Annotated in this window: 49 protein-coding genes and 1 pseudogene (2 of these 50 running past the window's edge); 3 read left to right on the top strand and 47 right to left on the bottom strand. The window is 69.3% G+C overall.

Annotated features, from left to right (window positions below; translation table 11 throughout):
• The 7 genes from AB0F29_RS01380 to AB0F29_RS01350 all read right to left on the bottom strand — a co-directional run.
• Nucleotides 1-4,317, bottom strand: partial view of a hypothetical protein gene (locus AB0F29_RS01380; protein ID WP_361866577.1) — the 5' portion only. Its footprint begins 954 nt before the window's first position; only the first 4,317 of its 5,271 coding nucleotides appear in the window; the start codon lies at nucleotides 4,315-4,317; its stop codon lies beyond the left edge, outside the window.
• Entirely contained in the window at nucleotides 4,314-7,469 is a 3,156-nt protein-coding gene (locus AB0F29_RS01375; RefSeq protein ID WP_361866576.1) for a DEAD/DEAH box helicase, read from the bottom strand. Before AB0F29_RS01375 ends, AB0F29_RS01380 begins: the two co-directional genes overlap by 4 nt.
• A gap of 126 nt (nucleotides 7,470-7,595) precedes the next feature.
• Nucleotides 7,596-8,759 carry a protein kinase gene (locus AB0F29_RS01370; protein WP_361867016.1) on the bottom strand — a complete coding sequence of 388 codons (1,164 nt, stop codon included), beginning with the start codon at nucleotides 8,757-8,759 and terminating at the stop codon, nucleotides 7,596-7,598.
• Between the two features lie 214 nt (nucleotides 8,760-8,973).
• Nucleotides 8,974-10,254, bottom strand: coding sequence for a TIGR02679 family protein (locus AB0F29_RS01365; protein ID WP_361866575.1), 1,281 nt, complete (start codon nucleotides 10,252-10,254; stop codon nucleotides 8,974-8,976).
• A complete protein-coding gene (locus AB0F29_RS01360; RefSeq protein WP_361866573.1) occupies nucleotides 10,251-14,570 on the bottom strand; it encodes a TIGR02680 family protein in 4,320 nt (1,439 codons plus the stop codon). The genes AB0F29_RS01365 and AB0F29_RS01360 overlap by 4 nt, the downstream gene beginning before the upstream one ends.
• Nucleotides 14,567-15,988, bottom strand: a complete 1,422-nt coding sequence (locus AB0F29_RS01355) for a DUF2398 family protein (protein WP_361866572.1) — start codon at nucleotides 15,986-15,988, stop codon at nucleotides 14,567-14,569. The genes AB0F29_RS01360 and AB0F29_RS01355 overlap by 4 nt, the downstream gene beginning before the upstream one ends.
• Nucleotides 15,988-17,556 carry a TIGR02677 family protein gene (locus AB0F29_RS01350; RefSeq protein WP_361866571.1) on the bottom strand — a complete coding sequence of 523 codons (1,569 nt, stop codon included), beginning with the start codon at nucleotides 17,554-17,556 and terminating at the stop codon, nucleotides 15,988-15,990. Before AB0F29_RS01350 ends, AB0F29_RS01355 begins: the two co-directional genes overlap by 1 nt.
• Nucleotides 17,557-18,130: 574 nt before the next feature.
• Between AB0F29_RS01350 and AB0F29_RS01345 the strand changes: the two genes are divergently transcribed.
• Nucleotides 18,131-19,027 (top strand): DUF5655 domain-containing protein, encoded by an 897-nt coding sequence (locus AB0F29_RS01345; protein WP_361866570.1) that lies wholly within the window; start codon nucleotides 18,131-18,133, stop codon nucleotides 19,025-19,027.
• 166 nt (nucleotides 19,028-19,193) lie between these two features.
• Here the strand turns inward: AB0F29_RS01345 and AB0F29_RS01340 are convergent, their stop codons facing one another.
• From AB0F29_RS01340 to AB0F29_RS01295, 10 genes are all read right to left on the bottom strand, one after another.
• Nucleotides 19,194-20,558 (bottom strand): DUF317 domain-containing protein, encoded by a 1,365-nt coding sequence (locus AB0F29_RS01340; protein ID WP_361866569.1) that lies wholly within the window; start codon nucleotides 20,556-20,558, stop codon nucleotides 19,194-19,196.
• 63 nt (nucleotides 20,559-20,621) lie between these two features.
• On the bottom strand, nucleotides 20,622-21,746 hold the full coding sequence (locus AB0F29_RS01335) for a DnaB-like helicase N-terminal domain-containing protein (RefSeq protein ID WP_361866567.1): 1,125 nt from the start codon (nucleotides 21,744-21,746) through the stop codon (nucleotides 20,622-20,624).
• Nucleotides 21,746-23,017, bottom strand: a complete 1,272-nt coding sequence (locus AB0F29_RS01330) for a DNA cytosine methyltransferase (protein ID WP_361866566.1) — start codon at nucleotides 23,015-23,017, stop codon at nucleotides 21,746-21,748. Before AB0F29_RS01330 ends, AB0F29_RS01335 begins: the two co-directional genes overlap by 1 nt.
• Nucleotides 23,014-23,775 (bottom strand): hypothetical protein, encoded by a 762-nt coding sequence (locus tag AB0F29_RS01325; protein WP_361866565.1) that lies wholly within the window; start codon nucleotides 23,773-23,775, stop codon nucleotides 23,014-23,016. The genes AB0F29_RS01330 and AB0F29_RS01325 overlap by 4 nt, the downstream gene beginning before the upstream one ends.
• Nucleotides 23,776-23,974: 199 nt before the next feature.
• Nucleotides 23,975-24,100: a hypothetical protein gene (locus tag AB0F29_RS01320; RefSeq protein ID WP_361866563.1), complete on the bottom strand. Its 126-nt coding sequence runs from the start codon at nucleotides 24,098-24,100 to the stop codon at nucleotides 23,975-23,977.
• 9 nt (nucleotides 24,101-24,109) lie between these two features.
• Nucleotides 24,110-24,433 (bottom strand): hypothetical protein, encoded by a 324-nt coding sequence (locus tag AB0F29_RS01315; RefSeq protein WP_361866562.1) that lies wholly within the window; start codon nucleotides 24,431-24,433, stop codon nucleotides 24,110-24,112.
• A complete protein-coding gene (locus AB0F29_RS01310) occupies nucleotides 24,426-25,223 on the bottom strand; it encodes a tryptophan synthase subunit alpha (RefSeq protein WP_361867015.1) in 798 nt (265 codons plus the stop codon). The genes AB0F29_RS01315 and AB0F29_RS01310 overlap by 8 nt, the downstream gene beginning before the upstream one ends.
• 92 nt (nucleotides 25,224-25,315) lie before the next feature.
• Complete coding sequence (locus AB0F29_RS01305) at nucleotides 25,316-25,930, bottom strand: hypothetical protein (RefSeq protein ID WP_361866561.1); 615 nt, start codon at nucleotides 25,928-25,930, stop codon at nucleotides 25,316-25,318.
• 31 nt (nucleotides 25,931-25,961) lie between these two features.
• Entirely contained in the window at nucleotides 25,962-26,687 is a 726-nt protein-coding gene (locus AB0F29_RS01300; protein WP_361866560.1) for a DUF317 domain-containing protein, read from the bottom strand.
• Entirely contained in the window at nucleotides 26,684-27,523 is an 840-nt protein-coding gene (locus AB0F29_RS01295) for a hypothetical protein (RefSeq protein WP_361866558.1), read from the bottom strand. The genes AB0F29_RS01300 and AB0F29_RS01295 overlap by 4 nt, the downstream gene beginning before the upstream one ends.
• Nucleotides 27,524-27,563: 40 nt before the next feature.
• Here AB0F29_RS01295 and AB0F29_RS01290 point away from each other — a divergent pair, with 40 nt between their 5' ends.
• Nucleotides 27,564-27,707 (top strand): hypothetical protein, encoded by a 144-nt coding sequence (locus AB0F29_RS01290; protein WP_361866556.1) that lies wholly within the window; start codon nucleotides 27,564-27,566, stop codon nucleotides 27,705-27,707.
• 596 nt (nucleotides 27,708-28,303) lie between these two features.
• On the opposite strand, the gene AB0F29_RS01285 is transcribed toward AB0F29_RS01290, so the two are convergent.
• From AB0F29_RS01285 to AB0F29_RS01175, 23 genes and pseudogenes are all read right to left on the bottom strand, one after another.
• A complete protein-coding gene (locus tag AB0F29_RS01285; RefSeq protein ID WP_361866554.1) occupies nucleotides 28,304-28,765 on the bottom strand; it encodes a hypothetical protein in 462 nt (153 codons plus the stop codon).
• Complete coding sequence (locus AB0F29_RS01280; RefSeq protein ID WP_361866552.1) at nucleotides 28,762-29,691, bottom strand: alpha/beta hydrolase; 930 nt, start codon at nucleotides 29,689-29,691, stop codon at nucleotides 28,762-28,764. Before AB0F29_RS01280 ends, AB0F29_RS01285 begins: the two co-directional genes overlap by 4 nt.
• 274 nt (nucleotides 29,692-29,965) lie before the next feature.
• On the bottom strand, nucleotides 29,966-31,738 hold the full coding sequence (locus AB0F29_RS01275; RefSeq protein ID WP_361866550.1) for a TraM recognition domain-containing protein: 1,773 nt from the start codon (nucleotides 31,736-31,738) through the stop codon (nucleotides 29,966-29,968).
• A gap of 32 nt (nucleotides 31,739-31,770) precedes the next feature.
• The gene (locus AB0F29_RS01270; RefSeq protein WP_361866548.1) at nucleotides 31,771-32,541 is read right to left on the bottom strand and encodes a DUF317 domain-containing protein; all 771 of its coding nucleotides are present in this window, start codon (nucleotides 32,539-32,541) and stop codon (nucleotides 31,771-31,773) included.
• A 2-nt stretch (nucleotides 32,542-32,543) separates the two neighbouring features.
• Nucleotides 32,544-33,056 (bottom strand): hypothetical protein, encoded by a 513-nt coding sequence (locus AB0F29_RS01265; RefSeq protein ID WP_361866546.1) that lies wholly within the window; start codon nucleotides 33,054-33,056, stop codon nucleotides 32,544-32,546.
• A 73-nt stretch (nucleotides 33,057-33,129) separates the two neighbouring features.
• Nucleotides 33,130-33,951, bottom strand: a complete 822-nt coding sequence (locus AB0F29_RS01260; RefSeq protein WP_361866544.1) for a DUF317 domain-containing protein — start codon at nucleotides 33,949-33,951, stop codon at nucleotides 33,130-33,132.
• Nucleotides 33,942-34,298, bottom strand: coding sequence for a hypothetical protein (locus AB0F29_RS01255; RefSeq protein ID WP_361866543.1), 357 nt, complete (start codon nucleotides 34,296-34,298; stop codon nucleotides 33,942-33,944). Before AB0F29_RS01255 ends, AB0F29_RS01260 begins: the two co-directional genes overlap by 10 nt.
• A 26-nt stretch (nucleotides 34,299-34,324) precedes the next feature.
• Entirely contained in the window at nucleotides 34,325-35,128 is an 804-nt protein-coding gene (locus AB0F29_RS01250; RefSeq protein WP_361866542.1) for a DUF317 domain-containing protein, read from the bottom strand.
• A pseudogene (locus AB0F29_RS01245) lies at nucleotides 35,128-35,508 on the bottom strand (hypothetical protein); the annotation flags it as partial. The gene AB0F29_RS01250 and the pseudogene AB0F29_RS01245, both read right to left, overlap by 1 nt.
• 22 nt (nucleotides 35,509-35,530) lie before the next feature.
• Nucleotides 35,531-36,376 (bottom strand): hypothetical protein, encoded by an 846-nt coding sequence (locus AB0F29_RS01240; RefSeq protein WP_361866541.1) that lies wholly within the window; start codon nucleotides 36,374-36,376, stop codon nucleotides 35,531-35,533.
• Complete coding sequence (locus tag AB0F29_RS01235) at nucleotides 36,373-37,134, bottom strand: hypothetical protein (protein WP_361866539.1); 762 nt, start codon at nucleotides 37,132-37,134, stop codon at nucleotides 36,373-36,375. Before AB0F29_RS01235 ends, AB0F29_RS01240 begins: the two co-directional genes overlap by 4 nt.
• A 23-nt stretch (nucleotides 37,135-37,157) precedes the next feature.
• Complete coding sequence (locus tag AB0F29_RS01230) at nucleotides 37,158-37,466, bottom strand: hypothetical protein (protein WP_361866537.1); 309 nt, start codon at nucleotides 37,464-37,466, stop codon at nucleotides 37,158-37,160.
• A 13-nt stretch (nucleotides 37,467-37,479) separates the two neighbouring features.
• A complete protein-coding gene (locus AB0F29_RS01225) occupies nucleotides 37,480-38,328 on the bottom strand; it encodes a relaxase/mobilization nuclease (protein WP_361866535.1) in 849 nt (282 codons plus the stop codon).
• Nucleotides 38,325-38,750 (bottom strand): hypothetical protein, encoded by a 426-nt coding sequence (locus AB0F29_RS01220; RefSeq protein ID WP_361866533.1) that lies wholly within the window; start codon nucleotides 38,748-38,750, stop codon nucleotides 38,325-38,327. The genes AB0F29_RS01225 and AB0F29_RS01220 overlap by 4 nt, the downstream gene beginning before the upstream one ends.
• A gap of 99 nt (nucleotides 38,751-38,849) precedes the next feature.
• A complete protein-coding gene (locus AB0F29_RS01215; protein ID WP_361866531.1) occupies nucleotides 38,850-39,299 on the bottom strand; it encodes a hypothetical protein in 450 nt (149 codons plus the stop codon).
• Between the two features lie 250 nt (nucleotides 39,300-39,549).
• Entirely contained in the window at nucleotides 39,550-41,349 is a 1,800-nt protein-coding gene (locus AB0F29_RS01210) for a hypothetical protein (RefSeq protein WP_361866529.1), read from the bottom strand.
• Entirely contained in the window at nucleotides 41,346-42,488 is a 1,143-nt protein-coding gene (locus tag AB0F29_RS01205; protein ID WP_361867014.1) for an AAA family ATPase, read from the bottom strand. Before AB0F29_RS01205 ends, AB0F29_RS01210 begins: the two co-directional genes overlap by 4 nt.
• A gap of 241 nt (nucleotides 42,489-42,729) precedes the next feature.
• Nucleotides 42,730-43,944 (bottom strand): IS110 family transposase, encoded by a 1,215-nt coding sequence (locus tag AB0F29_RS01200; RefSeq protein WP_361866528.1) that lies wholly within the window; start codon nucleotides 43,942-43,944, stop codon nucleotides 42,730-42,732.
• A gap of 292 nt (nucleotides 43,945-44,236) precedes the next feature.
• Nucleotides 44,237-45,700 carry a group II intron reverse transcriptase/maturase gene (gene ltrA, locus AB0F29_RS01195; RefSeq protein WP_361866526.1) on the bottom strand — a complete coding sequence of 488 codons (1,464 nt, stop codon included), beginning with the start codon at nucleotides 45,698-45,700 and terminating at the stop codon, nucleotides 44,237-44,239.
• Between the two features lie 704 nt (nucleotides 45,701-46,404).
• Nucleotides 46,405-46,626 carry a hypothetical protein gene (locus AB0F29_RS01190; protein WP_361867013.1) on the bottom strand — a complete coding sequence of 74 codons (222 nt, stop codon included), beginning with the start codon at nucleotides 46,624-46,626 and terminating at the stop codon, nucleotides 46,405-46,407.
• Between the two features lie 286 nt (nucleotides 46,627-46,912).
• On the bottom strand, nucleotides 46,913-48,181 hold the full coding sequence (locus tag AB0F29_RS01185; protein WP_361866524.1) for an MFS transporter: 1,269 nt from the start codon (nucleotides 48,179-48,181) through the stop codon (nucleotides 46,913-46,915).
• The gene (locus AB0F29_RS01180) at nucleotides 48,172-49,386 is read right to left on the bottom strand and encodes a hypothetical protein (protein WP_361866523.1); all 1,215 of its coding nucleotides are present in this window, start codon (nucleotides 49,384-49,386) and stop codon (nucleotides 48,172-48,174) included. The genes AB0F29_RS01185 and AB0F29_RS01180 overlap by 10 nt, the downstream gene beginning before the upstream one ends.
• On the bottom strand, nucleotides 49,383-49,841 hold the full coding sequence (locus AB0F29_RS01175) for a hypothetical protein (RefSeq protein ID WP_361866521.1): 459 nt from the start codon (nucleotides 49,839-49,841) through the stop codon (nucleotides 49,383-49,385). The genes AB0F29_RS01180 and AB0F29_RS01175 overlap by 4 nt, the downstream gene beginning before the upstream one ends.
• A gap of 1,077 nt (nucleotides 49,842-50,918) precedes the next feature.
• On the opposite strand from AB0F29_RS01175, the gene AB0F29_RS01170 reads away from it, so the two are divergent.
• Nucleotides 50,919-51,779: a hypothetical protein gene (locus tag AB0F29_RS01170; protein ID WP_361866519.1), complete on the top strand. Its 861-nt coding sequence runs from the start codon at nucleotides 50,919-50,921 to the stop codon at nucleotides 51,777-51,779.
• A gap of 27 nt (nucleotides 51,780-51,806) precedes the next feature.
• Here AB0F29_RS01170 and AB0F29_RS01165 read toward each other — a convergent pair whose 3' ends face one another.
• The 7 genes from AB0F29_RS01165 to AB0F29_RS01135 form a co-directional block, all read right to left on the bottom strand.
• Nucleotides 51,807-52,190 carry a hypothetical protein gene (locus tag AB0F29_RS01165; RefSeq protein WP_361866518.1) on the bottom strand — a complete coding sequence of 128 codons (384 nt, stop codon included), beginning with the start codon at nucleotides 52,188-52,190 and terminating at the stop codon, nucleotides 51,807-51,809.
• A gap of 486 nt (nucleotides 52,191-52,676) precedes the next feature.
• On the bottom strand, nucleotides 52,677-53,606 hold the full coding sequence (locus tag AB0F29_RS01160; RefSeq protein WP_361866517.1) for a hypothetical protein: 930 nt from the start codon (nucleotides 53,604-53,606) through the stop codon (nucleotides 52,677-52,679).
• Complete coding sequence (locus AB0F29_RS01155) at nucleotides 53,596-53,766, bottom strand: hypothetical protein (protein ID WP_361866515.1); 171 nt, start codon at nucleotides 53,764-53,766, stop codon at nucleotides 53,596-53,598. Before AB0F29_RS01155 ends, AB0F29_RS01160 begins: the two co-directional genes overlap by 11 nt.
• A gap of 122 nt (nucleotides 53,767-53,888) precedes the next feature.
• The gene (locus AB0F29_RS01150; RefSeq protein ID WP_361866513.1) at nucleotides 53,889-54,461 is read right to left on the bottom strand and encodes a hypothetical protein; all 573 of its coding nucleotides are present in this window, start codon (nucleotides 54,459-54,461) and stop codon (nucleotides 53,889-53,891) included.
• A gap of 14 nt (nucleotides 54,462-54,475) precedes the next feature.
• On the bottom strand, nucleotides 54,476-55,990 hold the full coding sequence (locus tag AB0F29_RS01145) for an ATP-binding protein (protein WP_361866511.1): 1,515 nt from the start codon (nucleotides 55,988-55,990) through the stop codon (nucleotides 54,476-54,478).
• Nucleotides 55,991-56,018: 28 nt separating this feature from the next.
• Entirely contained in the window at nucleotides 56,019-56,480 is a 462-nt protein-coding gene (locus AB0F29_RS01140; protein WP_361866510.1) for a DUF6238 family protein, read from the bottom strand.
• Between the two features lie 101 nt (nucleotides 56,481-56,581).
• Nucleotides 56,582-57,671: the 3' portion of an SCO6880 family protein gene (locus AB0F29_RS01135; protein ID WP_361866508.1), read on the bottom strand. Its footprint extends 383 nt past the window's final position; 1,090 of the gene's 1,473 nt are visible here — the last part of the coding sequence; its start codon lies beyond the right edge, outside the window; it ends in the stop codon at nucleotides 56,582-56,584.

Genomic DNA, 57,671 nt, shown 5'->3' with positions numbered 1-57,671 from the left:
CCGCGCCCCCTCTGATTTAAGTTCGGGGTCCTCCTTGCAAAAGGGTGTTCCAGGACCGATGTGCGGGCCGTGCAGGATCGCTTCATCCCAGGAATGCGGACGCTGGCTTCGGTAGTTGATGTACCCCGCAGTGCGGTCGCGCTCCTCGTCGTAGCCACGGCTCATGCTGATCTCGTCGCGGGAGAGCCGAACGGGATACTTCGCCATCAGAGCGATCGCATTCTGCTCACTCTGCGTCAGCGGATACATAATCTGCGCCTCCGCCGCCGGGAACTCGCTGCCTTGCTGCTCACTCCACAGGGCGAGAGTCTCTGCGTTCACATTGATGATCCGCGCCCGATGCGGCCGGGTGTCGTACTGCCCGTCGAACCTTAGACCTGGTTCCGGACCAGATCCATCGTGTCGCAGGGATTCTGTTAGCACATCGGCCCTGTAGAGGAAGCTCAGGTGCTTGAAGTTAACCCCTTGACGAGGGCCGTAGATGTTGGCTGCAAACTCCTTCTTGTGTCCAACAGGTTGCGGGAAGGCCCAATTCGAGACATTGACATAGGCTCCGTGCACACGCAGCCGGCGATACGCTTCCGCACGGATTCGCCGATTCTGCTTCCCACTCAGGTGACCATCGGGGTGTACCAGCCCGATGGCACCCGTCGCGGCCGCATGGTCCCAGCATTGACTCATGAAGCGCGAGTGCAGGTGCGCCGGTGTCCCCGCGAGAATCGGGTACACGACCGCACTGGAGTAGAAGCTCGCCAGGGCTGTGTCCGTGGCCGCGTCTCGGAGTACCCGGATGCGCCACTCGGGCACCTGCAAGACACGATCGCGCAACTCTGCCTCGCGCTCCTGGGTAAGGCTCTCCTGCAGCGTCAGGTGGGGTTCGAACTCGGAGAAACTGGCTGTACGGTTGAACTTGATCTCCACCCAAGGCGGGTTCCCGACCTGGAGGTCGAAACCTCCTACTTCACTTGAGAATACTCCCGCAAAGTCCAGCTCCCAGTGCAGGAACCCCTGTTCCTTCGCGATATCCCGCACCACCCGCATCCACGGATATCGCGTCTCCACGGCCTTTCGAGCATCGTCCATGCCCATCTCGCCCTGGATGGCCCCTTCGAGGACCTTCAGCTCCTCCAGGGAGTCAACGGAGGTGGCGAATGTTTCCTCCGGGACCGGGCCCGTGCCAACCATGGATTCCAGGAAGGCAAGCCAGTCGTCCAGGTCCTTCAGAGCGATGACGGGGCGGCGCTCCGCCGTTCCGCCGCCCTTCTTCGGCGTCGACGGCGTGCGACGCCTCTTAACCTGCGTCTTCTCGACCAGTTCACTCGCGTCCGCGCGCTCTCCGAGGGCCAGCTGGTCCCCGTTCAGCGCGAACAGCAACCCGCTCTCGACGTACTGAGGTTCAGACGCAGGTTCCACTTCGCCTACCTGCGGCACCCCCGACGACAACAGCGCATCGACCGTTACCACTGGCGACGTCTCGTACTCCGCGTCCGTCCCGTCGAGCAGCCCCACTTGGTCCAGCGGCCAAAAACACAACGCACACCACGCGTCCATGACCTGCTTGAGCCGCCAGTACGGAGAACCTTCTGCGTCGAACAAGTCTTGGAAGACCTGCTCCTTGGTCAGCGGCAAGGAGTCCCCCTCCGCGTTCCTTTTGTCACGGCGTAGGAACGCGTACTCCTCCGCATCCTCCTCCCGCCCGGCCCCCCACACGTCGATAGTGCGGGCAATCTCGCGCTCACTCAGCTCCATCCGCTTGGCGACGAGCTGCCACAGGAACTCCACACGCTTGGCCGCCTCCTGTAGCCGCGCGAGCTGGCTCCCTTTGCCACCCGTGGCCTTCGGTTTGGCGCCTACCGATTTTCGCCACTCGGTAAGTCGGTCGAGTTCCGGCTTGGCCGACTGCCCGATGAGATTGCCCGCAGGATTTGCTGGTTTGACCAAGGCGACCGCGCCCCACCCCGGCGTGGGCAGCAGGAACTGGTGCACCGCCCCCTCGGGCAGCGCCTGCTCCGCGCCATCGCCCTCTGTGTCGCGGAACGGCAACTTGACCGGCGTCGTACCTCCGACGGTCCGCTCATTCTTGATGCGGTCCGCTTCGTACACCCATCGCCGCGCTCCGATTAGCGAGTTGCCGCGCCTCAGGTGTAGTCCGAACCATGGTGCGCGCATACCGGGGTGCATGGTGTTCAGCCACAGCGACACCTCGGCGAGCTCGACGCCCGTCGCGTTCAGGTCGATGCCGTACGCGTTGTGCAGCGCGATGTACGCCTTGACCTTCTGTTTCGCGTCCAGCGCCTTCGACGTGTCCAGGCTGACGCCGAGCTCCTCCTGCCGCCGCTTGAGGTACTCGTCGGCGACCTGATTGATCGCCTCGTTGAGGAACGCGCCGGAGCCGAGCGCGGGCTCGCAGATCGTGTACTTCAGGAGGTCGCTAGCCCGCGTCTCGTCCGTGAGCCGGTGCTTGAGAGCCAGTTCGACGGTGACCTTCGTCAACGACTCCGGCGTGTAGTACGAGGCGGACGTCTCGCGGTCGCGTCCGGCCAGCCGGTAGACGTACTCGCCCGCCGCGTACTTCTTCGGACCGCGAAGGCCGTGCTGTTCGGCGTCCTGGGCGGAGTAGACGACCCGGGTGTTCTCCGGGTGGTCGCCCAGCCGGTCCGCGGGAATTAGCCACGAGCCCTTCTCCGGGTCGCCGTACTGCTTGCCGCCCCGCTTCTCTCCCGGCCTTGCGACCTCGGCGAGCTCCTTGTCGGCGATGATGCCGGTGTATGACATCAGGCCCTCGTACACGGCCCCGAGCTGGTTGATGCCAAGGTTGCGGTAGGAGATGAAGCCGCCCTGCCGCCCCTTCGTTCCCGCCTCCTTCATGGTGAGCAGCCGCAGCACCTCGTGCAGGGCGTCGTTGCGCAGCCGCAGGTCGAGCCATCGGGGGTCCGTGCTCCCGTCCTCGTCCCAGGCGGGGTCGAGGATCTGGCTGCCGATGAGGGTGATGCTCTTCGGGTCGAACAGTTCGCTGCGCAGCGCCTCGAAGCGCAGGCCGCGCCCTTGGCTGCGCTGCTCGGCGGGGAGGTGGTCGCCCTGCTCGGTGCCGTGCGAACGGTGCCCGAAGTTGACCTTGTTGAAGAGGACGTCGAGGGACGCGTACAGGTGGAAGCCGGTGCGGCTCTCCTCGTCGACGAGCTTCCGCTCCCTCGCCACCAGCTCGCGCAGCCGGGCGACCGAGTAGCCGGCCTCGTACGTCGAGTCGTCGGCAGGCAGAATGCCCAGCTCGGGGCGGGCCTCGGCGTACAGCAGGAACAGAATGCGGTACAGATAGCGCAGGGACTCGCGGGTGAGCTGCCGGGCGAACGGGCCCTGTGTGAGGTCCTCGATGTCGCGCGGCTCGACGCCCGTCTCACGCAGCCGGGCGAGGACCTCGTTGGCGATGATCTCGACGGAGCGCTGGAGTCCCTTGCGCAGCTCGGAGTTGACGCCGACGGCGTTGTCGCGGGACGCCTTGACGATGGCGTCGACGCGGCGGCCCCTGCCGTCGGCGCGCGGTGCGAGCAGGTCGTGCGAGAAGAGGGCGGCGAGGAGGGCCAGTTCGCCGGACTTCGCGAGGTCGTTGCGGGCGAAGGCCGCATCCAGGTTGGCGGCCAGGTAGCGGCCTTCCGCCCAGGCGTTGCGGTCCGCGAGGACCAGGACGCCGCCGCACAGGAGCAGGACGAAGCGGGGTGCGTCGCCGCCGGACTCGTACAGCTCGCTCTGGAAGAGCCACCCGGCGAGTTTCTCGCCCGCCTCGATCAGGCCGTCCGCCGTCTTGAGGGGATGGAGGAGGCGTCCGGATCCGCCGTCGGCGTCCAGCGCGTCGTCGAGGCGCTCGGTCCAGCCGCAGTCGAGCGCGACGATGCCGTCGCCGTGCCAGGCGGTCTGGACCTCGTACTCCTTGCCCGCGCTGTGCACGGCGAGCGGACGCGACGTCTTGGCCGTCCCGTCGTAACCGAGGGCGGCAAGCACCTGGGCGTGCCAGGCAGAGACGCGTTCGGGCCACGCGCCGGAGGGGTCGTCGTACGTGCTCCCGAGGAGGTCCTGCTCCTCCTTCACGCGCGCGGCGAGGAACGGGCGGATGGTGGCCTGGTAGTCGCCGCGGAGCCTGGGCAGTGTCTCGCGCGGAGTGGGCCGCGGGTCGAGCTCGTCGGTCTCGCGGGTGGTCCAGAGAGTGAACAGGCCCTCGTCGCCCGCGGTCTTCTTCTTGAGAGTGTTCTCCAGTTCCTCGCTGAAGTAGTGCGCGGAGAGGTACTCGCCACGGTTGGCGAAGGAGTCGTAGGTGTAGCTCATCGTGCGGACTCCTCGGCGTCGTACGCGGTGGCGGTGTGGAGGGGCTCGAGTACGCCGAGCACCCGCAGCATGGGGTCGCCCGCGGTGCGCAGGCGGCGGACCAGGGCGCGGCGGCCGGCGGCCGTGTCCTTCACCTGGTCGTGACGGCTCTGCTGGTTGCCTACGGCGATCAGCGCGGCCTGCTCCCAGACCTGGACCCGGTCCTCGTACGGTGCAAGGTAGGCGTCGACCTGCCTGTCGTAATCGCTGCGGCGCTCGCGCAGATGTGTCTCTGCCGCATCGACGGCGGCGGGGACTAGCGCCTGGAGCTGGTCGGGGTCGACGGGAGTGCCCCGGCCGGGCATGTTCGGGCCGACGCCGCACGCCGCGAGGAACGCCGAGTCCATCCGCCACACGCGGGGGGTCGCACCAGCTTCGGCGAGGCCGGTGACCGCCATCCACTCCACGACCGTGGGCCTACCCGCGGCGTTGGAGTAGACGCCCTGGAGGAGGTAGACCGGGCCGGTGAGGGCGGCGGGCAGCGCCTCGTTGATCTTCTTGGCCTTGGCGGGGTCGGCCTGGTAGGCGAGGACGAACGCCTCGTCGTACTTGAGCTTGGCGAGGACCTTGTCCGTCACCCAGTCGAGGACGGGGTGGATGTCGGAGACGTAGGAGACGTTGGGCCACTGGGAGGTGGGCTGGTCGCCCTTGCCCTGTTTGGCGTTGCGGGCGGCTTCCAGACGATCGGCGGCGTACTGCTTGTCGAAGGTGAGACGGAGGGTGCCGTCGTACCGGGGCGTGGTGAGAATCTTCTCCTGTTCCAGGTACGACTTCGGTAGCTCGCGGAACCGGTACTGCAGGTCGTCGGGTGGAGTGAACTCGATGCGGCCGCCCGCCGTTTCGGGCTTGAAGTCGAGGGCCTCGCGTTCGGCCAGCGGGTAGATGAGGTCCAGCGCTGCGCCGAAGTACGCTTTGGTGCCGGCGAACACGTGGGGCACGTCGGCCTCGGGCACCGGCGCCTTGCCGACGGCGGCAGGTGCGGCCGCGGGGTCGGCGATACGGGCAGTGACGTTGGCGAGGAGCCCGGCGAGGACATCGCCCGCCTCCTGCCGGGACTCCTTGATGGAGCGGTCCACGGTGGATCCCTTGATGAGGTCGCGGGTGAGGCGGTCCTCTTCCTTCTTGTCGTTGTAGAGGCCGGTGACGGCCTCGGCGCTGCCCTCGCCCGTCTCGATCTGGTTGGCCTGCTCCTCGCGGCGCAACAGGCGCGTACCGACGAGCCGGTCGTCGAGGGTGAGCGTCTCGCCGCTGTCCTCGTCGCGGCGCCAGGGCACGCGTGCGGTGAGGGTGATCGCACGGAACTCGGGGCTGACGGCCTGCCCGTAGCGGTCGATACGTCCGTTGCGCTGCTCGATGCGGATGAGGGACCAGGGCAGGTCGTAGTGGAGGAGGTCGTGGCACTGGTGGTGCAGGTTGACACCCTCGGAGGCGAGGTCGCCGGTGAAGAGGAGGCGTACGGGCTCCTCGCGGCGGCCGAAGCGGTCAACGATCTCCTGCTGTTGCTGGTCGTTGGCGGTGTCGCCGTGCATGACCTCGATGGCACCCCCGTACGCCTTCCATGGGCGGGTCGCGTCGGGCGTGGCGGGCTGCTTCGCCTTGAAGCCGAGCCTGTCCGGGACCACACGGGCGAGCCAGTTCAGGGTGTGCACCCGCTCGGAGAAGATCACGACGCGTCGCTCGGAGCGCGGGCCGACACCGAGTTCCTTCAAGGTGCGCACGAGCGCCTCGAGTTTGGCGGAGTCCTCGTCGGTGAAGTCTGAGAGGAGATCTTCGAGTTCTGCCAGTGCGCCGCTCTCAGCGGCGAGTGCGGCACGGCGCTCGGGCTTGTCACTTGCCGCCTTGTGGCGCTTCGGGTCCTCCAGGTACGCGCGGCGGCTCTCCAGGGACTTGCTGAGCGCGACGTGCGAGGACAGGAACGCCTTCAGGAAGCCGTAGGCCACCAGGGGGTCGGCGCATACCGAGGAGCGGGCCGGATCACCGGGGGTCCACCGGTCCGCGAGCCGCTCCAGGACCGCCACCTCCTTCGGTGTCGCCTCAGCCGCGATCGGAAGGGAGGCGCCTCGGTCGGCCCATGGCTTGCCCTTGAGGCCGTCGCGCACCTCGCGGTCGGTCTTGGTGCGCCGGATGTAGAGGTGGTCGAGGTCGGCGACCTTGTAGTTCTTCGGGTCGGCGATGGCCGCCGGGTCGAGCATCCGGATCAGTTCGGCGAAGGACGCGGCGTCACCGTTGTGCGGGGTGGCGGAGGCCAGGATCAGGGCGTCGGTGCGTTCGGCGAGGCGGCGGGCGAGGCGGTTGTTGCGGGTGCCCTTGTTAACGAGGTTGTGGGACTCGTCGATGACCACTGCGTCCCAGTCGATGCTCTCCAAGTGGTGTGAGTAAGTTGCCGACTTGAGGGTGTCGACAGAGACGATGACCCGCTTGAAGTGCGCGAACGGGTTGCGACCCGCCGGGATCTCCTGCTGGACGCGCTGGATACCGGTGGAGTCCAGGCGCACCAGCGGCAGCGAGAACCGCGTCCACAGCTCGCGCTGGAACTGCTCCAGGACGTGCGCCGGAGTGACCACGAGGATCCGCTCGCCACGCCCGCGTCGGATCAGTTCGCAGAGCGTGACACCGATCTCCAGCGTCTTACCCAGGCCGACCACGTCCGCGATCAGGAGGCGGGGCTGTGGGTTGCGCATGGACAGTGCCAGCTCGGCAGGGCGCAGCTGGTGATCCTGCCGGTCCATCAGATAGGAGTCGGCGAGCGCGACACCGTGCTCGGTCTGCGGGAGCGCGGTCTTGCGGATGACCGCCTCCAGGTAGAGGCGGGCCTTGGCATGCCGGGCAGTGTCGTCGGCGACGAGTCGGGTGCGCCGCGGATCGAGTACGTCGATCTGGTCGAGCCCGGAGTAGAAGACCGCGTCGGTGCCTCGTACGAACGGGGAAACGCCGCTGACCTCGACCATCAGTCCGTCGAGGGACCCCTCGACGGACTTCACGAGCCACTGCTCGTCACGGATGCGGACCTGGGCGCCGGGGGCGAAGGTGGGGCGCGTGCCGACATATGGGCCGGTCCGGCCCGGCTCGGCGTTGCTCGCCTCGGGAACCTCGGGCTGCATCGCCGTGGTCACGTGGTGCTCCTAGGGGTGCGGGTGCTCGTGGTCTGCGGAGTGCTCATGTGCGGGTCCGCTCCTTGCCCTGTGTAGCGCACGGGTCTGCCCGTCGGCAGGAGGGGGATGCGGATTGTCGGCAGCGGGTCAAGATTTGGGCCAGGCGAGCGCCGGGCCCCTCGCGTAGCGCCCGCGCAGTTCCTGTGCGACGCGGCGGGAAGCAGGGGGGCGTGCCGGGCGGAGTTTGGGACCGTCCGGCCTTCCGGGCCTCGTGGCAGTTACCGGAGACGGCTCTGTCGATGGAGTCGTCCCGTCCTCGGCCGCCGGTCCCTCGCCCGCTGTCGGGCCACGGGGCGTCGGTGGGCTGGGGTCCGGTTCCTCGCGAAGCTGTACTTCGAGCTCATCGAGCCGGTCCAGCATTCGTGCGTCCGGCTGTGGCAGCACCATCGTGGGGTGCTCCACGGCCGTCGTCGCCTGGATCAGTGCACGCCGTGCACGGGCCGGGCTGGTCCCCAGCGTACGCATGAGATCGACACACTCCCGTGTCACCTCCTCCAGCGAGGGGCGGTCCTCAGGCCGGTACGCCAGCATCGGCACGACGACCAGGGCGAGCTCGCCAGGCATCCCGGACAAGTCCGGCCCGGACTCCGCGTTGGCGACCTGTGCGGCCACGGCCGCCCAGTGGGCGCCGTCGTACGGATAGTGACCGGTCGCTGCGTACAGCAGTGCCGTGCCCAGTCCGTACACGTCGGCGGCCGGCGTCACCTCCACCTGTCCCAGCGCCTGCTCGGGCGGCATGCAGCGGACCGTGCCGATGAGTATCCCCGCCTGACTGAGCGAACCTTTCGACGCGCCGAGGAACGCACCGAGCCCAAAGTCGATGATCACCGGACCGAAGTCGCCCAGCATGACGTTCTGCGCCTTCAGATCGCGGTGCACAAGACCGGCATCGTGGACGGCGTTCAGACCCTCGGCCAGCAGTGCGCCGAGGCTCGCTACCAGTGCCGGGGCCAGTGGCCCCTGGTCCTTGACTACGTCGGAAAGCGGCCGGCCAGCAACGTAGTCCATAGCCAGCCAAGGCTGCTCCGCGAATGGATCGGCATCGATGAACCGGGCCACCCGGCCGGTTCCCGAGATCGTGCGCGCGATCGTCGCCTCACGTTCGAAGCGGGCGCGGGTGTGGGGATCTGTGCGGTCGGGGCGGATCACCTTCACCGCAACAGGTTCGCCTGCGGCCGAGTAAGCGAGGTAGACCTCTCCCATCCCTCCCGCTCCGAGCCTGCGCTCGACCGCGTACCGGCCGATTGTCATGGGTACCGCGTCCATCGCCTCACTACCCCCAGAATTGTTTTCGCTCAACGGACGCCTGACCACTTGCGCCACAACTCTAGCGAAGCGATCACCAACCCGGGACGGGACTGCAGCCCCCTGTCACGCGGTACGGGCGGCCCTGGCACCGCAGCCCCGGGCTGCCTCACAACCACAGAGTTCGCCGGTAGCTTCGTAGGCGATACGAGAGGCGCGACTATCCGGATTCCCTCGTGGAGCGGTACGTGGCCGTCGCCCATTCGTTGAGGAGAGTGTCGGCGACCGCTTCTTCATAGACGGCGACTCTCTCCCTGGCCATGGTCTCGGCGAGTTTCGGGTCCCACGATGTGCCCTGGGGCTTGCCGCTGAGTGGGACGTGGTCGGTGTCGGCACGGACACCGTTGAGGTAGTCCGCTCTGCTCATACGCCAGGGCGCGGCGCCGTAGCGAGTGCGCAATGCATTGGTCATCGCGATGCCGGGCCAGTCGAAGTCGCCGTGGTACCGGAGTAGACCGCCGTTGTCGACGATGAGCCGGGCAAGGCGGTGGAAGGCGGTTGAGGGGCGGCCTTCTGCGCAGATCAGTGGTGGGCTGCTTGTGCCAAGTTCGCCGGCGGCGCGGCGCAGCACGGCGGGGTTCTCGCAGACGTACACCGTTGGCAGGTTCACGGTGATCGGCAGGGTGATGAGCTGGTGGAGGGTGATGTGGAAGGGGGTGCCGTAGCGGGCGGCGTCGGTCAGCCACTGGCCCAGCCCTTGTCCGGTCGCGGGAAGGTTGAGGACGAGGGCGCGGCTGGCGAGGTCGTCGACGATGACGTCGAAGGCGTCCCAAAGCTCGCGTCGGGCCTCGGCTCCTGATTCGAGTGGCATTCCGCGTGCCATGGCCAGGGCTCGCAGGACCAGGGTCGGCAGCGAGCCGCGGCCGGGGTTGAGGGCTTTGGTGTCTCCTGTGGTGGCGTCGGCCAGGGAGGGCAGCATGACCGGCGGTGACCCGCTGGGTCGGCTGTAGAGGAATTCCAGGACGCGGACAGCCTGGCTGAGGAGGTGAGTGTCCTCCTTGTTGATCAGGCCAGTGATGGTGCCGTCGGATGCGAGGCCGGCCAGCCATTGCCGGTACCAGGGGTGCTCGGTGTGCAGTGGGCTGGACTCGCCCTCGGCCAGGATGCTCTCTCGGGCTTGTTCGAGTGTGGTCCGCTCATCGGCGCGGAAGCGCAGCTCGGGGCCGATCCGTTCCAGGACCTCGCGGAGTGACATGCCCGCGACGTTGCGGACGCTCTCCTCCAGCACCGCGAGGGGGATGGTGATGCGGCGGACGTCGGCCGAGCGGTAGGTGCCGGTGATGCCGATGACCGCGTTGCGTTCGGCTGTGGTCGGGTTGGTCAGGCCGATGGAGCCCTCGATCTCACCGCCGTTGCGCTCGAGCGAACGCCGGGCAGCGGCCAGGAGGCGACGGAACTCAGGGCCCTGGTAGCGCTCGTATATCTCTGCTGCCTTGGTCATGCTGACTCCTCGGCGTCGTTGCTCGTCGGTTCGTCGTCGGGGATGTCACCGAGCAGTCCTGCCTGCGCGGGGACGTGGCGACGGGGTGTGAAGCCGAGGAGTTCGGCGGCCAGGTCGTCGGATCCGGGATATTCGAGGTCGTCGAGGATCTGTTCGCCGTCCCAGACGAGCAGCATGGCGGAGACGGTGTGGGATGCCTCGTCGTGCTTCATGTCGTAGTGCGAGATCTGAGGCACCTCGGGGTAGGTGATCCACAGGTCGTAGCCGGTCATGAAGAGGTCGAGGTCGAACTTGGCGGTGAGGGCGAGAAGGTCGGGGCGGTACTTCTCGTCGATGCCGGCAAATGCCTCGTCCAGTGCGATCAGGCGCGGGCAGGTGGGGTAGGCGGAGCTGTACTGGGCGTGGGCGGCTGCGAAGAGCGGCAGGTGGATCGAGGCGGACTTCTCACCGCCGGACATCACGCTGTGCTTGGCCTTGGTGAGGAGCTCCCCCTTCTTCTTCTCCTCCGGGCTCATGCCCTGCCGGAACAGGCGGAGTTCGAATCTGCGCCAGGTGCGGTAGTCCAGGACCTCGGCGATCACCTGCTGGTAGCTGCGCTTCTTGTCGGCAGCGGCCTTGGCGCGGATCTGGCTGCGCAGGTGGGAGCGGAGTTCGGCCAGCCCGGCGGGGCCCAGGCCGGAGGCGTCCTTGTCGAGCAGCCTGTTGACGGCCTGCTCGGAGTCGGTGAGGGCGTCGGAGACGACCCAGTTGATGCCAACTGTCGCACCGGAGGACATCGGCTTGGCCCGGGTATCGGCGTCCATGCTTTTGACCAGGTCGCGGGCGGCGATGGTGCGGTCGTGGATCTGCTGGGCCAGTCCGGTCAGGAGCCCGTCCTCCAGGACGGTGCGTTCCTTGTCTTCCAGCAGCACGCTCTGGTCGGCGAGCTGTTCGGCCAAACGGCGTCCGAAGTCCGCTACGGGTGCGGGTCCTTCGCTGTCGGTGACCCGGGCCAGGATGATGTCGCCGGCCGGCTCCCACTCGAAGAGGTAGCCCTGGTCGGATTCCAGCAGGGCTGACTCCAGCGTGGTGATGGCGGTGGAGATCTTTGTCGTGACGGTCTTCAGGAGGCTCGCGGTGATCGGGCGCCCACGGGTCGCCTCGTCGAGCGCGGTGATCAATGAGGCGACGGATTCGGGGACGACGCGTCGGGCGGCCTCCGTGCCGGTGAGGGAGGTATCGGGCGAGGTGAGGCTGTCCATGAGGGCTTGGACTGCCTGCTCGGGACTCGGCCACATGTCGTGCGGTAGCCAGAGGGTGTCGGCGGTTGCTTCGAGCAGGCCGAGAAGGTCGGGCCGGGCGTACGGCTCCAGCGTGAGTGTGGTGCGCACCTGCTCGGCCACGGCCGTGGCCAGTGCTGTACGGCCGAACTGCAGGGCATGGTCGGCTTTCAGAAGCCGGTCTCGCTGCTCTTCCGCGTCCTTCTTCGCACGGGCGTATGTCGTCTGTGCCTTCGCGAGCTGTTCCTCGGATTCCGCGATCTGCTGGAGAATCTCCTGCAGAGGGGCGTCGAGCGTTGCCTCTTGGGTTCGTAGACGCTCCTCCTGAACGGCGAACTCGTCCTTGCGTGCCTGCAGCGCCTCGGCCTGCTCTGCGCAGGACTCGGTCTGCTCTTCGACGATCTCCTTGCGGCCGGCGATGTCGCGCTCGGCATCATCGGCTTGCTCACGGCAGGAGGAGAGCGCTCTGCCAGCGTCGGTGAAATCGTCGACGGCTTGGGCGACGTTGTCCAGTTCCTCTCGATGCGTGGGCAGTCGCGCGGCCGTGGCGGCATGGCGAAGCTGCCGGTTCTTCTCATGGGCCCGGGCGATCGCCCCGTCGAGTCGCTTGCGTGCCTCGGTGAGGCGGCGGCGGGCTCCGGCGACTTTCTCCGCTACCACCGCCACCTCACGCACGGCTTCGGTGATCGCCTGGGTGCGGGGGAGCTCACGCCTGGCGCGGTCGAAGTCGTCGAATGCTTCGTGCGCGTACTGCTGCTGTTCCTCGATGCCGGAGAGCTCAGCTTCCAGTACGGCGATGGATTCTTCGAGGCGTTCCAGCCGTTCGCGCCGGCGGGCGGCCCGCGCGGTGGCCCCGATGTACTCCGGCTGAGCTTTGGGGTGCGCACCGACCTGGACTCCGAGGCAGAAGTGCGACCCCGTGGTCACCGAGGGGGCAGACAGGGCATCGTCCGCTGCCGGGGCGTCGTCCATGACGGCGATGGAGGCCAGAACAGCTTGGACGGCGGCAGAGTTCACGTGCTGCTGATCTTCGACGAGCAGGACATCGGCCAGGGTGCGTCCGGTGGGGCGCTGAGCAGGAGGCAGTGGGCGCAGATAGGCGTCGGCGACCTTGTCGTGCAGTGCCTGGTCGGTCAGTGCAGTGTCGGGGTGCAGCCAGGCGGTGAGCAGGCCGGCCGAGTACAGGGCGCCTTCCACCGCAGCCGCGTGGCTGTCGGAGATGTGATCGGCGAACCGTACGAGCTGCCACAGCGGAGCGCCCGGCCGCTTATCGCGGCTGGCAGGGCGTAGGTCACTGGAGGGGGGTGCATCGTCGCCCTCGGCTGCCACGGTGTCGCGCTCGGTCTGCCTGGTTCGCAGGGCGTCCGCAATGTCGCGGTGCTCCCGCTTCAGCGTCTCGACGCGGGTCAGTGCGCTGGTGCGGCGCCGGTCGGCGAGAGTGTGGAAGACCTCCGGCAGTGGGGCCGCTTCGGGCTCCTCTACGGGGTCGATGGCCGCGCGCAGCACGTCGCCGTCGGCGGCGACCAGGACTGGGGTGTCGTCGCTGCCGCTCCAGCGGCTGATGAAGTCGTCCAGTTCCTGGCCGGTCTCGATGCGGGCGATGGTGAGCTTCTCGGCCGCTGCGGCGGACTGCCGCTCGGTCTCAGTCAGCTCGCCGCTCGCCGTGTCACAGTGCTCCTGCTCGCGTTCTTGGTCCTTTCTGGCGTTCTCGAAGGCGCCGAGCAGGTCTTGTACGTCCTGCAGTTCGCTGCGACGCGCGGCAACCCGACCCGCGATATGCGTGTCCAGCTCAGCACCGAGATCCAGCGTGTCGTCGTCGTGGAGGATGCCGCAACGGCGCGCCGCGTCCATGAGGTCGTGGGTGTGCCGGGAGGCAGCTTTGCGCAGTTCATCGTGCCGTTGGAGGGCGCGGTCCGCCTCTCGCTTGAGAGTGGCCAAGCTCTCCTGGGCCCGGTTGAGGTGGCGTTCACTGCCGGCGATACCCAGGCGCTCGGTGCGTACGCGCTCGCGCAGCTCCTTGAGCCCGTCCTGCTCCTTGATGGCGTCGTGGTTCTTGTACTCGGTCAGGCGGGCGTCGATCTCATTGCACCGGCGTTCGCCGGTGTCCCGCTCCTGCTGCGCCGCGGTCAGCTGCCGCTCGGCGGTGCGGCGGTCGCCCGCCGCTTCCATGATCGTCTCGCACTGGGTGGCCGTGTCTTGGATGCGCCCGGAAACATGGTCGACGCGGTCACGGGCATGGGCACGCAGGTAACTGGTGTATTCACGCAGGAAGTTCCGGACTGCAGTATCCGCCCCCATAAGGGCGTTGAGAAGCGCCTGGATCTCGGCGAGGTTCTCGAAGTCGCGGGCAGCTTGGAGGACGAGGGCATCATCGACGGGGCGGAGTCCGGCGGTGAGGGTGTCGGACACCTTGACCGGGTCGAGGTCCTTGGCCAGCAGAGGGCGCCGCAGTTGGAGCAGAAGATTGACCAGCTGGTTGTAGCGCTCGCGGCCCAGCCCGAACAGCCGGTCATCGATCGCCTCACGGTATGCCTCCGCCGTGGCGTAGATGGTCCCTTCGCCCAGCAGCTTCTTCAGGGCGTTCTCCCGCAGCGGGCGCGAGGCGGCATCCAGCAGACCGAAGTCGATACCGACCCTGCCCTCGGTGACGAAGAAGAAGCGGGCCGGAGTAGACATGGGCTTGGTCACCCGCATGCCGATCCCCACTGTGACGGCTTCCAGGACCTCATCATCGGGTCCGGTGCGGGCGAACTCCATCCACACATAGCCGTAAGCGGACTCCTGCTCCTTGTAGAGCAGGTTCGACTTCATGGTCCGCTCCTCGCCGCTGAACGGATCAAGACGCCGCGCGTCAAGGACACCGTCCAGTACGAGGGGGAACAGCACTTCGAGGGCCTTGGTCTTGCCGGAGCCGTTGTGCCCGCGCAGGACCAGGCGGCCGTCGGCGAAGACGAACTCCTCGTCGGTGTAGTCCCAGAGGCCGATCACCCCGGCGCGCGTGGGCTTGAAGCGAACCTCCGGCTGGTCAGCGGTGCGGGAATGAGGGATGAGCGTCATCGAGAAGTTTCCTCAGTGGGGAAGTCGAGAGCGAACTGGCCGTCGAGCGCGGGACGTGGCAGGACGGCGGTGATGTTGCGGTAGCGGCCGGCCGCGGCCCGCACAAGGACCCCGCCGGGGACGATATGGACAAGGCACAGGTCCGCCAGGAGCGCGATCGCCTCGGCCAGCAGCCCGCCGGGATCGCCTTGCCATTTGTTGGTGAAGGAGGAGGGGCCGAACTCTTCATAGAGTTCGGTGATCATCTGCTCGAGCGTGCCGTGTTCCACGAAGGGCAAGTCCGTCTGCCCTGCATGCTCTGGGGCGTCCGGATCGGCCTCGTCCGCGTGTTGGCCGTTGTCCGCGTGGGGGTCGTGAGCGAGGGCTTCGAGCGTGCCGGCCTGCGGCAGGGCCATATCGAGACGGCTCACCAGGTCCGCGTGCTCGTCCATCGGATCGGGGGGCAGCAGGTACTGGAGACCGCCGACTCGGTCCGGGTCCTCCCGCAGGTCCGCGATCTTCGCGAGCATCAGCCCGGCGGTGCGGTTGACCGCTCCGCCGCGGCCGGGGAACCTCTTGTCGGTGAAGTGCCCTGTGGTGTCGACGAGCATGATTCCCTCGGCCCGGCGCTCGACAGGCAACCCGGTCAGCCGTGCGATGTCCTCGGCCAGGGTGGGCTGGCGCAGCGCTATCGCCGTCTCCGCGTCGGTGTCGCCGAAGTAGACTACCGGGTACTCGATCAGCAACCGCCGGGCTCGTTGGGCAGCGAGCCGCCGACGGGGGTCCCGTCCGGTGCCGGCGGTCGGCGTGTCCAGCAGGCCAGAGGCGCTGACCAGATGTTGCAGGGGCTTGTTCGGCCGGAACAGAGCCGCGCAGGCGTCGTGGTCGATGTCGAACAGCGCGTCCCCACGGTCGTGGTCACGGGCCCAGTCCTCCATGGACCCGTCGGAGATCCGCAGCGCACCGCGGTCGACCAGCCAGTCCACCACGTCAACGACCGCATCCTTGTGACCCGGTGCGGTCGCATCGAAGCCCAGGTGCTCGATCGCATTGGCGGAGGGCGCAAGGAGTTTGACGAGATCGGCGAGGTTGATCTCGACCCGTGACCGGTGCAGGCACGCCAGGATCAGGCAAAGATAGGCCAGCCGTCGCCGGTCGAACGGCTTCTTGCTCTTCACCGTGAGGAACGCCTGACTGGCATCGAAGGCATCCAGCCGCCGCAGCAGCCGTGCGTGACGGGCGCTGGTCTGCAAGGAGTAGCCGAACAGATCCCGGAAATCTTTGGCCAGTTCGTCGGCCCACTGCAGCACCAGCGCAAGGGCCTTGGCCCGCGGATAGCTCTCGTTGACGACGCCGTGCAGCAGCATGAGCCGGGCCGCTTGCTGGTACGAGCCAAGGTCCGCAGGCTCCACAGTTGCGGCTACGCGATGGGCGGGCATCAGGACGTCTCCGTTCGGCGTCGACGCATCGCACCATGGGGCTTGATCTCCAGAGTGAAGCCAGGCAGGTGCAGCGTGCCGGTCTCGGTCCGCAGCTGGCTGCCGCGCTCGTTCGGGACCAGGCGCAGCGTCAGGACGTCGCTACTGCCGGTCCCCGATCGCAGTCGGCCCGCCACGATCGTCCGCGCCTGAAGGGCACGGGTCAGCAGCTTGAGCACGGCCCGGGTCTCCGCCGCGTTCAGCACCCGATCGTGGGGCCCATGGTCCAGAAGATCCGTGGCGGCCTCCCGGTCCGCGGCCCGCTCCGCCAACTGCTGCTCACGCAGCCGGGCATGGGCACCACGGCTCGCCCGGACCGGTTGCGGGCCGCCCGGCGCCGGCCGCTTGCCATGTCTGAACAAGCTGATGCTGACCTCCACCCCGGGCGCATCCCACCACGTCGTACGCGGCGAGATCTGATCACCATCGTCATGCGCGCCCGACAGATGCCGCACCGAGCGCAGGTCGAAAGCAGCGGACACCAGAGCGTTGGCCGCCTGCTCATCCGGCGCCCCGGCCGCCCAGGTGGCGAGATGCCGCAGCTGGGTGGTCCGGCTCACCCCGCCTCGCCGCGACTCCGTCACCTGCCGCAATAGGGCGATGACCCCGGAGATTGCGGTGCGGGTAGCGCCTTGCAACTGGGCGGCCTTGGTCTCCCCAGCACCTTCCGCCAAGAACCACTGGCGCAGTCCCGTCCAGCGCCGCCGCCAGTCCTCAAGCCGCGCGGCCGGACGCATCATGGGCCGCTCATCTACACCGGCGGCCCGCTCCAACAGGGTCTCCACCCCGCTGTCCTCCACCTCGTACACGGCCTCGGCCAGCCGGGGTGCGTAGCGTTCCAGCTCTGCCGTGAACTCACTCATGTGCGCCAGCAACGCGTGCTTGTAGCGCAGAAACGTCTCCGGGGAGATATCCGTCGTACGCGCCACGTCGTTGAGGGTCAGATAGAAACGCGCCGCCCGTTGCGTCATGTCCTCCAGCACACTGTCGAGGCGCGCGAGCTTGCGATACACCTCGTCCCGGTCGCCTTCCCGGTTCGCGGCCGCCAGCGCCTTGAAGTCCGACAGGATGTCGGCGAAGACCAGCCGTGACAGGTTCGCGTCCTGCACGCGGGAGCCGATGACCTCCTCCACGGCACAATAGACGCGGTAACCAATCTCCGTGAACTGGTAGACCGACTGCCGGTTTCGGTACGCGGCCAAATTGCCGCACCGCGCCGCGTCCTCCACCCGGTAGAGGACCTGCTCATTGTCCGCGGACAGGTTGTCGAGCATGGCTCGTAGGTTCAAGTCTGCGGCAGACGGCACCTCGTCATGCGCTGTCGCGAGCTCGTTGAGAGCGCTGGCTACGTCGTCGGGGTGGACCTGCAGCTGGTGGACGGCACGTAGCACGTTCATCGCCCGCAGCACCCACAGGTAAGCCACGTGGTCATCGCGCTGGGTGAAGTTGAACAGCCGCAGGCGGTCGCCCACTGTCAATGAATCAAGATCGAATGACTCGGAAACTCCCGAGTCATCTCGCTGGAACACCAATGCTGCCCCTCGTCTCGAGTCGCATCTCGCATACCTTGACAGGCGGCACTGACAATGACCGTAGAATTCGAACGAATGGCCTATTTATGGTGTGGTTATTGGCTGATGTATCGGAGCGTCGGGGCCCGCGTGCACACAAGCGGTTCCTGCCAAAGAACTTGCTACTGCCAGACGCGGAAGATCCGATGAACTCGTCCCAGATGGCGCCTTACGGGCGTGCGGCATCGGACGCCCGACTGGGGAGAGCGCTGCTGGCCTGATCGACTGCGAACGCAGCAACGTCGCTGGATCATCTGGCCCCTGCAGTCTGAGCCAGCGTGTGCTTAGAAGGCACCTGCTCTATCCACTGAGCTACGGGGGCTGACCTGCGAAAACGCAGCTTCCTTGCGCTGTCCCCCGGGAAGCGGGGGACACATGGGGGAATCGTAGATCCCCGATGGTGGGGAGACGCAAGCGTTCCCTGGCTGGGCCGCACGTAGGATCTCGCACAATCTTCACAGCTCAGAAGCCCCTCACGGAAACAATCCTGCATCTACTCGGCGTTGTCGATCTTCGAGTCGAGGAGGGGAAGGTGTCGGGCCTGAAGCTGTTCCGCACGGATGCAACGGATAGCAGCATGACTGAGGTCACGCCGCGTCTTGCTGAGGTCGAGGCCGATGTGCAGTGTCTCGTTGAGGCGCACATGGAGACTCTGCTGGGGGTGCGGTTCCTGGCGAGCGAGTACGGAACTGGGCCGGTCCATGGGGGCCGGATCGACTCGCTGGGGCTGGACGAGAACGGATCGCCGGTCATCGTGGAGTACAAACGCGGCACGGACGCAGGCGTGATCAACCAGGGCTTGTTCTACCTGACGTGGCTGATGGACCACCGGGCCGAGTTCGAGCACCTGGTCCGCGACCGACTCGGGGTGACGGCCGCGTCCCAGGTCCTGTGGAGCGGCCCGCGCCTGATCTGTATCGCTGGCGACTTCACCCGCTACGACGTGCACGCCGTGCGCGAGCACCGGCGTTCGATCGACCTGGTCTGCTACCGACTCTTCGGCAGCGACCTGCTCGGCCTTGAGACCGTGGCGTCTGTGAGCGGCGGTATGCAGGTGGCCCGCCGGGCACGGCGCCAGGTTGTTGCCCAGGCTGCGGCTGGCGTTGGGGACGGGGCGATGGTGGTGTTGGCGAGCGCGGTCGACGAGGCCCTGCTCGGGCTCGGGGACGGCGTGAACCGCGTGGAGCGCAAGCAGTACCGGGCGTATCAGCGGTTGCGGAACTTCGCCTGCCTCTGTCCGCCGCAGCGCAGCAAGCTGCTGGTCTACCTTAAGGTCGACCCGAAGGACGTGGAACTCGTCTCGGGTTTTACCCGGGACGTGTCCGGGCTCGGTCACCACGGGACGGGTGATCTGGAGGTGCAGCTCCGTACGTTGCGTGACGTGGAGCGTGCGCAGGAGCTGTTCCGGGCGAGTTACGCGGCGGCGTGATCGCCTGCCGGCCTCTCGGCCGTTTCGTGGCTGCTCTGAGGTCGTGGGGTGATGCCTTTCGACGTGCGGGTGGGACGTGGCGGTGGACTGTCAATGATGCGCGGGATCGCCGGTTTGGCTAACCGGCGATCCCGCGCTATGTTGCCCCGCTCTCGGGCGCCGATGGTCAGCGTGAACGGCTGGGGGCAGGGCCGGCCGCACCCGCTGGTATGGCGGGTGGGCTGGTGACGAGGCTCGTCCTGGGTCCGGTTCCCGTGGTCTGGGGGCGGCGCAGTCCGGTGTCGTGGGCGAGGGTTTCGGAGAGATCGGACATCAGCGAACTCGGGGTGCGCGGGGACGCGGTGATGGCCCAGGTGGGCCGGTCCGGGTCGGGGCCGGCCCAGATGGTCCAGGTGGCTGGGTTTTGGGGGTGCTGCGCGGTCAGTGGGTCGAACTGAACACCTGCCTCCCCGTCGGGGGACGTCCAGCGGATCCCGTACCCATTCAAGGTGTGCTTCCACCCGGCTTCCGTGAGCGGCTGAGTGGCTGTGGTGACTGTCTTCTCGTCCACCGGGGCTCCGACTGCCGTGTCCCAGCCGTCGGCGAGGTGGTTCAGCAGTTCCTGCAGTACCGGGGCGGGGGTGGCGCCGGTCGCGGTGAGGAACCACATACGGTCGGAGACGGGGGTTTCGTAGGCGGCGATGGTCCAGGCCGTCTCGCGGGCTTGTGATTCGTGGACGCGCTCGATGCGCAGGGTCTGGGACTCGTGGATGGCGTGGGCCGTCTCGTCGGACCAGGTTCGCCACTTCTGGAACTCGCCGTGCGTATCGAGGAAGCCGTCGAGGAGAGCGTCGTGGTCGCCGGCGTTGGCCAGGTAGACGGGGACGGCCTCCGGTTCCGCGGAGACCGGTTCGGGCTTGGTGGTGAGAGCGAGCGGGGTGCGGGCTTCGGCGGCGGAGCGCTCGGTGTCGGTCAGGGGCGCTGGGCCGGGGCGCATTTGTGCGCCGTGGACCTTCTCGAAGGTAAGCAGGGCCTGGGCGGGTGAGTCGAAGGTGTCGGCGACCTGGCGCAGGTGGTTCTCGCCGTGGAGGTAGACGGACTTGCCGGTGCGGTGCAGGTAGGTGCCGACGGCGACGGTGGTGTGGCCGTCGTGGGCGTGGGCGTGGATGAGGAGGTGGCCGTTGCGGATGTCGTCGTGGATCTTCTGGGCCTCGTTGGAGACCTCGCGGATCTCGCTGCGGGTGCACCAGGGCATCGGGTAGTTGGCCCAGGTCCATTCCTCGTCCATGGCCTCCTGGAGCCGAGGCGTGATCTCGACAGTGATCCCCTCGGCGGTCAGCTGCTTGGCAGCGTCGCGTGCCCAGTAGGGCTCTTCGGAGTCGATGCGGACCAGAGCGAGGACGTTGTTGGCGACGACGGTCCAGTCGGCTGCCTCCAGGCCCATGTGGGCGATGCGGGCCTGGGTGCCGGTCAGGGTGGCGGTCACGGCGCTGGGGTGCGTGGGGTGGACGTCGAGGCGGACGTGGGCGTCGATGGAGGCTGCGGGTGGCATGAGGCGTCGTCTCTTCTGCCGGTGGCCGGGTCTTCGGGTCCGGCCACCGGCGTCTGCGGGGTGCTATCGGGTGGCTCGCGCGGCGCGGGCGGTGTGCGCGATGGCGGCGGTGGTCGTTGGCGGCCCGGCACGAGTGGGTGGCGCACGTCGAGGTCGTCGCGTCGGCACCGGCCCGGTGGCGTGCTGCCAGCGGGTGCGGATGGCGGCGATGTCGGCGAGGGAGCGGCGGGCGCCGACGACGAGCTGGAAGGGGGTGTTCGCCGGGTCGCCGGCGTATGCCTCGATGCGCCGGCCGGCCTGGTCGGCGGTGGCGAGGAGGGAGCGCTGCAGTGTGCGCTCGCCCCAGTAGTCCAGGGAGCCGGCTGGTTCGGCCAGCAGGCGGATCACGTCGCGGGGTTCGCTTCTGCCGTCGAGGAGACCGCGCTGCTGGGCCTCCCACAGGACGGTGACGGGGTCGACGGCCTCGTGGCGGAAGGCGAGGGCGGTCAGGCACTGCCACAGGCCGGCGTGCAAGGGCAGGGTGAGGTCGTCGGGGAGCAGCCACCGCACGGAATCGATGTCCTCGGGTCGGGCGGTGGCGGTGGCGAGCAGGAGCTGTTCCTCCTCGACTGCCTCGCTGCGATCGGGCGCGACCCGCGGCGGTGGTACCGCGGCGCGGGGCAGCACTCCGGCGCGGGGCGGGAAGCGGCTCGCGATGTTGTCCACGACTGCGCCGAGGGCATCGGCCTCGGCGAGCACCGTCTTGACGGGGTGCGGGAGGGAGACGTCGTGGACCGTCTTGACGAGGCGTTCTGCGGCCGTCTGCAAGCGGCGGCGGGCGTGTTCGGCCTCGACCATGCGGGCGTAGGCCGGTGCGTGGCGGGGCCAGGGGCAGACCTGGATGAGGGTGTGGACGTAGGAGGCGGTCAGGCCGCGCGCCTGCTCGCGTCCCGTGGCGAGGACGCGGTCGAGCCATTTGGTGTTCTTCGCGTGCTCGGCGGGGTCGGGCGGCGGCAGGGTGCTGATCGCGGAGTAAAGGGCGGCGTGCGCGGCGGTGGAGAAGGAGTCGGCGGCGATCCCGGTGACGTCGCCGAGTCGGTGGGGATCGAGGAGGAGGGCGCCGAGCAGGGCCTGCTCGACGTGGAACACCGGCTGCGGCGGTGTAATGGCGCCGAGGTCGTTTTCGTCGGGTTCGCGGGCGCGGGACATCAGGCGGCGAGGGTGAAGTCGTTCGGGTCGAGAGCGACGCCGAGGTGCGGGGCGAGGAGGTGGCCGGCGAGCAGCGGGGGTACGGCGTTGCCGATCTGGGAGAACTGCTGGCCCTTGTTGCCGGCCCAGGGGTAGTCGGCCGGGAAGGTCTGCAGAAGCCCGGCCTCGCGGGCGGTGATCCGGATCGGCTCCGGCACCACCCGTGTATCCGCGGCCTCCGCCGCGACGGGAGCCGGTTCGGCGACCCAGGTGCACTCGTTCGCCCGGTGACCGAAGAACAACGTGCCCGCCGGATCCGACAGTGAACGGACGGTGGCGTTGGCCTGGTTGTTGCTGCGCAGGGACCAGGACCAGCGGTGCGCCTCGGCGGTGAACGTCGGCGCCGGAGCGTCGGTAGCCCGGTTCTCACGGACACAGTGCCGGGCCGCCCATCCTGCGCCTTCGCGGCGGGACTGCAGAACTACACCGTCCGCCCGGGGCGTCCAAGTGCCCCTCTCCCGGGCGTCGGAGAGCGCCTTTCGGGAGCCCGAAGGGAAGGGCTCGGGCCCACCCCCGGGGCCGCCACCAGCGCAGACGGTGGGAACAGGCCGGTCGGTCGCACCCCACCCAAGAGCCTCGGCCATGCTCACCCAACGGGCGCGGCCCGGCCCGAACAGCGAGTCAGGCTCAGCTAGGTGAGCGTGCGTAGGTGTGGGCGGCTGCGCCGTACGGACGCGGGAGGCCAGGAGGATCGCCCTCCTCCGGGTCTGCGGAACGCCGAAGTCGGCGGCGTTGAGGATCCCGTACCAGACGGAAAACCCCCACCCGCGCAGGACAGCCGCGTACTGCTTCCACAGCGGCAGGACGTCCGGCACTTCCTCCATGGCGACCCAGTCGGGCTCGCCGACCGTGTTCAGGGCGTACAGGTAACGCATCGGCTCGGCCGCGAGCAGGGACCGCTCGTCACGGCAGGCGGCGAGGAGGCGTGCGCGGGTGTCGCGTCCGAGGGCGAGGTCCTTGACCGCCGCGTGCACCAGCGGCTGGTCGCGCAGGCCCAGACGCTTGCCGGCCATGCTCCACGCCTGACACGGCGGAGAGGCGATCACACCCCGGGTGCGGCCGATGAAGGGGTGCGTCGGATACATCGCCACGTCGGTACGGATGGTCAACTGGCCAGCCGCAGCACGGGTCTTGCACGCCCACTGGTCCCATTCCAGCCCGACGTCGCGTACGCCGAGGACATGCAGCGCACTGCTCCAGCCGCCGGGACCGGCGAATAGGTCGAGTATCACGTGGCCAGCCCGAGGTCGTCCCGGCTCAGTGCGTCGGCGTCACCGCGGCACGCCCAGGGCGAGCAGCCGTCCTCGACGCCGTTCTCCAGTACGTCGGCCTCGTCTGCCCCGATGCGCAGCGCTGCCCGTTCGGCTGCGGTGACATGGTCGATAGGGGCCTGGTCCAGGGGAACGCGGGAGCGGTGCAGGAATGCCTCGCCGAGCAGTTGGCTACCCGATGCGGTGGCGCGGGCATTGCCCTGTCGGATGGCGGCGTCGAATTCGACGACATCCGCCCACTCGGACGGAGAGGTGTCCCTGATATGCCGCCACTGCGCATTTCCGTGGAATGGGCATCCGAGGCAACTCGATTTCGGCGTATCGGCAAGCCCGAGCGAGGTCAGGTATCGAACGCAGTCGGCCCGACTCCAAGACATGTCCAGAAGGGGGTGCCGGTTGCGCATGTACTTGACGTCGGCATCCTTGGCCCGGTGGAAATCGTCGGTGGAGATTCCCACCCACTGCTCGACGAATACCCCCTTGGGAATGCGCGAAGGATAGGGGTGCCCGAGCAGTTCGCGAACCTTCTGCTTTATTGGCTTTATCTTATATTCGCCCGTGCACTGCCTTCGGGTCATCCCAGGTCGCCCGTCCTTGTTGAGGATATGGAGGGGCATCGATGCGAATCGGTGATGTGGGTTCAGGGCGTCACTGCGAATGTTTCCGGACGACACGCGCACGATGGGAATTCCGGCGGGCTTGGCCACATCCTCTTCCATGCGGTCGAGGTGGGTGTAAACCGCTTCGGGTTCCCATCCGGTGTCGGCAAAAATCGCGTAGTCGACCCTGGGGAGAAGCCCCTCAGCCGACAGGGCGAGGAGGGTACTGGACTGAACTCCCGCACCCAGAGAAAGGGCGCGGAACTGAGGAGTATCTGAAATGGTCTGTCCTGGAGGTGGGGAATTCGAGGGTGTGCCCTCAGTGCGGCTGATCTGTAAGCGGGATCAGCCGGTCGCGGTGTATGGCGCGGTAGAGGGCGGGAATGCGGTCGAGGAGGTCGATGGCCGACTCGATGAACTGCTCTGGTGAGGGACCGATGAGCACGACCCGTCCTTATGCGGCTTCGGCTCGCCGGCGCCGGTTCTCCACGGCGCGGGCAACGGCGGCACTCAGCTCGGCCGCCGCGTCCTGGGCGGCTCCGGCGATCTGCGCGATCCGTTCGAGGAGCAGCAGGTCCGTGGACGAGGGGTGCGGCGTGTGCTCGGCGAGTTCAAGGAACAACCGCAGGGCGGCGCCGGCCAGTTCTTGAGCGTCGGCGATCCGGGCGGGCAGTGCGGCTGCGTGATCGGGAGCGGGGGTGCGGAGCGCCCGGTGCAGGGCGAGGGTGTCAGTCGTGATCCGGTCGAGGATCTGGGCCGGGGCGAAGCGGTCAGGCACGGGTCTCCGTGAAGGTGTTCGGCGTCAGGGCCTGGGCGAACGAGGCGGCCAGTGCGGGGGCTTGACCGGGGTCGGTGGTCAGGGCGCGGACGATGGGGGTGCCGATGACGACGGCGTCCACCAGAGGCGCGACGCGTGCTGCGAGGGCTGGGGTGGAGAGCCCCACGCCCGAGACCACAGGCAGTGGGCTCGCGGCGCGCAGGTGCTCGGCGAAGTCGGCGAGCGCCGTGATGTCGAGCGGGCCGCGGTAGCCGGTGGGCGCCGTGCTTGCGGGTGCGTAGAGCCATCCCGATGCCAGGGAGGCCACACGGGCGAGGTCGGTGCCGGCGCTGTGACGTGGGACGAGACGAGGTGCGTGAGGGCCCGCGTCCGTGGTTGCTGCCTGCCAGCGGGTTGCCTGGTGGTCGGGCAGGTCGACGAGCATCACGCCAGCGGCACCGGCATCGGCGAACAGGCGGGCCAGGTGTTCGGGGCCGTACCGATGGACGGGTTCCCAGTACGTCATGACGACGGTCGGTCGAAGGCCCGCAGCGTGCTCGACGGTGCGGAGGGTGTGGTCGAGGACGTTCCCGCGGCGCAGGGCGCGGCGGTAGGCCCCCTGGATAACGTGTCCGTCGAGGTTGGCGTCATCGTGGGCGAGCCCGATCTCGAACAGGGAGGTGCCTGCCCGTGCGATCTGGTCGAGATGGAGGCGCTCGGCGTGGGGCGGGTGCAGCCCGGCAGGGACGAACACGCCCAGCGCGCACTGGGATTGGGTGAGTAGGTTGTGGAGGGAGTCGGCGGTGGCCAGGAGGTGGCCTTTCTCGGCGGGGAGGGCTGCTGCCGCAGGTCAGCGGTGGCGTGTGGCCGGGGATGGCGGAGAGGCCACGGGAGCGGTGGTGCTCAGGCCATGAGTGGTTCGCAGGCCGGGCGGGGTGTCCTTGGCAGGCCGGTCGCTGAAGGCGGGAGCAACGCGCCCTGCGCGACGGCGCGCAGGGCGGCGTCCTGCGCGGGCGACAGCGCAGGCGGCTGATGCAGCGGGTGAACGCCCCGCCGGCGTCGCTCGGTGACGAACAGATCGGCGGTCGTCAGGGCGTCGGGGGCACCGAGTGCGGTCAGGTCCCGTACGAGGACGAGGCGGCTGCCGGCCTCACCGAGGGCCTGCTCGTAGGTCAGGAGCGGGCCCTCGCCCTGGACGGGGATCCCGGCGCGGGTCTCGTCAAGGATGTCCACGGCGTCCAGGAGGTGGTCGGCCGCGTCGGTGGCCAGGTGGGCGAGCTGCCGCACCCGCGCGTACACGGTGCGGATCGCCGGGCTGTGGTACATCGACTGCACGTTGAGAATGTCCACGATGTGCAGCGCCGAATCGGCCAGATGCTGGGTGAGGGCGGTCTGGTGGGTGAGGGCCGTGGCGGGGCTGGAGCCGGTCAGGCTGAGCCGGGGCAGGGCATCGTTGTGGCGGGTGAAGTCGGAAGCCAGGAGCAGGAGGTGCTCCGCGGGCGCGGTCGGGCTATTCATCGAGGGCGGAGCGTTCCGTTCGAGGGCGGGGTCAGCGGCGGCGCACGGCACGGTCGAGCTGGGCACCTGCATGGGCGACGTGCGGATTCACGGCGGCTCCGCGGACGGGCGTGATGAGCGCGTCGTCCAGGTCCTGCACGAGGTAGGGGACGTCACGGAAAGCACGCTCGACCGGGGCGGTCGTCGCGAGATGGGCGAAGAACTGGACGACGATCCGTTCAGGAGTGTCCTGGGTGAAGGAGGCGTCCCAATGCGTATCGAAGCCGTCGTACACGTGATGCCGGAATCGCCACACGTGCTCGTCTCCGAGGGTGTGCTGCATGCGGCAGTGGCCGTCGGGCGAGGTGTAGGTGGTGGCGTCGCCGCTCCAGTGATTCAGGTCGGCGATCTGCGCGAGAGTGCTGCTCGTGAGCGGGATCCGCTCGACGTGGCGGTCGTCACCGTTCAGCTGGGGCAGGGCCTGGGTGACGGCGGCGATGGCCTCGACCGGGGTCTGCCGGGTGAACCGGGCTTCCCAGAACGGCTCGTGGTGGGAGATGGTCCACCACTGACCCTGTGTATGGCGGGAGTTGAGGTTTACGAACAGGCTGCCGTCCGGGCTGCTCACGGTGATGCGTCCGCTGGCGCGTTCGTTCTCACTCGGCCAGCCGAAGAGGTGGATCAGTGGTCCGACCGCGTCGGCGAGCCGGTCGATCCCGGCGCCTGCCAGATGTCGTGGGGAGACCAGGACACGGTCCTGGGGCTGAAAGCGCGTCACCGGCGTGCTCTCTGTGCCGTAGGAGGCTTGGGGGCGGCCTTCGCGGGGGTCGCGGTTGTGCCTGGGGGGCGTGGCCTGGCGAGGGCCTGCTGCCCTTCTGCGGTGACGGTGATCTTCTGCCCGCGGAACAGTGAGGTGCTGGTGTTCCTGTCGATGAACCCCCGCTTGGTCAGGGCCCGAAACGTGGCCATCGAGACGCGGGCACCATCGTCGGTGTAGACGCGAATCATGCCCGGCCTCGTCTCGTACAGTCGGCACGTGCCGGCGGAGAAGGTCTTGAGCGCGTCGTACTGGGTGTCGGACAGTGCGGGGCCGGCCGCCCTCTGAGAGGTGGCCGTTGCTTCCCGCGCGGCGGCGAGGTCGCGGGTGATACCGGTGGCGACGTAGTGGCAGCCGGTCGCGCTCAGTACGAGATGGTGGGCGGCGTCCGCGAGGTGGCCGGTGATCCTCGGGATGGCTTCGGCGTGGCGAGCCGTCCGCACGGATGCGTCGTCGGCGGGGTAGCCGGGGAATGGCGCACCGTCGTAGGGGTTGGCGTACAGCGCGCTGGCGAGGTCCTGGCCGGCCAGGGAGGAGGCGACCACGACTGAGGACAGGCGCTCCAGGCTGGCGCGACTGCCGGCGATGCTGGTGTAAGCGCTGTTGTCGAGTGCGCCCAGGCGGACGAGGGTGGTGGCCGTCAGCTGCTGGGTCTTGAGTAGGAGAGGGCTGATCCGGCGAAGCGCGTCGGTGCCGGGCGTGTAAGAGACATCTCGGACGCAGGCGTGCAGAGCGTCGAAGTCGCGTGCGAGGGAACGCAGTTGGTTTGCTTGTTCTGTCAGGTCGGTCGCGGGCATGGGGTGGTGTGGCTCCGGGAGGATCGGTCAGCGGCTTCGGGTGGCCGTTCTCGCGGCGGCGGGAACGGGCGCGGGCGCGGTGCCGGGCGCTCTGCTGGCAGGAGGGCTGCTGATGGCGGCGGCCAAGGCGGTGGCGCCGGCGGCGGTGAGGCGGATGCGGTCCTGGAGCGGTCCGCCCACGTAGGCCGAAGGCGCGGACTTCGGGACACGCTCCGCGAGTCCGTTTGCCTTCCAGTGACCGCAGGGTGCCGATCAGGATGCGCTCGTCGCGGTAGTGGACGTACTGCCGGCCCAGAGAACTGGTCGCCACGACGTTTCCGCAGGCGATCTCCCACAGGGCCGTGCGGTGCGCACTGGTCAGCCGGTGGTCGCCAGCGTCGGTCGAAGGCCCACGGCGGCGCCGGAGTTCTCGGGCGACAGTGTCCGCGCAGCCGGTGGCCGCCTCAGGTGCCAGGGAGGTCAGCGTGCGGGCCATCGGGAGCTGTTGCTCGGTGGAAGCGACGCTCAGGAAGGCGACTTGGCGGAGACGGACCATGGCGTCCGACAGGTCCTGACTTTGGAAGAGCCGTTCGTCGGTGATTCCTTCGAGGGCGGTGCGGGTCGCGGCAGCGAGTTGCCGGGCCGATGCGACATGGGCGTTGGGCGGAGGCGGCCCGGCTCGCAGGAGCCGGTCGAGCATGTCGTTGTGCTGTACGTACTGGTCGGCGAGCTGCAGCAGCCGTTCGACCGGAGACGGCGGGGCCGCAACGTCAAACAGGAGGCCCTCAGCGGGCGGTGTCGTCACGCTCGCCGCCGGATCGTCGGAGCCTGCCGCGGAGCTGGGGCGGGTGCGCTCGCGGCAGTGAGGGGCTGCTGCGCTTCCAGTGCGGTACGGGCGGCGGCCAGGGCCCGGCTGCCGCCGTCGAGGTGGATCCGCAGGCTGCTGTGGTGACCGAATGCGTCGAGCTTCTGCTGGAGCGTGTCCCGCGCCGTGGTGGTGAGGGTGATGAGCGGGGCGACTGCCTGGCTGTAGTGGGCGACTGCCTGCCCGAGATGGCCGGCGCTCGCACCGAGATTCTTGGCGGGCGGGAGGTCGGCGACGTTCGGTGTGAGCTGGTACTCGGCGTCGGCGGCCATGCGCGCGGTGAGGTGACACAGCAGGCCGATGTGTCGCATCACGTTGAACAGGCCGGTGCCGTCCACGGTGATGCGGTGGTCGCGGATGTCCGCGGTCACGGCGTCTACGGCGTCGAGTGCGGTCATGTCTTCGAGGTCGTGAGGGTCGTAGGTGTGCAGGTCATCTCCAGGCGTGGGGTTCCGCGCCGACGGTTGGTTTCCTCACGGACGGGTCCGGCGTTCGTCCGACGGCGCGGATCGGGTGAGGTGCTCGACGACCAGCTGGGGATGGCGGATGGGCAGCGCGTGGGTGGCATGGTCGGCGACAACGAACCGTGCCTGGGAACTCGTTGGGCGAGGGCACGTGTATGGCGTGCAGGAACGTGGGCGTCCACAGCCCCGGCCAGGAGGGTCAGGCGCGGACCGAGGACGCGTAGCCCCTCGACCGGGCGGGCGCCACTGATCGCAAGTGCGTGCCAGAAAGCGGCGATGTCGCTGGTGGCGGTGTGGTGCAGGCCGCGCCGGCACGCGAGGGGGGTGCCACCGTCACTGGAGTGATCGGAGGGGGTGATCAGGGCCCAAGGGCTGGAACGGGGCAGACGGCGCCGCATCAGGTCCACGGTGGAAGGGCTGCGGGTGCAGGCGACAGCGAGGAGGTCACGGCCCCAGCCCAGGAAGCGGGTACGCAGACCGGGCTGCGGGCGGGTGGTGACGGGCCCGTCGGGCGTGGAGACCAGCAGGAGTCCTTGAATGCGGGGCAGAAGGTCCGGGCGGAACGTCGTCAGGGTCTGCAGGATCATGCCTCCCATCGAGTGGCCGGCCAGGACCAGCGGACCGTGCGGGGCGAGGCGTTCGATGACGTGGGCCAGGTCCTCGGCGAGGAGCTCCAGCGTGATCCGGGCTGTTCCCCGGGTCGAGCGGCCGTGTGCACGTTGGTCGTAGCGCACCACCCGCATGCCCTGGTCGGTGAGCGCCCGGCTGTGCAGGCGCCACAGGTCGGCGGTGACGGACAGCCCGTGAACCAGAAGGACGGTGACGGGTGCGTCGGCCGGTCCGTCGAGATAGGCGGCCACCTTCGCACCGTCGGGCAGACGGAGAGGTGGCGCGTGTGGGTGGGGCAGGGTGTCGGACTAATGGCAGGACTTCCTTGGAAAGGGGGGACTTGGCGTGGATGCCGCTCAGCGAGCCGACGTGTGGCAGGGGCGGCTCCGCTCCGCCGGGGAACCCTGGCGCCCGAGCGCGCGCCGCCCGTCGAGGGGTGCGGTGGACCTCTTCTTTCAGCAGGCCCGTGAGCACCGTTCGCGATGCGGAGGCCCGGGGCGCGCAGGGCGGTGGACTGGCTGAGAGTTACGCGCTGGCGCCGTGGTCGTCGAGTTTGGCGATGGCCCGTGCGGTGATGGCCTTCGATGCCCGGGCGGAGGCTGCGGATAGTGCGTCGGCGCCGGGCTCCCGGTACCAAGGCCGAAGGTCGAGCATCGCGGCTCGCATGCCGGTGGCGAAGCAGAGCGCGGTTCCCTTTGGCAGGGCGCGGATCGCGTCGGCGGGCAGGATCCGCTCCTGCCGCATGCTCACCGAGGTCGACTTCCCGGAGTCCGAGTGCGAGGTGGACGTGGTCTCCACGTCGTGGTCGCCGATTAGGCGGGACAGCTTGTCCGCGAAGTCGGGGTCGTCGATTCCGGAACCGATCACCTTGACGGTCGAGGCGCTCCACATGGCGTCCATGCCCGCGTCGCCCCACACCTTCTGGCCCTGGCGATAGGACTGGAGGATGGTGATCGGGATGATGCCGCGGCTGCCGAGATGGGAGTACAAGTCCGGCAGGTCCGAGATCTTGCAGACGTTGGCGGCCTCGTCGAGGATCGCGATCATGGGTGGGTCGAGGCGACCTCCTGCGCGTTCGGCCTGGGCAGTGGCGGCCCGCATCACCGAGTCCGCGCACGCTGCGATCAGCGCCGAGGCGCCGCCTCCGCCGTCCTTGCTGAGCAGGAACAGGGTGTCGGTGGAGGTGACGAAGTCGGCGGGCCGGAACTCGGCGACGTCCTTCTGCGGGGTCACCCAGGCCGCGATCTCGGAGTTGAGCAGGGCGGCGGCGTACTGGCGGGCGGTCTCAAAAATGCCGTCCCTCGTCTCGGGCGGCCCCTCCACGGTGCCCTTGAGCTGGGCGGCGACGGCGGCGAAGCCGTGGTCGCGGAGGACGTCGAGCGGGGTGCGGTCGGCGGGGAAGGCCAGCCACTGCATGATGTCGGTGATCGGGCGCTCGTCGAGCGCGGCGGCCAGGAGCAGTTGGCTCAGGATGTTGCTGCCGGCCTTCGACCAGAAGTCGCCCTGCGCGCTCGCATCGACGCTCGCGGCGAGGAAGTGGCCGGCCAGTCGGCCGGCGCCGTCGAGGCTCTTCGCGGTGGCGAGGGGGTTCCACCACATCTCGCGGGCGGCGTGGGCGATCTGCTGCGGGTCCATGGTCCACACCGCCCCCGCCTGTGCCCTCGCCTCGTAAGCGGTGGTGAAGGCGTCACCGGCGGCCTTGTTCGACGTGAGCAGGACCGGCCCGGGGGCGCTGAGCATGGAGGGGATGGCGAGCGAGGTGGTCTTCCCGGACCGGGGCGCCATGATCGCGACGGCGACGTCCTCGAATCCCATCCGTACCTCGTGACGGCTGCCCTGCAGGTTGCCCAGGAGGATCCCGGTGTCCTTCGCCGCAATGTGCTTGCTGTTCTTCAGGCTGGGGCGCAGGGAGCGGGCTTTGTAGGTGATCGCCTTGGCCATCAGCGGCTCGATGTCCCGGGCCTTGGCCATGTCGGTGATCTTCTTTCGGCCGCCGCTCCGGTTCTTGTGACGGGCCCACAGGACGCCTGCCCCGGTCCCGAGGGCCAGGAGCAGGACGACGGGGACGATGCGGGCGCCGATCAGCAGGGACGTTTCCCCTGCGCCGGGCCAGACCTGCTCGGGATGGAGCAGTGCATCGGTCGGCTGATACCTCGCCCAGGTGCCTCCGGTGAGGTGGGCGGTGATGTTGCCGGACAGCCAGGCAAGGTGGGACAGGGGGACGACGGCGAGCACGCCGAGCATGAGGCGCAGGACGAGGTCGTACCCGTCGGTGTTGTTGGAGGAGGAAGGGGGCAAGGGCTACGTACTTCCGGGCGGGGGCGGTGGGTTCAGCGACTGCGGCCGTTCGCGGGCGGCGCCGGTTGCGCTGGTCGCTGTGCCGGCCCAGGGGCGGAGTGGCGGGCGGCCAGGGAGAGGACGCGTTCTTCGAGAGCGGAGGCGACGAGCACCGCGGGCACCTCGGTGGCTCTGCGGGTGACGAGGCCCGGGGTGAGGGCTGAGAGTCCGTGTGGGCTGTCCGTACGGGCCACGGGGTGCCTGTCGGCCAGGGCAGTGGTGAACGCCGTGATCAGGCGCGGTGGGGTGTGTTCGCCGAACCGGGCCTGCCACACAGTGCGGTCGCCGATGGCGGTGGTGGCGACCCAGTGATCGGTGCTGCGGGCGACGACGCGTTCGATCCGGGCGGTGCCGTCGGGCGAGACGATGCCCTTCCTCCCGTACACCGGGCACCAGTTGGCATCGGCGAGCGCCTCGTACGGATCAGACACAGAGTCCGCGGGAGCCGAGTCGGTGAGGGCGTCGGTGAAGGCGGCGATCAGCTCCACCGGGGTGTGGCCGCCGAAGCTCGCGTACCAGGCGGGCCGGCCGGGCTCCGGGGCGTGGGTGAGCGTCCACCACTGCCCGTCGGGGACGGGCTCCAGGCGCAGGAGGGTCTTCTGGTCGGGGCTGGAGAGCAGGACGCGCGGCATCAAGGGGTCGTTGCCGTGACTCCAGCCGCAGGCCCGATGGAGCGGGACGGTGACCCAGGCGGGGTCACCGCCGCCCGCGAGGTGATGGGGCGCGATGAAGTCGACCTCGACGGTTGCGGGAGTCGGGGGCATGTTCACTTCCGTGCCGCAGTGCGCCGGGCCGACGCGGGGACCGGGACGGGGGCCAGCGGCGAACGTGCCTTGCGAGCAGCAGTGTTGACCTCCCGGACCGCCTTGCCGTGGGTGGCCCAGTCGTCGAGGTAGCTCCACGATTCGGCGTGGTGCTCGGCGAGAGCGTCGTCGAAGTCGGCGGTGCCGGCCTTGGCGGTGGCGGGGAGGGCGTCTCGGGTTTCCAGCCACTGCTCGTGCAGGTCGTCCAGCCGGTCCAGGGCATCGCGCAGGACGCCCAACTGGTTGACCCAGCGGCCCTGCACCGTGTTCTCCGGCAGTTGGGCCAGCTGGGTCTCTGCCGTGGCCAGCAGATGGCGGGCGCCGTAGCGCAGCGGCTCGAACGCCTCGGCGGTGTCGGCGTCGCGCTGGCTGGCGCGTATGCCGTAGGCGTGGTCGTCGTGGGGCCAGCCGTCGAGGTCGGTGTGCTCGTCGGAGTAGACGTCCCAGGCGTCGAGGATCTTCTTGCTGTCGCGCACGTAATGGTCGAGGTGGCGGAGGACGTCGCGGTGTGCGTGGTGGTTGGCGGGAATAAGGTGCAGTCCTGTCCATTCAGAGGCGGGCGGTCTGGTGCACGGTGGTGGCCTTCGCCGGAGTCGTCGCGGGTTTCGTCTGCTGCCGGCGGGCGGAGCGTGCCTGCGCGCGGAGAGAGTTGATCCGTGTGGTGTGGGCGTCGACCACCTGCTGCGGGCGCAGTGCGCTGGGCTCGTGTACGGCGCTGTAGTGGCCAGTGCGGTCGTACATGCCGCGCTGGAGCGGACTACGTTCGGCAAGTGCGGTGAGGAACGAGCCGACCAGGTGGGCGGGGACGTGCTCGTCGAAGTAGGCGTGCCAGAGACGCGGCCCGGAGAACTCCCCGTGGCCGGGCTCACGGGTCTCGACGTGCCAGGACAGCCGGTCGTGGAATTCGTTCAACGGGCGCCGTTCGAGGTGACACATGGCGTCCGGTGAACGCGCTGTGCCCTCTGAGTCGTGGTGCCATCCCGCCGCAGTCACCGGTTGCCACGGGTCGGTCGGTTGCGACGGTGGGCTGATGAGAGCGTCTGTGAAGCCGGCGAGGACCTCGGTGGGCACGAGTTCCCCGAACTCGGCGTACCAGCTGGGTTTGTCGTCGGTGGGCTCGGCCCGCAGCCGCCACCATGCGGAGGTGGCGGACTGCGGGTCGAACTGGAGGCTGTGGCGAAGGTCGGGGCTGCGCAGGACGATCTCGGCGCTCAGGGGGTCGGAGACGGTGCTCCATCCGGCGGCGGCCAGGCCGTGGGTGACGTGGCGGGCATCTCCGGGGCCGGCGAGGTGGCGTGGGCTGGTGTCGAACGGGATCTGCCAGGCGTGCTTGTCGGCGAAGGCGGCGAGCTGCCGTTCGCTCAGCGGCACCAGCAGCACCCTTCCTCGCTCGTCGGGGAACTGCCGTACAGGTCGCGGAGATCGTCGAGGGCATAGTGGAGGGTGTGCCGGTCGGCCAGCTCCCAGGCGGCCGTGCGCAGTTCGGTGATCAGAAGGTCGACCGGCGCGGTGCGCGGCGTGGCCGGGTTGTCCTGTACGGCGCGGGCGAGCGCGCGCAGGGTGTCGGCGAGCTGGACCGGCAGTCCGGTGTACTCGTCGAGGAGCGGTTCGACGAGCGCGAGGGCCTCCTCGGGGTCGGGGTCCCCGCGCAGGTAGTCGGTGAGGTCTGCCAGCGTTTCGGTCAGGGTGCGGATGGTGTCCGGGGTGAGTGCGGGCATCGGTCTCCTTGGAGCGGGGCGGTGGTTCAGCGGCGGGTGCGTGCGCCGCCGGCCGGGGTATAGGGGCGGGCGCTGGTGCGCGGCCGGGCGCTTTGGGCGCTGGTTCGGGCCCAGGTGGCGGCTCGGGCGGCCGTGATGCGGGCCTGCTGCCAAGCACTGAGCTGGGAGGGCTTGACGGAGACCGACCAGGTACGGATCTGCGCGCTCAGGGGGACGCGTCCGCGCGGGCGCATCACGGGATCAGGTCGGGCGAGTTCGGTCGAGAAGGCTTGCACGAGGTGCATCGGGGTGTTCGGCGTGAAGTTGGCCGTCCAGCCGTTGCCCTGTTTGTCTTTCGCTCCGGTCCACCACATTGCCGAGCCGTCGGGGCTCTGGTGGTACTGCATCCACGCGGTGCCCTCGGGGCTGGTGGCCGTGTAGTTCTCGCCCTCGAAACGCATGTCCCACTCCTGCTCTTCGAAGGGCGCCCAGACGTTGGGGGCGTGGGCGGAGCGGGGACGGGTGACGGCGTCGGTCAGGCCGGCGACGATCTCCACCGGGGTCTGCCGGCCCAGGTGCGCCGACCACTCGCCGTTCGCACCGTCCGCCCTTCCGTGGATAGTCCACCCGCCGGGCAGGACGTAGGGGTCGTAGACGACACGCAGGGTGCGGTCCGGACTCTCCATGTGCAGAGGGCCGCCGGTCTTCGACTTGTCCCGCCAGCCCGAGGCGCGCAGGAACTCCGAGACGTGCCGGACGTCGCCGCCGCCTGCGAGGGTGCGGGGCTGGACGAGGTAGTGCTGCTCGGCCTGCTCGTTGGGCCCCCAGCCCGGCCACTGCTTCTTCTCCACCGGCGCCGCCGGACGACGAGCGGTGCGGGCGCCGGGGGCTTTGCCGCGGTGGTGGCGGGCTGGGTGCCGACGTGCCGCAGGGTGTCCTGGTGTTCGTCCAGGTCGAGGGTGATGTCGTGCAGTTCGTTCGAGGCGCGGCCCAGGGCGAGCCACACCTCTGCGGGGAGGGCGCCGCGTTCGGCCTGGTCCTTGGCGAACGCACTGCCGGTGGCGACGAGGTGGGTGATGCCGCCGAGGACTCCGGCGTCCGGGTCGAGTACGCGGGCGATGACCCGCGCGGCCTGGGGCGGGGGGAGCTGGGAGAGGTGGTCGGCGAGCTGGCCGAGCTGGCGGGTGATCTCGTCGGCCAGTCTCACCGGGTAGGGGGTGGGGTGGGACATGCTCCTCCGGGTCGGTGGACGGTCAGTGGTGGTGGCGCTGCCCGACGCGCTGGGTTTCCGCGAGGGCGCCCTCCGGGCGGGCACCGGCCAGCGGGGAGGTGCGGTCGGGCCCGGTGGGGATGCAGGCCCGCAGGTAGCGGCGGAACAGGGCGGTCGCGAGGCGGGGTTTGAGCCGGTTGCTGATCTGTGGGCGTGTGCGGCTTGCTACGGGGTTCTCCGGGAGTTGGGGCGGTTGGGTGGGCGGCCCCGGCGCGATGCCGGGGCCGCCCGGGGGCTTACGGGGTGTGGTGAGCCGGTGCGGGCCGTGAGGGAGAGCCGGCCGGTGCCGGATGCTGCGTGGCAGGGCGGGCCGCACGAGTGCGGAAGTCGCGCACGGCCTGCCGGTAGGCGGCTTCGTCGAAGACATCAGGCGTGCAGTTGACTTCGTACCCGGCCACGAGCAGGGCGGGGATGGCGCGGGTCGCCAGGTGCTTCTGCTCGTCCGCACCGAGGTGTTCGGGCACCGTGTGCCAGATGTAGAGCGGTCCTCTCGTGGGGTATTCGTGGCGTTCCAGGCCGAGCTGTTCCAGCAGGTCGTGCAGCCTGGCGGGGCTCCGGTGGGCGTGTCGGCGTGGATGGTGGTGGTCAGGGCCTTGATGTGGATCTCGACATCCGTGCCGTATTCGTCGGCCAGGTTGGCCATGTACGTTCCTCCGGGTCCAACGCCGCCGGGAGGCCGGGGCTCAGCAGCGGAGAGGAACCCGCCCGTTCGCTGGAGGATGTCCGCCGCCTCCTCGGTGCCGCCGATGGCGATGACCAGGTCGGTGCGCGGATCCAGGGTGGTGGTGGCGTACTCCACCACCCAGAAGTCGGGCTCCGTCTGCTTCATCGCCCGCGGGCTGCCGGCGTGCGGGTGCTCGCCGGAACCGGCGGCACGGAAGCCGGGGCGGACGTGGGAGGGGTCCGGGCTGCGGGATGCTGAAGGCCGGTCCCGATGCCGATCGCTTCCAGCTGTGGGCCGATCTCGCGCAGGGCACGGGCCTGCGCTTGGGTGTCGTCGCCATTGAGGCGGTAGATGCCGCTCTGCGGGTCCTGGTCGAAGCCGTGGGCGATGAGGATCGCACCGGCACGGTTGTCGACGGGCGCGGTGGCGACGCTCCCATCGGGCTGCCAGGTCAGGACGACCCGGTCCGCCTGGGAGGGCTGGAGGCCGCCCAGAGCGTTGTGCCGGACCTGGGCGAGCGCGGTGTCGTAGCGGGCGAGCAGGTCGCCGGCGACCTGCTCCGCACTGAGGAAGGGATCGTCCGCCAGGGCGATGCCGTTGGGCTCGGGGACGGCGCGGTACGCCTCGTCGGGCAGGGCGTGCGGGGCGACGGCGGCGATGAGGAACCCGTCGCGCTCGTCGTGCCGGTCCAGGACGACGAGCTGGGCGCCGTCGGGGCGGCTCAGGACGGCCGCTTGCTGGAGCGGCTGCTCGGCCAGGGAGGCAGCGACCAGATCCAGGTCCCAGATCCGGTCGGCGAGTTCGGCGAGGTCGTCCTTGGCGTCCGGCGGGAGGTGGGAGCTGGTCCAGGTGTCGGGGAGTTCGCCGGCGAGGACGTCGGCGTAGGAGGCGAGGCGCTCTGAGGTGTCGTGGTGTTCGTACATGGTGTCCTTGGGCGAGGTGGGAGTCAGCGGCGCAGTCCGGCGGCCACCGGGGGCGGCGGGGCCGGGAGGGTGCAGGGCGAGGGCGGGCAGGCGCACACGGCGGAGCGCTCGCGTTCGGTGGCGGGGACCTCTGCGCTGCAGGTGCTGCGGCCGGGGTGCGGGGCGTGCCGGTCGGTGAGCGCGTTGCGTGTGTCAGGGACGCGTACGACGGCGATGAATCCCGCCCCCGCCCGCTGTAGGACGCTGTGCGCCTCGGAGTCGCCCCCGCGGGCGAGGACTTCCTCGGCGTGTGGGTCGCGGCGGATGTCCACGAAGCAGGTGGCGAGGGTCAAAGAGGCGTTTCTCCTACGGCGGTCGGTGGGTAGTGCGCCGGGTAGTGGGTGTTGCGGCGGCGATACGGGGCTGGACCAGGTGAGCGGCGGTGGTGTCCAGGTCCTGCTGGATGGCGTGGAGGCGGCGAGCGATCAGCTCCAGGCGGTGAGCGGTGTCGGTGCTGGTCGCTCCGGGCTGGCGGGCTACCCGGTGCGCGGTGTGCTCGACGAGTCCACGGACTGCGGCCAGGGGGCCGGCCTGTTCGTCGGCGAGTTGAGTGAGGACGCTCGCGAGCTGGGCCGATCCGGTGGGCGCCGTCCTGATGGCGGGCCGTGTTGTGGGCTCGGTGCGTACCGGAGAGATCAGGTGGAGGTCCTGCTCGATGCGGCGCGCTTCGTCCGCGAGGCGCCGCAGGATATCGGTGGGCGGGGTGTGCCACGCACCGTCGAGATAGATCAGGTTGGCGATCAGGTCGAGGCGCTGCGGCTGGGCCTGGACGGCGATCCACCGGCAGCCGTGCTCCCTGCCGGGGATCTCGATACCTGCGGCCCGCGCGAGCCGGTGGGCGGTTTCGGCCCACTCCGGGCCGGTCAGCTGCCGATCGTCCGGGTGAAGCCGGACGGTGAGGTGGAGGATCGCGTGCCGGTCGTCGTCCGGGCTGGCGGCGAACGGGTGCTCCAAGTAGGGGTCTTCGAGGTGCTCGGCCCACTGGACGGACGTCCAGATCTTCTGCTCCTCGTCCAGGGTGAAGTAATCCAGGCCGGGCCAGTGGGCAACCACCGTGTACTCCGTCAGGCCCTCGTCCGGGGAGACTGGCCGCCCTAGCGCATCGGCGAGCGGGTCGTGCGGCGTGTGGGTCCGCTCGTGGAGGCGAGGGATCACCGGCCGCCCCGTATGTCGGCGATGTGCACCAGCTGGCCCAGGGCGGTGGTGGTGTACCAGCCGCAGTCGATCAGTTCGTTGCGGTCGGCGAACCGCGGAAGGAGAGCGTCCTCCATGGCTCGCAGGTAGATCAGGCAGTCCGGGCAGCGCCGCGAGAGGTGCACGAGGTAGCGAGGGTGGGCGGTGACGTAGGACTGGGCGCCTCCGGTCGCATCCCGCAGCCGCCACCCGTCCTCGTCGGTTGGGGTGTGCCAGGAGGGAGCGATGACGCGCATCGCGTCGCCCCGCAGCTCCCCGCCGGCCACCCCCTTCAGTACGACGACGGTGTCACCCGCCTGGAAGTGCTGGTGGGTGATGTCCCGGTCGGGGGTGAGCGGGTCGGGCGTCGGTGCGAACGCCGAGGTGGGCGGGGGCTGGGACATGAGTTCCTTCCACGCAAGGGCTGGCGGGGTGGGAGCATCAATAGTCCGGAGGAACGCCGGTTTGGCTAACCGGCGTTTCCCGGCTATGTTGCCTCGCCGTCAGCGGAACGGGTTCTCCGTCCCGCGGTCCGCCTCACTGGCTGCGTCGAGGAGTTCGAGCAGGTCAGTGCCTTCAGCGTCGCGCTGGTCTATCCACCATCCGGCTCGGGTGATGGAACGGGCCTTCTCCTCCAGTTCCGCCCAGTCCGCCTCGTCCCAACTCCCCTCCACTACCAGGGCGGTGTGCGCGGCCGTCATCAGCTGGTGGCGGCCGCGCCCGCCCCAGTCCAGGGCCTTTTCCGGGCCCTCCAATTGCGGCATGTCGAACTGCTCCGCCCACGCGACGGCGGCTTCCTGCTCCTCGGCACGCTTGGCCGCGAGCCACTCCTCCTTGGACTCGGTGTTGCCGTCGCGCGCCGCTTTCCAGCAGTCGGTGCAGTCCTTCGACGCGAGCCAGCGTGCGAATCCGGCCCGCTTGTCGGCAGGACGGCTGGACAGGTCATGATCCACTTGGTGGGAGCAGGCGTGCTCCACGGTCCAGTGCGTACTGACCCCCGGGGAATTCCGTTTGATGGGCGTTACGTTCGAGGTCGGGCTGCTTGTCTGGGGCTTCAAATCGAGTGCCTTTCGTCGGCGGTTGGGGTGGTGGCCTGCGTCGTTGCGGAGGGTCGTGCATCAGATGCACGATTCATGCGGCGGACGGAGGTGGTCCGGAGTGCTTGGCGGTGGTCTCGGGGACGCTTCCGCTTTTTGCGTCGTCTCAGCGTGTCCTGCGGATGGCGTCTGTGGCCGCCGTGGCGATGGCGACGGGCGCGCTGGAGGGTTGGGGCAGGTGCAGTAAGGTGGTCCCCGGCAAGTGGCGGGACTTCGCGGTGAGGGTGAGCTGGAGTACGGCGCAGCCGGCGGTCGTGAGCTGCTTGACGCGGGTGACGGCTTGAGCGGTTTCGTCGCTGTCGTACCGGGCGTCGGTGACGATCACGAGGAGGCGGCCGGTGCCGGGGCGTCTGAGTTCGAGGCCGTGGTCGAGAGCGTCGATGGCGTCGCCGAGGTTGTGGTGGCCGCCGTTGGCATCGAACGTCGTCACGCGCTCTGGTGCTCGGTGGGTGGGCCGGGTCAATGCGGTCAGGTGTTGGTCGTAGGCGATGGTGGCGGTAAGGGAGTCGGGGTCGGTCAGGGCTGCTGCGCGTGCCACGATCCAGGCAGCGGACGCGACGGGCGCGCAGGCGGCACGCATGGAGCCGGAGACGTCGACGGCGATCCCCACACGCAGCGGTGGGGTGGGGGAGTTCCGGCGGCGGGTGTGGGTGAACGGTTCTGCGGTGGGGACCGATCCGGCCGCGCGCTGAGCGTCGCGGGCGAGGGCCGCGCGCATGTTGAGGCGGCCGGGCGGGGTGGGGCTGGTGGTCCGCTCCTCGGTCCGCTCGCGGTAGGCGGCGGCACGCAGGGCGCGGCTCAGGCGCGCGGCGGCACTCTGCTCGGCGGCGGTGGGCCTGCGGGTGCCGGTGACCGGGTTGCCGTAGGGCGCCGGTGTGCCGTCGGGGGTGACGGTGGCACCACGGGCGTTGAAGACCGACTTGGCGGTGGCGGCGGCTTTGCGTCGCTGACCGGCCCGCTGGGCGCGGTCCTGAGCCTGCGCCTTGGACTGCGCGGCCAGGGCGTTGGTCGCTGCGGCCTGTGCCGCGAGGTCGGCGGCGTCGGTGGCTGCCGTGCTGTCCATGACGACCCCCACGGCGCCGGACAGCAGATCGGTGAGGTTCTCCGGCACGGGCAGGGCGGGGGCCGCGGTGGCCAGAGCGTCGCACCATTTTTGAGCGTGCGCGAGCATAGTCGTGGCGTCGTGGTCGGCGCACTGGTGGGCTGCGGTCCAGATGCGGGTGAGTGTGGCCAGCAGGTCTGCGCCCAGCACCTTTTCGCACAGATCGGCGACGGCCCGGGTCTCGCCGGCGTCCAGGATGCCGACGTCACGGCGGCCGAGGACCAGGGCCGCCACGGCGGCGGCGTGCTCGATGCCCTGGAGGGTGGGGTGGGCGATGTCGGGCATGACCAGGGTTCGGGCACTGGTGCGCAGGTACGTGCGGTCCGTGGGCCGCGTGATGAGGTGTGCGCCTTCGACGCGGCTCTCCTCCAGCAGGAGCGCGGCCTCGACGACACGGGGGTTCGCCCCGGCAGGCTGTGTCCAGACGGAGTGGGCCGCGTGGGCGGCCTCGTGGACGAACACTCCCCAGGCGGCGGGATACCGGTCCTCGTCGCCCACGATCCGCGGATTGATCTCGTGGGGCTGGAGCGGGGCGAACAGGCCGGCGTCGAACTCGACCTCGCCCAGAGTGGGGAAGAACGCGGCCGGTGCGCCGCTGCGCGTGCCGGGGCGGCAGGTGACGAGGAGGTCCTGGCGGCCGGAGAGGGCGACCAGCCGGTCGCCGAGTTCGGCTCCCACGCGCAGCCACGCGTCCGGGGAGGAACGGGGTTGCGCGGGCGGGGCGCCGTCGTCGTCCCAGCGCGCGAGGTCGGCGTCGTCGTCCGGCGTGGTGGCGGGGGACTGGACGTGGTGGTGGGCGCTCATCGCGAGCGGCCCCGGTGTGCGGAGCCGGTGCTGCACGGGGGCTGCCGGACGGACGAGGCGGAGAGCTGCTTGCCGAGGGTGAGGGGAGCGACCTCCTTGACGCCAGCAGCCTTGATGACGGCAGCGGCAACGGCGTCGCGATCCTCCACAGGAGCGATGCCGACCAGGTTCGCGAGGGCGGCTTTGGTGCCGAGGACGGCCTCGGTCTTCTGGTAGCTGAGCAGCTCTCGCAGTTGGGGGGCCCAGCCCAGCTCGCCGAGTTCGACCTGGTGGGCGAGGTGTCGGGCGACCCGGACCACCCGGGCATCGATCCTCAGCGCCAGGGCGAGGTCATAGTCCGTGCCGACCTGGATTTGCACGCTGAACCGGCTCGCGAGCGCCTCCGTCAACACCGCCCCGTGGACGCCGGGATTATGGCCCGCCACCACGTAGAAGCCCGGCTCGGCCTTGATGGTCTCGCCCTTGTGGGCCTTGACCTGGATCTGCCTGCGCCCGTCCATCGCCGGATACAGCGACGCCAGGACCTTCGGTGAGATCAAGGTGGCATCGTCGATCAGCAGGGCGCGGCCCTCGGTCATCGCGGTGACCAGCGGACCGTACTGGAAGACGTACGCTCCCGCGTCGTCCTGTGTGTACTCGCCGATCAAGTCGCCGACCGTGGTGTCGCCATCCCCGGCGACGGTGAGCAGGTCCGGGAACGCCGCCTCGACCAGACTCGTCTTGCCGGTGCCCGGAGGGCCGTAGAGCAGCACCGGCACGTCGGCGTCGCGCAAGCGATTCAACGCCTCGACGTCGGGCAGATCGGCCAGCTCCCGAGGGTGGTAGAGCTGGCCCCCCGCGCGGCGGATCGGGCCGGTCTGCCTGGGCGTGGCTGCTGCGGGAATGGTCGTGCGGGCCCTGGCCGCCTGGGCGCGGGGAGAGTGGGTGCCCGGGGGGCTGATCACAGCGCTCTGCGCGGCTGCGGCGGTTTTCGCGTTCGCGCGGAACTCCGGTTTTCCGGTTCGGCCTTGGTCGGCCTCGCCGCGTCGCACCAGGGTGAGTGCGGCGTTGCGGACGGCGCCGTGGGAGTGGCCCAGCTGCCTGGCCATGTCCCCGATGGTGAGCGTGTCCGCCGGCCGGTCACCCAGCAGTCGGGCCACCTTGGCCCGTAGCTCGCCGCCCTTGGTGCGCGCTGGACTGATAGGCGGTCCGGGTGTGGTCAAAACGAGGCCCCTTCAACAGGTGCGGGTGCGGGCGGGGTTGGCGATGCGCTGGAGAGGCTGGCCGCTCTCGGAGCGGATCGCGGACTGTGCCGACATCGGCGACCGGGCCAACCGGGGGGGGGTGCCTCTATGTCGTTCGTCAATCCTGCGCTGTCGGTTTTGGGGGTGTCGGTCCCGTTCATGCGGCGAGGGTGACGGCGGGGGTTCGGGACTCGTAGAAGGTTCCGTCGCGGAGCATGGCGAAGAGGACGCTGATGCGCTGGCGTGCGAGGCGGAGGAGGGCCTGGGTGTGGGTCTTTCCGCGGGCGCGTTGCTTGTCGTAGTAGATCCGGGAGGCGGGATCGGCGTTCATGCAGGCGAAGGCGGACAGGAACATGGCCCGTTTGAGCTGTCGGTTTCCGCCTCGGGGTGCGTGTTCGCCATGAATCGAGGTTCCCGAGGACTTCGTTGTCGGGGCCAGGCCGGCGTAGGAGGCGAGGTGGGCGGCGGTGGGGAAGTTGGTGCCGTCGCCGACGGTGGTCAGCAGCACGGCTGCGGTCCTGACGCCGACTCCCGGCATCGAGGTCAGGACCTGGGAAAGAGGGTGTGCCTCCAGCAGGGTGCTGATCTGGGTTTCCAGGGCCCGGCGCTGTTCGTGGACAGCTCCGAGGGAGCGGGCCAGGGACGGCACGACGGTGTCGAGGGTGCCGGTCCCTGGCACGATAACGGTCTGTTCGTCCAGTGCGTCGAAGACCTCGTCGATCAGCCGGGCGGCCATGCGCGGGGCTTTCGGGCGGATGAGATCGACGAGTCTGCGGCGGCCGGCTTTCCGCAGGGCGGCCGGGGATCCGTGGCGTTCCAGGAGCCAGGTGACGGCCCGGTGGTCCAGACGCGGACCCAGGACGCGTTCCAGGCTGGGGTGGAACTGGGTGAGCAGGCCGCGTATCCGGTTGCTGGTGCGGGTGGCCTCGGCTGCAAGGTCCTGGTCGAAGCCGACCAGGACGGTCAGCTCGGCGGTGATCTCGTCGGTGAGTTCCAGCGCGCGCAGGGTGTGGGGCAGGGTGCGGGCGGCGTCCGCGATCACCGCGGCGTCCTTGGCGTCGGTCTTCGCCTCACCGGGATACAGGTCGGCGATCCGGCGCATCGCCAGGCCGGGCAGGTAGGCGACCTGGCAGCCTGCGTCCCGGGCCACGGCCAGGGGCAGGGCGCCGATGGAGGCGGGCTGGTCCACGATCACCAGGACTGTGCCGAATTTTGCGGCCAGCTTGTCGAAGACGGCCCGCAGCTTCGGTTCGCTGTTGGGCAGCTGCTTGTCGAAGACCTTCTTGCCGGACGGGGTCAGCCCGTGCCCGTGATGGGCGCTCTTGCCGACGTCCAGGCCGAGGAACACGCTCACCTCAGTGGTGTCGAACATCGTTACTCCCTCTCCCCAAAGGGTGTTCACAGTGCTGGCCTCGGCGTTGGTGTCGTGCTCGCGCATCCACGTTATGCAGACCTGCCGCCCGCGAACCGTCCGGCATTGCGCCGGACCGGACGGTGGCCGGACCTCTCATCAGCGTCTGTGACGACACCTCCAGACCCGGGTTGAGTCGGCCTGGGACGCGGTGCCGAGATTGCTCCCGGTCCGTTTTCCCAGGCCGCTCGCCGAACCCGCCGTGCGCCTTACGACGCAACGGGCTCTCCACGGTCTCTGCCGTCGTGCGTGGTTATGCGGAGGTCCAGGGATTGGTAATCCTGTTGCCCCGGTAGCGGTAGCGGGTAACCGGCACCGCCGCCATATCGAACAACTCGACTCCGTCCGCAGAAATCGGCTTCCAGCTCCCGTCTGGAGCCTTGAGCCACCGGCGAACGTCCTTCCACTTCCAGCGATGCAGGGTTTGCATCCATTTCACCATCCGCCACCAGACGAAATTCGCCAGGTTGCTCAGGGTGTGTTTGCAGACCGCGTGCCGGAAGTAGTTGGCCCAACCGTGCATGATCAGGTTGATTCTGACCAGCACATCCCTGGGATTCTGCTGCGACTTCCTGCTCGTAAGGGCACGAATCCTGTCCTTCAGCGACCGGATCGGCCGGTCCGCAATGAACGTGTAGACGTACCACTTGTCCGTTCCTCGCTTGTGTTTCCACTGGATGCGGAACCCAAGGAAGTCGAACGCTTCACTCATGTGCACGATTCGGGTCTTGGCAGGTGAAATCCGCAGCCCGAGCGGTTCGAGCACTTCAGTGATTTCATGCTGCAACTTCTCGACGTCGTCGCGGGAGCCGTGCACGAGCACCACAAAGTCGTCCGCATAACGGCAGACCTTCCAGTTCGGCAGGCCCTTTGCGCGCCGTCGCACGCGTCGGCTAGCGGTTCCCATGGTCCCGCCGTCCTTCCACGGCCCTTGCAGGCGCTCATCAAGCGCCGACATGGCTATGTTGAACAGCAATGGAGACAGAACACCGCCCTGCGGCGTCCCGGTGTCGGTAGCCCTCCGGTCTCCAAGTTCGGTAAGAACCCCGGACTTGAGGAACGCCTTCACCAGTGCCACGACCCGCTTGTCCTTGACCCGCTTGCGCAATCGCTCAAGGAGAGCGGAATGCGAAACGGTGTCGAAGGCCGCTTCGATGTCAGCATCCAACACCCAGCGATAGCCTTTGGTGCCGAACAGCTGAATCTCAGCGATCGCGTCGTGGGCTCGCCGCTCGGGCCGGAACCCGTATGAGACCGGCTCGAAGTCGGCCTCGAAAATCGGTTCCAGCACCAACTTCAGCGCCGCCTGGACAACCCGGTCCGCCACCGTCGGAATCCCGAGGGAGCGAACCTTCCCCGAACCACCCGGCTTGGGAATCTTGCGTTCCCGCACCGGCTGGGGCCGAAACGAGCCATCCTTCAGGCTGGTCCGCAGGCCGTCCAGAAAACGGAAAACTCCGATCTGCTCTTCAACATGGGCGACAGTGACGCCGTCCATGCCCGCAGTTCGGGCCCCCTTGTTGCCCGCGATCCGATTGAACGCATGTCGCAGCGTCATCGGATCGTGCACGAAATTGAACAGGTCGTCGAACCTGCGGCCAGGATCGGCCGCTGCCCGACGGTGAAGCTTGGCCTGCATCCCCGATACCCGCCCATCGGACTCTTCCGAGTCTTCGATAAGCGCGGCACCGTCGTTCAACGGTGCGTCTTTCGGCATTGCAGCCTCCTTCCCTTCTCGATACCGTTGCCGCCCTTCCCCATGTACGCGCCTTTCGCGCGCTCGGAGTACTACGGCGACTCCGCCCCGCTCCGGCCCGATCGGCCGACGATGAACCCAGCCCTTCTACCAGAGCGGATCCCTGGCAAAGGGCGAGAGCCGGAACGGTTCCCGTGTTCACTGCAACTCGCTCGACGAAGTAGGAGCCCAGCTCCGTCCCTGCGGCCTCGCCACGGCTACCCCGCAGCACTTCACCGTGGCCTCCTGACGGGCATGTCAAAGCCCGTCCAGAAGTTCCCCGCTCCGGTCACCCGGTTCGAGGACGCACCGCATCCGGCCCATATCTGCACAGGTTTGAGCCGGCGGGGGGTTGAGAGACGTAGACGCTGGTTCCTCTCGTACTCCTCTCCATCACGCTTGCCGGACCCGAACCATCTGGCAGTTCTGGCCCGTCCCGGCTTTGTCGGGGCCGCTCTCGCCCTCACCGGCATCTCCCGGATCAGGCTGCCCCCAGCTTCACCGCCCTGCTGCGACAGGACGGCGGCGACGGTCTCTCACCTCCGCACGAGTTCACAACGCTTCACGGCGCACTGACACCACCCCCCCAGGTCATTCCTTCGACAGGGGGCAACAGTCATGCCGGGCCCAGAGGCCAGCGGCCCCGTTGCAGGACCGCGAAAAAGATAACGGGGTACCGTCGGCGCTCACCGGCCGACCGAGGGCTCGGTCCAGGTGCAGGGGGTGGTCGGCGACGAGCAGCTCGCTTGCTGACGAGCAGGCCCGTGCGTCCGCTCCGTACCGCGTTCCGTCGCTCGGCAGGCGCAGCTGGGCGTCTCTTCGAAGCCGTCTTGGAGCAGGATCCGCCGGGCGGCGGCGTTGTAGCCGGTGGTGGTGATCTCGCCAGTGATGGTGTGCCGGATCGTCATGAACGGCTCTGCTGGTGCTTCGGGCAAGGCGGATCTCCTATCGGTGGTGGCGGGAAAGCGGTGGGGTGTTGGGCGAAAGCGAGGCGGGCCCGGAACTTCCAGCACGCCTCCGGTGCGTGGCTGGACCACGAACGATGGGCAATGACTGCCGACATGCTCCAGGGCGGGCCTCACCGCCCCGCAGCTACCTGACTCGCCTTTCCGCACGTTCTGGTAGCCGGGTGTACCAACAACAGCCATGAATGGGTCTCCTCAGAAGAGCTGGAAGGTAGTGGGGGCGCCCTGATCAGGGCGTCTTGTGCTGGCCTCGAAATGGGCGGCGGGGTCGGCCGCGCGGCAGCTGTCCGGTGGGGCCCAGGTGCCGACGCGCGGCGAGCAGGACAGCGAGAGCGAGGGCCGCTCCGGCGGCAGGGAGCGCCGCGCTGGCGAGCGGCTGCTCGGCGAGGCGTCCGGCCAGGGCAGTGCCGGCGGACTGTCCGACGCCGATCGACAGGATCAGCCACGCGTACGCCTCGCTGGTCCGGCCCGCCGGGGCAAGAGCGTCCGTGGTCACGTAGGCGCAGGCCACCACGACGGTCAGGAGCGCACCGGGGACGGTGACCGCGATGGTGGCCGCCAAGGGCCCGGGCAGCGCCATGAGCGGGAGCCACCCGGCGAGGAACACGGCTCCGGCGGTGATCAGCCGGTGGGCGGTGGTTCCCTTCCAGGTGCGGCGCCCGTAGATGAGGCCGCCCAGGAAGCTGCCGGTGGAGAACGCGGCGGGGATGATGCCCGAGAGCATGTCCTGCTCGTGGTGCTCGGCCATGGCGATCGACCACACGTTCATCGCGCCGATCGCGAACCCGGTGCCGGTGAGAGAGACGAACAGAAGCACCAGGCCGGGGCTGGTCAACCGGCGATTCGCCACGTTCTGCGGGTCTGTTGACGATGCCGGCCGCCAGCGCCGCGATGGCGGAGCGAGGGCGACCACGGCGGTGCCGACCAGCCCGAGGAGAGCGGTCACGGCGAGCGCGACGACGGGGTCGTACGTGGAGGCGAGCACGGCCACGAGCAGGGGGCCGGCGATGTAGAGCAGGCCCTGAGTGCCAGTGTCGAGGGCGAGCGCGGCGTGCCGCAGCCGGGGGTCGGGGAGCACGCTCGGCCACAGCGCCCGCAGACCTGCCTCCAAAGGCGGGGTCGTGAGGCCGCCGGCGACGACGATGGCCGTGGCGAGGCCGGATCCGCCGAACGACCCGGCCAGGGGCAGGGCCACCAGGAAAGCCGAGTTGAGCAGGGCGGCCGGAAGGTGCACCACCATCTGGCCGTGGCGGTCCATGAGGCGGCCCTTGACCGGTTGCACCAGCGCCGAGGACAGCCCATACAGGGCGCTGAGCAGTCCTCCGAAAGCGATGCCGCATCCGCTCGTTGTGGCCCACAGGACGATGGCGACGGGGGCCATGCCGTTGGGGAGTCGGCCAGTGAGGGTGCCGCCGAGGAGGCGGGCGACGTACGGACTGCCCAGCACCGCGCCATAGGTGATGCGCGGTGCCGGGGTCGGGGGTGCGGTCAGAGACAACGGGTACTTTCTCGGTGCTCAGCGGTGGCGGGCGTGCTGGCGCGGGGCGGCGGCGCGGGTGGCGTGGTGTCCACCGCCGGGCGCGGGCGGGTACGCAGCACGGGGGTGCGGTGCGGGGGCAGGACGGCGACGGTCGCCCCGAGGTCCTCGGCCGCCTCCTCGACTTCGCGGGTGAGGAACTTGATCTGCCGGCCGAGCGCCGAGAGCCGGGCGCCGATCTGGCGGCCCTGCGCGGTCTCCAGGGCGGTGGCGAACTGGCCACTGGTTTCCAGGAGTTCCTGGAGGCGGACCATGGGGCCCGCGTCGTAGTCGCGCTGGGTGGCACTGAGCAGGGCGTTGGACGCGTCGCCGGCCTGCTGGGCCTCGACGGCGTCGCGGATGAGTTCCTGCAGGGACGCCTCCGGGGCCGGCACCGGACGGTTGAACCGGGAGACGTCGGGGCGCAGCACGCCGGGAGGGACCGGCGCGGGCAGTACCTTTCCTGCCTGGTATTCGTGGGCGTAGTGCCCGATCACCTGCCAGCCCGGTGCGCCCGGGTCGCCGTGTAGCGCGACGACCGTTGATTCGTCGTCCTCGACCAGGTAAGCGAGGGTGATCGGCTGTCCGTCGGCGGCGTACCACGACTCGGTCAGCTCCAGCTCGCCACGCCGCTGCGCGGCCTGGGCCATCTCGGTCCATGTCTGCTGTTCTTCGCTGGTCAGGGGCGCTTTGTGGTGCTGCTTATCGCGCTGGCCGGCGAGGTTGCCGGCGACGACGCTGTGGTCCGCCCAGGCGGTGAGGTGCGGCCACAGAGCCGAGTGCTGCGCGCGTTCGGCCGGGGAGCCTGGGGCGGCCGGCCGGTCGAGTGCCCGGCGGAGCTCGGTGGTGGAGGTGGCCAGCCCCTCCAGCACGGCGCACCATCCGGCCAGGTGCCGGGCGGACGGCAGCTCGTCGAGTACGCGGCGGGCGGTATCGAGCAGCGCTTCGGCGTGGGGGGCGAGGTGGATGCTGTACGCCTCAAGCGCCGCCTTGTCGCGGTGGGCCCGTACGGCTTCCGCGGCGCCTGCGTGGACGGTGCGGCCGTAGCGGTCGCGTGTCATGTCGAGCGCGGCTTCCATCTCGCAGTCGATGACCGCCATGCGGACCCGGAAGTCGCCTGCACCGTTGGCCAGTTCGGCGGCGCTCGGCTGGTGGCTGTCGGGGGCCGGATTACTCGAAGGCGTCATCGGGACCGCCCGCCGCCGGAGGCCGTCAGGTGGACGGTCGGAGCGTAGGTGGGCTTCGGCGGGATCGGCCGGGCCGAGGGCGGGGACGTGGTGGGTGGTGCGGAGCGCTGCGTCGTCCGACTGGCGGCAGCCTGAGCGAGACGGCTGCGACGTTCCATGAGTCCGTTCGGCCGGACCGGGTTTGGCGGACCGGCGGAGAGGGACGGGTCGAGGCGGATGTCGGCCTGCACGGTGTAGCCCTTGCGGCGCAGGTCGTGGACGGCCTGGCGGATGCGCCGAGCACCGTCACGTTCGGGCTCACTGAGCCGGTACAGGCCAGCCTCTCCGGGAACGGGCTCGAACTGCTCACGTTCCAGGAACCAGTGGGCGAGGTGCGCGGGCATGGCGGGGGTGAAGGAGGCGACGAAGCCGTGGGTGTCATGGTCGGCGAAGGCGAAGTGGGGGCCGGGTTGCAAGGGGGTGGATTTCCCCTCTCGTTGGTGGGGTGGAAAGGTCAGCGGTGAGCCGAAATCGTGGGAAGTGCAGGTGGTAGAGCTGGGCGGACAGTGAGCGCGCGCGGGCCAGGTGCGTGAGACAGGGCTGGTGCCTCGTCCTGCGCGACCGCGCGGACCTGCCGCTCGAAGCTTTCCGTTTCGGCGAGCCACGTCTCGATGGCCCGCAGAGCTGACCTGCCGAGCTGCGCACGGATGTGGTTCGCCTCATGGGGAAGTTCCGAGTCGACTGCGGTCGTCAGGGAGACGGAAACTCTGTAGGGAGCGCGATCTCATGAGCACTGCTTCCTGCGGAAATACCGGAATCCGCGTCTGATGAGCAGCGCGAGGGTGCGGTGATCATGAGCAGAGTTGCCGGTCAGGTTATGGGCCTAATTACTGTGGGTAGTTTGATCTGCTGCTGGGGCCGTGCGTAGGACGTGTTCGCCAGTTCTCCGCAGGGGGTCGGGGGATGGGGTGAGCTTCAATGGTCGCCACGATCGCCGGTTGGGGTAACCGGCGATCGTCGGCTATGTTGCGCTCGCATGGTGACCAGACGGTGTCCGGCGACTATGCGGGCGGTGCCGGGGACCGACTGGTGGTCCTGGCTGCCTTCGTCGTCAAGGTGCGCGGGCATACTCGGTCGGCTAGGTGCGGTGGTTCGCCCTCGAAGAGGGGCAGCGCTGCTCCGGTGTGGGCATCGGCTCTGCCTCTGTGCGCGTGGCATCGTGTGGCGAGGTCGTAAGAGCGGGTGACCAGGTCCTCGACGCGGGTGGCGACCGGGCTCGCGCCAGCGGTGATCCAGTGCGCCTCTTTGAGGCAGCGGCCCCGGCATGCCGGGGTACTGAGATCACCGAGCTGAGGGAGCTCCGTACGCGGGCCCTGCCCCAGATCGAGGTCCGGGCCCGCAACCGGTGCGTGCTGAGTGATCACGAACAACATGGTCGGCAACGCTCAGTTGGTGGTGGACACCGGGCTCCCGCCCCGGGTCGTGGCCCCGCAGCGGCATGACCACTCCCGGAACGGGGCACCAAGTCCTTGGCCTAGGGCGGGGGAGTCGCTATGGGGTGGATACCCGACGACTGGAACATAGTGGCGGGCTGGCTGCTGGGCTTCGTGGTGGCGAACTGCGCGCTGGGGGTCTGGTTCCGGCGACGTGGCCGGGCCGACCGTGCAACGATCCGCCGGTACCTGGCCGAGGGCATTGGCCCCGTGGCCGCGGCGGAGCAGGTGGAACGCGAGTACTACGCCGCACGGGTCGCGGTGTGTGCGCTCGTCGCCGACAAGGTCGTGGAGGTGTCGGAGGAGGGTGTTCTGACCGTGGTCCCGGGGGCTCCGGAACCGGCCGGTCCCACGCTGCGCGCGCTCGCCCACTGCATCGGGGACCGTGGTCCCGAGGGAGCGAAGCTGTACGAGCTGCGGCGGGAACCGCACTTCGAGCCCTACCGGACCGCACTCGCCCAGGAGAAGACGGGTCTGCGCTGGTTCGCGGAGCGCGGCCGGGTCCTCTCCGTGAGCGCCGGGTTTCTGGCGGGCGTCGGCATGGCCTTCCATTCCATCCCGGCCGGGGCACCGGTGCCGTTCCTCCCCACGGACGACGTGGCCGCGTGGGTCCTTGCACAGCTCGCCGTCTGGGCCTTTCTCTCGCTGCTCTCCGCAGCGTGGCCGGGCGAGATGACCCGGCGCTGGAGACGTTTCAACGAGCACTGCCGGCAACGGGCCGAGGCCGAACTGGCGAGGGTTTCGCCCGCGACGCTCGACGCGGTGCGCAGGAGGGAATTCGCGCCCGTCCTCCCGCAGGCACCACGCGGGAGCCGGACCCCGGGCCGTACCGACGGTGAGGGCCCGGGCGACGGGGGCAGCTGGGCCAACGACGTCGACACCCACTCCTGCGGCAGCGGGTGCGGCGGGGGCGGCGACTGAGACCTGGTCCGGGAATGAGCATGAGGCTCACGCAGGCGCGACGGATGCTCGCGATCCTCGGCTGGTGCGGGCTCTTGGGCGGCAGCAGCCGCAATGTCCAGGACGGCAACAGATGCCGGGCATCTTGGGCACCCTCACGGCGATGTCAGCCTCGCTCAGGCTAGGCATCGTGGGCTCGGCGGTGGCGGTGCCGTAGCGCAGGCGGGCCTTGAGGGTGAGTTGCGGGTCGGACGCCGCCAGGATGCGCCTGACGAAGCGGGGGCCGGCGGACGTCCAGTTGCGCAGGTACCGCTTCGGGTGCTTGCGCAGCTCGAAGTTCCGCCATGGAACCGACCACGTGAAAACTGCCAACCGCAGCTCCTTGAACAGGACCTTGCGGACCGACGCGTCGTCGTAGCGCACTGACGCCATCGGCTGGTCGTACTCGCGTGTACCCGTGCTGGACTCCGGATGACCATAGACCGGAAGCTAGTTACCGTCCGGAGTCAGTGCGCACAGATCCTCGGAATTGCGCATTCGGTGCGCATCTCACGGGCACAGTGCGCACCGGATCGCGGAACCTACATCGCGTGTAGGGACCGCAGTTTGCTGACCACTGCTTCCTGTAGAAACGAGGGATTCCGTGCGTGATGAGCACCGTGTGCGGGTGCCGATCATGAGCAAAACCCTCTGCGGGCACTGCTTGTGAGGTAGCGCTGGGTAGCGTGCGCTGTCCTGCGGACGAGGGCGCACGAGTGCGGGATGGGATGGAATGAAATAGCTCCTCCGGCTGGCGGCCAGCAGGCTGCGCGCGTGTCAGGCCGCTGGATCTGCAGGAAGGGGAGGGGAGCAGCGCGTGCGGCTCGTCGTTGGTGCGGTCTCCGGCGACGGCGGAAGGGCGGCGCTGGTGGAGCGGCGTCAGCGCGTGTGGCGTGGTTGTGCCGGCGGGAGGGCGCGCGCGGGCAGGGACGCCGCACGGGCAGGGGCGGAGTGGAGCCGCGGCGTGGGAACGGGCGGGGTGAGCGACCGCATCCGCTCCTCGGCCACGTGCAGGACCTCGCCGAGATCGCGGATCTCGGCGGCGGCGTCGGCGAGGTCGTAGGACAGGTCGAGACCGTCGTCCTCCTCGGCTTCCTTGGCCTTCTCGCCGGCTGCCTCGAAGAATTCGCCGAGCCGCTCCAGCAGGCCGTTGACCGGATCCAGGACCTGGTGGAGGAGAGCAGCGGCATCAGCGTGGGACTCGGCTCCGTTGAGCCGGTCGGTCAGAGCAAGCATCGCGTCGCCGTAGACGTAGGAGGGAGCGCGGTTTGCTGCGGCGTGGTCGTCCGGGGCCCTGGACGGTTCGGGCGGCGCCTGAGCTGGGTGCACGTGCGGGCTTTCGTGGGGCAGGACGGGATGCGGTAGCAGTCCGAGCTGCTTGAGGCGATGGTCGAGTGCCTCGATCAGGGGCTGGGCGCTGCCCCCGTGGCGGGCTTCGGCCCGCTGGGGAATGCCAGCATCGCCGGAGGGAGCCGAGTCGTAGAGGACCTCGAACAGCGCCTGGTCGTCGGGGTGCTCACGGGTTGCGATCCAGCCTTCCGGATCTCCGGGAGGGCGTTCGGACGACGGCTCCTGCGGCGGGCCGATGATCAGGTAACTGTCGTCGGGGAGCGGCACGCGCACGATGTAGGCGCTGAGGCCGAACTCGATGTCACACTGCAGTCCGCGCGCCCGCAGCGGTGTAGTGATGTGCGCGTGGCGGCGCCACAGCTCCTGCCACCACGGGGTGTTCACGTCGCGGTGGTTGGGCAGCGGCGCAAGCGGAGCCGTCCGGCGAGCATCGGGGGTGTTCTCCACGTCAGCGGCCACGGCTCCTCCTGCGGGAGGCCGGCGATCGGCGCGGCGGAGGTATCCGGCGGGCGGGGTCGGCTTCCGGCTTCGGAACCGGACTGAAGTCGAGTTCGCACTCGTCGTAGGCGGCGATCAGATCGTGTTCCATCTGGGCTTCGCGGTCGGCGACCTGCGCCATGAGGTCTTCGTGCTCGGCCTGACACTGCTGGTACTCGGCCCAGTCGGCGTCGCTGAAATGAGCGGGGCGATTCAGATCATTCCTTGGGGGTGTGGATGGATCGGGCTCCGGGCTCGGCGCGGTCAGCGGTGGCGACCGCCCGGCCGGGGTGGCGGGGGCGCCGGCGGACCTTCCTGACGGGTGAGCGGCGCGAGGAAGCGTTGGAAGCCGACGTGGTCGTCGAGTTCCTTGGCCGCTTCCCGAAGGGATTCCGAAGTGCGCCGCAGGAAGGCGCGGGCTGAGGCGTGATCGATGACCATGCGGTTCGTGAGGTAGTGCCGGTCGGTCGGGTTGGCAGACCGAGGCAGGGTCAGGGCGCACTCTGCGGTTTCGGCGAAGTGAGGGGCTGCGTGGCTCGACAGGGTCGCTGCCGTGGCGAGATGCTTCAGAACGGTGTCGCCGACGCGGGTGGTGTGGTGCGGGCTCTCGGCGAAGTCAGCAGTCAGCTGGAAGACATCGCGGGAGAGGTCCTGTGCGTCGGTGGCGTGCCGGAGCAGTGCGGGGTAGGAGGGCGCGGCCGGTACGTGTCCGGTCAAGTCGAGCAGCTCCCATTGCTGGGCGGCGCTGTACAGTTTGTCCTTCATCACGTTGAGTGCGCCGATAAGGTGGAGAGCGTCATCGCTCGGTATCAGGTCGCGTTGGAAGTCGGGCTTCACGGGCCTCTTGCTCCTCAGTGCATACGGGCGTCGGTGTCGAAGAGCTTCAGTTCGTAGCTGTGCAGGAGGTGCTGCACGATGAAGCTCCGACCTGCGACTTTCCACAAACCGCGCCCTCGGTTGAGGTGTGCGATGGCGTCCATCTCGACGGATGTCAGGCCGAGCAGGGAAGCCGCGGCGTGGAGCTGGTCGGTCTCCTGGCGGTAGATGATCCGGGTGCTGCAGTCGGCGAGGAGCCCCTCGGCCAGAGCCCGGCCCTGTGATCCGGCGTCGCCGGCGGTGAGCAAGTCGCTGAGCCGGTGGATCACCATGAGGTTGGCGATGCCGAGGCCGCGGGACAGCTTCCACTGGGCCTGCATCCGCTGCAGCAGACCGACGTGCCGCATCAGACGCCACGCCTCGTCGTACACGATCCAGCGCCGGCCGCCGGACGGATCGGAGAGGGCGGACTCCATCCAGGCGCTCGCGCAGGTCATCGCCAGGACGAGGGCGGTGTCGTCGCCGGAGCCGCCGAGGCGGGAGAGGTCGATGGTGAGCATCGGCGCGTTCGGGTCGAAGGCGACGGTGGAAGGGGCGTCGAACATGCCGGCCAGGTCACCGTGGACCAACCTGCGCATCGCGTGGGCCAGGTCGCGGGCTGCATCGCCGAGTTGGCCCGACATCATCCCGGCGGCCTCGCTGAGGACGCCCGGGTTGTTGAGGGTTGCGGCGACGTCGCCGAGGAGCGGGGTGCGGTGTGTGTCGGCGGCGCGGGTGACGACGGCGTCGAGGGCAACGTCCAGGGCGGTGTGTTCCATGGGCATCAGGTCGCGGCCCAGGACCGTGCGGGCGAGGGAGCCGAGCAGGAGCAGGCGCCGCTTGCGGATCTCGCCGACCCAGTCGGCCTCGGAGACGCTCTGCGGGCGTGGGGCCGCGTCCAGGGGATTCAGGCGTCCGGGCAGTCCGGGACCAAGAGCGACGGACCGTCCGCCGAGGGCTTCCGCCACCGGCGTCCACTCGCCTTTGGGGTCGCACGGTACGTAGACGCGGTATCCGAAGGCGACCGAACGCAGGGCGAAGCTTTTGGCGAGCGCGCTCTTGCCCTGGCCGATCACTCCGGCCAGCAGCAGGTTCGGATTGGTGAACCCCTCGACCTTGCCGTACAGCGCGAACGGGTCGAAAACGAACGACGCTTCGGCGTGCACGTCGCGTCCGATGTAGATGCCCTCGGCGCCCAGTCCGCCTTCGGCCAAATACGGATACGCCCCAGCAGCGACGGCGGTGGTCATGCGGTGGGCGGGCAGCTTCAGCCGGTTCTTACGCGCAGAGGCGGGACCGGGGCGTCCGCCCGGTGGGTAGAGCGCTGCGGGCATCTGGTGCTCGGCGGATGTGTTCTCGCTCTGGTGGGCGCTGGCTTCCACGCGGGCTTTGGCGGTGGCTTCGGCGAGCTGCTGGCGGGCTGCCTTGCGGCTGGCGCGGTCGGTGCCGTGGGGGGTGAACAGCGGGCTGGCGGACGCGCGGCGGGCGCGGCGGGCGGGCCGGTGGCTCATCGGGGGCCCTCGATTCTGCGGGTGGTGCTCATCGCACGCAGGCCGTGGTGTGCGGGCGGAGGTCGGTGGGGGTGGTCTTGCGGCGGACGACGTGCCCGGCGGCGAGGTGGCGCTGGCAGATCGTCAGCACGGGCGGCCCCTCCGGCAGCCGCTCTGGATGGCAGGTACTCGCCTCGGCTTCTGCTGCTGTGTTGCTGGGCAGCAGGTGGAAGGCGGCGTGGACCTCGCTGGTGGCCTGCCAGAGGCGGGTGTGCGCGGTGGCGAGGTGACGGCCGGCGGCGGGGTGAGGTAGCCGGGTGCTGTCGGCGAGCCGGTCCAGGAGCTGGAGCAGAGCGGCGAGGTGGGCGTGCAGCACGTCAAGGTGCAGGCGGTCGCCGGGCCGGGGCGGGTTCGTGGCCGATGGTGCCTGGGACCGTGCGTGGTGGCGGACTCCGGCGCTCGCTGCGCGGAGGTAAGGGTGCGCGTCGTCGGGATGCGTGGGAGAGGTCAAAGGTGGTGGTCCTTCCTGCCGAAAGGCAGGGCGGCGACGGGTGGCCCGTCGCGGGTGATCCGAAGTGCAGCGGGCCAGGGGGGTGCGCTGGCGCGACTGGTTCACAGGGCGGTGCGGGCGAGCGGGAGCGCGGAGAGAGCGAAGGCTTCGGGCTGCTGGTAGTTGAGCCGTCGGAGGTCGACGCCGGAGGTGACGGCGTGGGTCTCGATCTGTGCGCAGGCGGCGTCCAGGAGGGCGTCGGTCTCGGCGGTGACGGTGACCAGGCCGGTCAGGGCCACGTCCGCGTGTCCGGCGATCAGCTGGCGTTCGCGTGTTTTGACGTCTGCGTACTCGACGGAGTCTTCCTCGCTGTCGACCTGTCCGCGGCGGGCGCGCTCGTTGGCGTCGGCGATGATCGCGGCCTTCTTCCGCTGGACGTCACGCAGCGCGGACTCGAGCCCCTGTGGCACGTAGATAAGGGAGAGGCTGCGGCGCACGCCGGCGGTGAACATGATTCCGTGCAGGAACCCGGCTCCCATTTCGGTGCGTGGCCAGTTCTCCACCCAGTACGTGGCGTGGCGTGCGCTGTCGGTGGAGAGGCGGTCGTACTCCTCGAACTGGACGACGGGTCCGGCGGCGGCGGGGTCGGCTTCGGCGCGGCCGGTCTCGGACCACTGCTGGAGTGCGGCGAGGGCCTTCGGGTCGTAGGCGGTGCGGATGACGGCGGCGATCTCCCGCGCGCTCAGCCACCCGGTGACCTGGAGACCGGCGTTGCGGGCGGCCTGGGCGATGGAGGTGGTGGTCTGTTCCATGACGGTGAACGCACCGGGCAGTCCTCCGCCGGCCTGGCTGATCAGGCGCCGGGCGGCCTTGAGGTCGAGGGAGATGGCGAGGTAGGTCTCGTGCGGGGCGGCGGCGGGGCCGGCCGAGGCAACGAGTTCGGAGTAGATCTGCCCGGCGACGGGGACCTGGGGCTGCCCGTTCTGGGTCCAGTGACGGGTCAGGGTGTCGCCGCTGTCGGGCACTGTGCGCTCCAGCACCTGCACGGTGGCGATGTGCCCGGTGCGGGCGATGCCCGCAAGCGCGCGCCCCCAGCTCGACACGTTGTGATTCTGGGTTGCGGGGTCGAGGAGGGCGAACGCCCGGCTGCTGACGCGGGCGATGGCGGTCAGGGTCTGCTGGTGGGGGTCGTGTACGGCTGCGGCCTGGTTG

The organism is Streptomyces sp. NPDC026589 (assembly GCF_040638385.1).
Classification (GTDB): domain Bacteria; phylum Actinomycetota; class Actinomycetes; order Streptomycetales; family Streptomycetaceae; genus Streptomyces.
This window is presented reverse-complemented; position numbering and strand designations above follow the sequence as displayed.

Excerpts from the sequence above, each read along its gene's own strand:
- AB0F29_RS01370 (WP_361867016.1), bottom strand. The coding sequence starts at position 8,759 with ATGACAATCGGCCGGTACGCGGTCGAGCGCAGGCTCGGAGCGGGAGGG.
- AB0F29_RS01365 (WP_361866575.1), bottom strand. The coding sequence starts at position 10,254 with ATGACCAAGGCAGCAGAGATATACGAGCGCTACCAGGGCCCTGAGTTC.
- AB0F29_RS01360 (WP_361866573.1), bottom strand. The coding sequence starts at position 14,570 with ATGACGCTCATCCCTCATTCCCGCACCGCTGACCAGCCGGAGGTTCGC.
- AB0F29_RS01355 (WP_361866572.1), bottom strand. The coding sequence starts at position 15,988 with ATGCCCGCCCATCGCGTAGCCGCAACTGTGGAGCCTGCGGACCTTGGC.
- AB0F29_RS01340 (WP_361866569.1), bottom strand. The coding sequence starts at position 20,558 with ATGCCACCCGCAGCCTCCATCGACGCCCACGTCCGCCTCGACGTCCAC.
- AB0F29_RS01335 (WP_361866567.1), bottom strand. The coding sequence starts at position 21,746 with ATGTCCCGCGCCCGCGAACCCGACGAAAACGACCTCGGCGCCATTACA.
- AB0F29_RS01325 (WP_361866565.1), bottom strand. The coding sequence starts at position 23,775 with ATGGAAGAGGATGTGGCCAAGCCCGCCGGAATTCCCATCGTGCGCGTG.
- AB0F29_RS01305 (WP_361866561.1), bottom strand. The coding sequence starts at position 25,930 with ATGAATAGCCCGACCGCGCCCGCGGAGCACCTCCTGCTCCTGGCTTCC.
- AB0F29_RS01295 (WP_361866558.1), bottom strand. The coding sequence starts at position 27,523 with ATGCCCGCGACCGACCTGACAGAACAAGCAAACCAACTGCGTTCCCTC.
- AB0F29_RS01285 (WP_361866554.1), bottom strand. The coding sequence starts at position 28,765 with ATGACCGCACTCGACGCCGTAGACGCCGTGACCGCGGACATCCGCGAC.
- AB0F29_RS01270 (WP_361866548.1), bottom strand. The coding sequence starts at position 32,541 with ATGCCCCCGACTCCCGCAACCGTCGAGGTCGACTTCATCGCGCCCCAT.
- AB0F29_RS01255 (WP_361866543.1), bottom strand. The coding sequence starts at position 34,298 with ATGCCCGCACTCACCCCGGACACCATCCGCACCCTGACCGAAACGCTG.
- AB0F29_RS01240 (WP_361866541.1), bottom strand. The coding sequence starts at position 36,376 with ATGAAGCAGACGGAGCCCGACTTCTGGGTGGTGGAGTACGCCACCACC.
- AB0F29_RS01235 (WP_361866539.1), bottom strand. The coding sequence starts at position 37,134 with ATGTACGAACACCACGACACCTCAGAGCGCCTCGCCTCCTACGCCGAC.
- AB0F29_RS01220 (WP_361866533.1), bottom strand. The coding sequence starts at position 38,750 with ATGTCCCAGCCCCCGCCCACCTCGGCGTTCGCACCGACGCCCGACCCG.
- AB0F29_RS01210 (WP_361866529.1), bottom strand. The coding sequence starts at position 41,349 with ATGAGCGCCCACCACCACGTCCAGTCCCCCGCCACCACGCCGGACGAC.
- AB0F29_RS01200 (WP_361866528.1), bottom strand. The coding sequence starts at position 43,944 with ATGTTCGACACCACTGAGGTGAGCGTGTTCCTCGGCCTGGACGTCGGC.
- ltrA (WP_361866526.1), bottom strand. The coding sequence starts at position 45,700 with ATGCCGAAAGACGCACCGTTGAACGACGGTGCCGCGCTTATCGAAGAC.
- AB0F29_RS01190 (WP_361867013.1), bottom strand. The coding sequence starts at position 46,626 with ATGACGATCCGGCACACCATCACTGGCGAGATCACCACCACCGGCTAC.
- AB0F29_RS01180 (WP_361866523.1), bottom strand. The coding sequence starts at position 49,386 with ATGACGCCTTCGAGTAATCCGGCCCCCGACAGCCACCAGCCGAGCGCC.
- AB0F29_RS01170 (WP_361866519.1), top strand. The coding sequence starts at position 50,919 with ATGGGGTGGATACCCGACGACTGGAACATAGTGGCGGGCTGGCTGCTG.
- AB0F29_RS01165 (WP_361866518.1), bottom strand. The coding sequence starts at position 52,190 with ATGGCGTCAGTGCGCTACGACGACGCGTCGGTCCGCAAGGTCCTGTTC.
- AB0F29_RS01155 (WP_361866515.1), bottom strand. The coding sequence starts at position 53,766 with ATGGCGCAGGTCGCCGACCGCGAAGCCCAGATGGAACACGATCTGATC.
- AB0F29_RS01145 (WP_361866511.1), bottom strand. The coding sequence starts at position 55,990 with ATGAGCCACCGGCCCGCCCGCCGCGCCCGCCGCGCGTCCGCCAGCCCG.